Genomic DNA, 45,519 nt, shown 5'->3' on the forward strand with positions numbered 1-45,519 from the left:
CAAGTCTCATTTAAAATCAAAATTACAAAAAAGAACCCAATTCGTAAATGAATTGGATTCTCAAATTAGTCCTCATCAACACCGGTTGACAAAGAGCCTTTATTAATCGGTATTGATGTGAGGTTAAATTTGGCGGAGGGGCTCTTTTATCTCTAGGTCAATTCTAATAAAATAGTTTTGGACATGCTAAGCACTCGTTTTTAATTGGTTTTAGTCGACTTGATGGTGGCACGGGACGGATGACGGATATGTCCGTAAAAGTTTATCTGTCCATCATAAGTAACCTGTAGCATCTCTGACTGATTTTTTAGAGTTATATTTTTTCTATTTCATTCAGAGATCGTCCTTGTTCATCTTTCCAAGCCTCTTTTCCGTTTATAGAACTTCCAACAACAAAACTAGCAGCAGAGGACGGTGAACCAAATAGAACATCTTCTTGGAGGATTCCATTTAGTATTAATCCCTTTTCTTTCCGCCTTATGCTTATTTTCTTGGGAACTGAGGCAGAATCAATCGTATTGATATGGCTTCCCTTTAATAAAACGAGACCTTCACTAGTTTGTTTTGCTGTAGTGTTAATAGTTTGATTGTTTTTAGGTCTTAAAAATAGGCGAGGATTAGATTGAATTTCTTTTTTTGAAATAGTATTTTGTGGCACGTCTTCAATTAACGGCTCAAATAAATGATAGCCAAGGGTACCAATGACGATTTTTGTATAATCGATAAATTCTTTCAACTCTGATTCTTTTTCTTCGGTAACGTGACCTTGAGTGGGCTCGTTTCCATTTTTCACGGTGTATCTGCTGATATCAGAGGCTAGTTTTGTAAATTGATTTTCAAGATAGCTTATTTCGGTAGGCCCGAAGGTGTTATTGGTAGTTGTAAAAGCAACTGCCTCAGTCCAATAATCTTCCTTTGGATTTCTTTTATGCTCTTGCAACCGGTTTAAAACACCTTCTCCGTTTTTACGTGTTCCAGCTTGTCCGATATAAACTATGTTTTCTTGCGTTTCGTCTGAAGGACTAAACAAGAAGTAGACACCACTTTGCTTTAAGTATTTAATGTTTTTAGCTTTATCTAGCTCTGTTCTTGGTATTTTATATGCAATTCCTGTCCAATTAGCTAATGTTGCTTTGATTCTTCCCTTTGGGATACCGTCCATTAAGTATAGTTGTATTGTTTTTTCACCGGCCATTGAATCATCCTCCGTTATCAAAATAGCTAGTAATATTATAGCAGGTAGCTTGATGGAATGACCCGTAACGCGTAAATAGCTATATTCTGAAAGCACAGGGGGGGGTAAAAAAACAACGAGGCAATGTATCATTGTTTTCTTTTGAAATTAAAACGGAACCAGACTACTGACAGCCAGGTTCCATTTTTAGCTTAATGGTTATTCGCGGTTGAGGTTTTTGATTCTTTCAAGAAAGTGTCGTAGTCGAGCAGTGTCGTCATCACTTAATTGACCGGTGTAGTTGATTTCAGTTGTTTTCTTAGCTAAGGAATAAAGCTGATAGGTGTCAATCCAGGATTGCTTTTTCAGCCTAGTGGGGTGATAATCTTTAATTTCAAAGTACCACTGTTTGATGAAATCAGATTTACTTGTATATTTAGTCGTAATATTGAAAAAGAAAAGCTCGGTGTGAGTTTCCCTTAGAATATAGACGGGGCGACGTTTGCCACCAGAGATTTGGATGAAGCGGACGTAGGCGGTCGCAATTGTTTTAGTCATCCTTTTCCGCCCATTTTTTGATTAGCTCCGGTGTCTTTAATTCGGTGACTGGCCAGGTTGTAGTTATTTTTTGAATGGCCAACTCGTCTTTTTCCCGTTGCGTTAACTTGGGTGAAAATGGGAGGCCGCCTTCAGCAACCAGTCGTTTATAAAACATTGTGATGGCAGCTGTGGGGGTTAGTCCAAGTTCAGTTAAAACTGCGTCGCCCTCGTCTGCAAGGACGCGATCAACCTGGACTTGAATTCGTTTTTTTGTGGATTGTGTCATTACTATTCCTTCCTTTTACTTATATTATACTATTAAATGAGTAAAAACTGTTAAAATCAACTTGACCCGTAACTATTTAATAGTGGTCAAATGTATGTATTATAATGTATAATGTACATACAGGAGGCGATGCAAATGATTAATCCAGCTGATTTGAATCAGAAAGTTAAAATGTTTAAAAATGGTAATTCATATGCGTTTAGAATTTCAAAGAAAGATCGGGAGTTTCTAGGTGCTGACACTGATACTCGTTTTGAGAAAATTGTATCACCGGATGGTAAAGAAATAACTTTTAAAAAAATTGAAAAGCTTCGTCCGGATGTGTTAAAAACTGCTACTCAGTTATATGAAAAGCATTCGGATTTAATGAAACGTTTGGAAGATTTATGATTTATTTGACAGAAGAGGAGCTCATTGCGATTAATGAATTGGTGATTAAACAAGCTAATGGGCAGTCGATTGGGGTTCAATACCCTCAAGGCTTGGATTTAGTTGTCAATCAGCCGAAACAAGTTGTATTTGGGCAAGAATTGTATCCTAATGTTTGGATTAAGGCAGCATTTATTATTCAAAAAATCACTAAGAAGCATATCTTTGTGGATGGAAATAAAAGAACTGCACTTTTATCAGGATTGACATTTCTTAGTATCAATGGAATTGAGTTAAATTTTGCAACCGATGAGGGCGAGCAACTGATACTAGGTGTAACTAATAGTATTGATAGTGATGAAATAATGGTAACTTTGGCTGAATGGTTAAAAAAGCATGCTAAAGTATAAAAATGTTCAATTAAATAAATGTCATTGGGGGACTTTCAAATGAAACAACGTTGCTACGTTAGCAAAAATGGCCATTTTAAAAGTGTGATCACCACGTATACGCCTAAGGAGGCGTGGCAAAACATTAAAGCGGGCGTCAAGAAGATCAAGCTGGGCAAGCGACCACTTTTTTCGCTAAAAATTACTAGAAAATAATGATATGACGAGTCAATAACTTTAAGCGTGGTCGGGGCCTGCTTAAAGTTTTTTTATTTTGCTTTGCGAGCGCCATCCTTGAACCCCCGTAGGTGAGCGGGTATGATAAATAAAGATAATATTTTTGATAAATGAAAGGTGAATTCACTCTATGGAAACCACAACCCTTAGTAACGGTGTCACCATCCCAATGTTAGGCTTTGGGACGTATCAGCTTGACGCAAAAGACGTGCCAACAGCTTTAAAGACCGCGTTTGACGCGGGTTACCGTCATTTAGACTGTGCCCACATTTACGGGAACGAAGCGGCGGTCGGCGAAGCTATCAAGGCGTCCGGGATTGCCCGTAAAGACCTGTTTATTACGTCTAAAGTTTGGAACAGCGACCAAGGTTATGACTCAACGTTAGCCGCTTTTGACCGAACCTTAAGCGATTTACAGTTGGACTACCTGGACCTGTATTTGATCCACTGGCCAAACGAAGACAACTTTGACTTGAGCTTGGATACTTGGCGAGCCCTTGAAACGCTCTACAAACAGAAAAAAGTGCGGGCAATCGGGGTTTCTAACTTCTCTGAAAAGCAGCTGCAGGCGGTCTTCGACATGGCGACCGTTAAGCCGATGGTCAACCAAATTGAACGTCACCCGTACAAGGTTCAAGCAGAACTTGGTAAGTTCGATACCGATAACGGTATCGTTAACGAAGGCTACTCCCCAATCGGCCACGGTCACTTGATCTTACAAGATTCGGTGATTACAAAGTTAGCGGATAAGTACGGTAAGACACCGGCACAAATTGTGTTACGTTGGCACCTGGATACCGGCTACGTGGTCTTCCCGAAGTCGGCGCAACCGGCCCACGTGAAGGAAAACTTCGACGTTGACGGCTTCCACTTGACGCAGGAAGAAATTGCGGCTATCGACGGCTTGGATCAAGATAAACATTTGAATTACGATTAAGTTAAAGCGGGCAAGGCCCGCTTTTTTGCGCCTAAAAACCGGGGCCGCTGTGAACGACCCCGGTCATGTTATTCTGAATAAATGGATTGGCACTTTGCTTGGGCCGGTAGCGCTGGTACTTGGCGCTTGGCTTGTTGCGTGGCGAGCTGTTGCGCCCGTTGCTGGTACTGCTGCTTTAACTGGGCCAGTTGGCTGCTAGTCAGCTGCGGGTCAGCAGCTTGGGCTTGTTGCAGTTGCGTTTTAACGGCCCGCGTCGTTGTTTGCTTAGCTTTGCTCGTTAGCTTTGTCGCTTTTTTCTCCAGCCATTCTGCCTGGTTAACACTCAGAATTTCCCAGTTAGTCGGAATTTCAAAAGTGTTCGTTTCCCGCACGAGTAGGTTGTGATGACCGGTACCGCGAAACAGGGTGCGCCACCAGCGGTTGTTGTACGTCCAGCGCCGTTGCACCGTTAGTAGCCGCGCCGATTGCCGTTGGGTCCGGACGACCCGGTTCGTCGTTTTCAAAGTTGAGGCGGTGTGGAGTTGCTTTTGGCGGTCCGCCCGGCGGTAAACGTAGACCCGCTCGTGGTGGGCCCGTTTGATGGGACTGTAAAGTAAAAAGTTAACGTTGGGATTGCTGACGGTCGGTTGCAGGGCAGTCATGTGGGTCGTTTTCTCAACGTGCATCCCCCAGTACCAGCGGTCGTTGCCAATCATCGTTACGGCACCGGCGACCAGCAGGGTAAAGCTAAGCCCACCGATTAGTAACTTACTACGTTGTGACGGCATCAGGAGCAGGCCGAGGATGAAACCAGCCAACCCGATGCCCATGAGCCATAAAATCATTGCACCGCTCCTTTTTTAGGTGTTCGTTTAACAAAAATAGCAAAGATAAAACTAATAATTCCCATCACGGTCGCGACTAAAAAGGCGGCGTGAAACCCGCGCATTGCCGCGGCGTAGGTCTGATTTTGATAGAGCAGTGGTGCGGTTTGTAAGAGGTGCTTAGCCGGTTGGCCCTGATTCGCGACGTTGGTTAGGACGCTACCAAGGACGGCGGTCCCCATCGAGGTCATAATCTGGCGCATCGTGCTGTTGATGGCCGTCCCGTGACTCAGCTGGATACCGTGTAGGTCGACCGAACTGGCGGCCGTTAGCGGCATCGCAACTAACGCAACCCCGCTCATTAAAATCATGTATTCCATGATAATCATTGGGTAGGGCGTATGGCGGGTCAGTAGTGCAAACGGTAGGGTCCCGAGGGTCAGTAAGAACGTTCCCATCAGGGCTAACCGGCGCCCACCAATCAGGTCGTAGGCCCGGCCGGAAATCAGGCTGACCAGCCCGTACAACAGGGCTCCCGGTAAAATAATTAATCCGGAAACTAGGGGCGTGCGCCCGCGCACGTTTTGCAAATACATCGGTAACACCACCTGAATGCCAATCATGGCGGTGTTGGCCAGCCCGGTGATCATCGAAGCAACCGTGAACGACGGAATTTTCAGTAGGCGGATGTTGAGCAGCGGTGCTTTTTGGGGCCACTCACGGCGGACAAAGCCGGCGATGAAGATAATGCCGATAATTAGACTAATAATGACGATTGCGGAGGTCCAGCCGTGCTCGCCAACGGAAGAAAAACCGTAAAGTAGGCTGCCGAAGCCAATCGTTGACAAGCCGATTGCCCAACCGTCAATGGCTGACTTTTTCAGCGGGATCACGGGCCGGACCGTGAACGCGGCAATCAGGAGGACGATGGCGACCGGTGGAATCATCATGCCGAACAGATCGCGCCACGACGCGTTATCTAAGATCCAACCGGAAACGGTCGGTCCTAACGCGGGGGCCAGACCGATGACGATTCCGCCGAGCCCCATCATCGTCCCGCGCTTCTCGGGCGGGTAGATGACCAGCAGGACCGTCTGGATGGTCGGAAAAGTGATGCCAATGCCGATGGCCTGAATTAGGCGGCCCAATAAGATGAGTTGAAAGTTGGGCGCCGTGAAGCTAACAATCAAGCCAATCAGAAAACAGGTCAGGGCGGCCATGTAGATCAGCCGTAAGCTAAAGTTGTTCAGCAGCCAGGCACTGACCGGGATCATAATTCCCATGACCAGTAAGAAGCCGGTCGTCAGCCACTGGACCGTTGCGCTGGAAATTGAGAAGGTCCGCATCAGCGTTGGGTAGGCCGTTACTAACATGTTGGTCGTTAGCGCGGTACAAAACGTACCCAGCACCAGCGTTAGCGTCAGGGCTAGCTGACTATAAGGTTTGCCGTTGTTATCCACCATTGTCACGCTCCGTTGTTTTTAGTTAAACTGATTCAATCAGTTTAGTAACATTATAGCGATTTTTATTTTTTATTTAAAGCGTTTGGCGTCGTTTTGCCCAATTATTAACTGATTTTGAGTTATAATAATAAACGAATCAATTCGAGAGTGGGGAAGAAAATGGTAAAGAGAAGAACGTTAACGCAAGCGAAAGTTCTCGCAACCGCGAATCAGTTAATCGAGACCAAGGGAATTACTGGGTTAACCATTCGGGACTTAGCGCTCGTCTTAGATGTGCGACCGCAATCAATTTATAACTATGTTGATAGTTTGAGTGACTTGTTGGACCAGGTCGGGATGCAGTTCGTTAAGAGTGTGTCTGACCAATTAAACGAGAAGTTGGCCGACGTGACCGGTGACGATGCCCTGATGGCCTTCGCACAGGAATTCCGCTCGGCTTGTCAGCACCATCGCGGTCTCGCACCGGTGTTGTTGGACTTAAATGATAACTTGAAGATTCCGCGGACGCGGACGGCGATGATCAAGTTGTACCAGGACATGTTTACGCCGTTACAACTAAACGACGCGGCCCGGGTCGAAAATACCCTGTACCGCTCGACGTTGTTTGGTTTCATTATTCAGGAAATCGGTGGTTTCTTCACAATGCCCGAGTCCCAATTAGACGACCGGTTCACCAAAACGATGCAGCTGGCAATTGCCCAAACGCATTTACCGTCCGAATAATAATCCATTCATATCCCTAGGTCCGGCTATTTAGCCGGGCCTTTTTAGTGCTATACTTTTGATAAACTGATTTAAACGGAGGAGTAATGATGGGTAGGACGCTTGAGGTACATACGAATGAAGACTTTTATAACGCGGTTGGCGCAATCAATTTGACCACCAGCGACGATAGTCTTGAAAAGGTTGACACGGTCCTGATTGGTCCGGGAAAATTTGAAATTGGCGAACTGGTCGGGATTGGGGTGACGGCACCGCTCACCATCCGGGGAACGGCGGCGCAACCGACCGATACTTATTTAGATGCCCGCATCGTGGTTCAAGTCGCTGGAACGTTGATGCTTGAAAATTTAACGCTTGTGAACCGGGAAGCGGAACAGTCCGCGGTTTATATGGACAGTGGCACCGACTTAGTGATCAAAAACGCCTTTTTATCCAATCAGTCAGCAACGATTCCAACGGTGCTGCTGGATGGTGGTAACGCCACGATTGAAGACGCCGTGATTACTCACCTTGACCCGGAAAGTGACGTCTTAGATGCGATCAACGGCGGTCATTTTACGGTCAGTCGAACCCTCTTTCAGGGTGGCACCGTTAAGGACTTAGCTACCATGAGCGTGGACGATGTGATGGTCACCGGACCGCTGATTGCGTCGAATTACAGCGATATCGTTGGCGGCAGTGTCGCGTTTCAGCAGCGAGCCAAAGAAGTCTCAATGATTAATTTAGTCGACGGTAGTCAGTTTAATGTTAAAAGTGTGCTAGTTGGTGCGGGAACGAACCAGATTCAAAGTCAAAATTCACGGGTGACGGTGGGAACCAGCAACCTTGATGCCACGCACCAGGTACTCTTGATGGCTGATGAACTGTTAGCGCATAGTCGTTTCCCAGGGGCACAAGTTTTGGGCAACCTGTCACGTAACGGTCACATTATTGATACGGGCGAGACGGCTACCCCGGTACCACCGGCCGACTTAGTGGGTTGGCAACAACGGGTCAAAGCTTATTTAAAACGTGAAAGCCAGTTTCCGGATGCGGATCAGGTTCCGTTGGCGACTGAAGTGCAATCGCAAGCGCCGGTTGCGCCCGCATCACAAGCGGCACCGGTTACGTCGGCAGCAGCAGCTACCAGTGTTGCGGAGACGCCGTCCGCTATGGCGCAGTTAGACGCCATGGTCGGGTTACCGAAGCTTAAACAGGCGGTTAAAAAATTTATTAACCTAGCGGGCTATAATCAGCAACGCATCGCACGGGGCATGCCGGCACTCGAAGCGTCCTACCACGCGCTGTTCTTAGGTAATCCGGGGACCGGGAAAACGACAGTGGCCCGGATCATCGGTAAGCTGATGTACGAGCAGCACATTTTACCGAAAGCAACTTTCGTGGAAGCGTCACGCCAGGACCTGGTTGCCGAGTACGTTGGTATGACGGCGCCCAAGACGACCAAACTGTTGGAAAGCGCACTCGGCGGCGTCCTTTTTATTGATGAAGCGTACAGCCTGTATCAGCAGGGCGGTGAAAATAACTACGGAGCCGAGGCGGTCGATACCATGTTGAAATTTATGGAGGACCACCGCAACGAATTAATGATTATTTTGGCCGGCTACACCGCGCCGATGCAGGATTTGATGAGTATGAACCCAGGGCTGACCTCCAGAATTCCGAACGTGTTCACTTTTGAAGACTACACGCCCGAAGAAATTGGTACGATCGGCATCAATCAATTAATGGCTCAGCATTTTAAGTTTGATCAGCAATTTTACCGTGACACGGTCACCAAGGCGTACCAGCACGCCATCGATAATAGCAACGGTCGTTGGGTACGTAATTTCAATGAAAAATTACTAGCCATCGTGGCGAATAACTACATGGCCGCCCCCGAACAGCGGGCCATCGACCGGATTGAAAATCAGGATTTAACCGAGTTAACGGGTGGTGACCAGCCAATCAAGGACGCCACCGTGACCAAGCTAATGACCCAGTTGGACGATTTAATTGGGCTGGCCGAGGTTAAAACGTTCGTGCACGACTTAATTGAACGGCGATCCGTGCAACAACGGTTAGCCGGCGTGATTCCGGAAGACCACGAAACGAGTTACCACATGTGCTTTAACGGTAACCCTGGGACCGGGAAAACGACGGTGGCCCGTATTATTGCTAAACTCTTTTACAACCTGGACATGCTGGCTAAGGACACCGTGATGGAAGTTAGCCGGACTGACCTGGTCGGTAGTTACGTTGGCCAGACCGAACAAAAGACCCAGCAAGTGATTCAAGAAGCCCTGGGTGGCGTCCTGTTTGTGGATGAGGCTTACGAACTGAGCAACGGTCAGGAAAATGATTTCGGACCGCGGGCAATCGAAGCATTAATGGCCGCGATGGAAAATTACCGCGGGAAACTCGTGATCATCTTTGCTGGTTACGAGCAGCAGATGGCCACGTTCATGACGACCAACCCCGGGTTACGGTCGCGGGTACCCTACACGTTGCACTTTGCTGACGATACCCCGGCAGAAGTTGCTACGATTGTTAATCAGCGCCTAACGCCTGATTGGCAGGTCGATTCCCAACTAATTGCGCAACAAGTGAGCGGCCTGTATCGCCAGGTTGCACCTAACGACCGCTCAAATGGCCGCTGGGCACGTAACTTTGCGGAACAACTGGTTAACCAGCAGCAGAACTGGTTGGCGGATCATCCCGAAGTGACTGACGTGACGACGATTCGCGATGAGGTGGTCTTAGCGACGGTACGCCAGGTTCAAGCAACTTTAACGGCATAAAATAAGTGCGTTCGGTACGGTTACCGGGCGCCTTTTTTATGCCGTTGTTAGTCAGAAAACTGAATTCCAGCAAAAAAAGTTGTAATTCGTTTAAGTAAGGGTTAAATCCAGCCTGTTCGGCCATAAAATCGTTTACAATGGACGTAATTAGAGAACAGGGGGCGGTTAGATGAGCAACCGTTACTTACCACCCGTTGAGACGGGATTAACGGCCAAACAGGTTAAGCAGCGGCAAGCCGCAGGGCGCCAAAATACGTCGCTACCGCCGTTGACCCGCTCAATCAAGCAAATTTTTCGGGATAACTTAATGACCCTGTTTAATTTGATTAACGTGGGGTTGGCCGGCCTAGTGGTGTGGACTGGCAGTTATAAAAATCTACTGTTTTTCTTCGTCGTAATTATTAATACGGCCATCGGGATCTTTCAGGAAATTCGTTCCAAGCGCCAGGTCGACCGCCTTTCAATTTTGTCGGAGGCCCAATTACAGTTGATTCGTGACGGACAAACTCTGACCGTTAACCAGGCGGCCATCGTTGAGGATGACTTGCTAGCAATCAGTCGCGGTGACCAGCTCCCGGTCGACGGAATCGTCCGGACGACCACCGGCTTAGAAGTTGACGAGTCACAGATTACCGGGGAAGCGGAACCGGTGCTTAAGGCGACTGGCGATCCGTTGACCTCCGGTAGTATTATCCTGGGTGGTCATGGTGTCGTGCAGGCCACCAAGGTTGGTGACGGGAGCTTTATCAAACGGATGTCCAAGGCTGCGAAGCAAAAGCACCGGACGCCGAGCGAGTTGTTGACCGTTATTAACCGCATTATTAAGGTGCTCACGATTGTGATTATCCCGTTGGGCGCGGGGTTGTTCATTGCAACCTTAATGCGCGGTGCATCGCAAAACCGGGCCATTCTTGGGACGGTCGCTGCAATGGTCGGCATGATTCCGGAAGGGCTCGTGTTGTTGACGTCGGTTGCCTTGGCCGCCGGCGCGTTTACCCTTGGTCGGCACCGGGTGTTAGTCCGCGAATTACCCGCAATCGAAGCGCTAGCAAGGGTTGACACCCTCTGTTTGGATAAAACCGGAACGATTACGAGTGGTCAGTTGACCTTCGAACGGGTTGAACCGGTCAGCGGGCAAAGTGAAGCGGTCGTTACCCAGCGGTTAGCCGAATTAATTACGGCGATCGACGACGATAACGAGACCGCCCGGGCCATTCGGACGGCACTGGGACAGCCAACCGTCGATGTGCAGACCGTGCAGCCGTTCTCCTCCGCCCGTAAGTGGAGTGGGGCGCAGTTTAACGGCCAGTCGTTGGTGTTGGGAGCCCCTGAATTTATTCTTGAAACTGTGCCAAAAGATTTGGCACACCGGGTCGACCAGCTGGCACAGCGGGGTTACCGGGTGCTACTGATGGCAACGGTGACCGCCCTGACAACGCCGCGGCCCCAAGCTCCCCAAGCGTTAGGCCTTGTGCTGATTACGGATGAGCTGCGGCCGAACGCCCAGACGACTTTTGGTTACTTTGAAAATCAGGACGTGGCGTTAAAGGTGATTTCCGGGGATAACCCGGTCACTGTCGCCAGCGTTGCCAAGCGCGCCGGCATTAGTGGCACCGACCAGCTCGTTGATATGAGCCGGGTCGGGGCACAACCGGATTACGCGGCGCTAGTGACTGACTACAACGTCTTTGGGCGGGTCACCCCGGCTCAAAAGGAACGGCTGATCAAAGCCTACCAAGCGGCGGACCACACGGTGGCAATGACCGGTGACGGGGTGAACGACCTGCTTGCCCTGAAACAGGCGGATTGTAGCATTGCGATGGCTTCTGGGAGTGAAGCAACCAAGAGTCTAGCGGACTTCGTGTTACTGGATTCTAATTTTGATGCCATGGTCCAGGTGCTCAACGAGGGGCGCCGGGTGATCAACAACGTCGAGCGGGTCGCAGCCCTGTACCTGATTAAAACGATGTATTCAGCGGCCTTAACGTTGATTTTCATTTTCATGCACAGTGCTTATCCGTTCGAACCGATTCAGCTCACGCCAATTTCATCGTTGATGGTCGGCATCCCGACATTTTTCTTAGCGTTACAACCGGACTACGCGCGAATCACCGGTCGCTTTATGCGCCAGGTGATGGAAATCGCGGTTCCCGCGGCGTTGTGCATCGTTGGTTACATTGTTGGTATCATGTTACTGGGTCACCAGTTACACCTCCCGTACGCGGTGACCTCGACCCTGTGCGTGTTGCTGACGGGGGTCATCAGCCTCAACGCGTTGATCATTGCGGCGCGACCGCTGAACCGGTTTAAAATTGCGCTGGTAGCGCTGATGGCGTTACTATTTGCGGCCGTCTTTTTCTTTGGCGGGCGGGTTTTCTCACTGGTCAGTCCGTGGAATTGGAAGTTTGCGTTGCTGTACCTGCCGCTAATTATTAGCGCCAACCCGGTCTTTATCTTGGTTCAAAACGGATTGGGAAAACGGGTGTTAAGTCGCATTCGGTGGCGTTAAGTACCTTGTTAAAAAAACATCAAGACGGTCATCCCGGCAGTTTTCGGGATGGCCGTTTTCACCGTTGTGACGGTTAAAATTTCCGACCCGATTCAGTAGCCGTCTGGCGACCGTTCACCTATAATGAAAAGGAATGAAAATGGGGGGATCTTATGGGCTTGACGCAACGACACTTATTGCGGCAACTAGTGCCGCGGCTACAACGGTTACGTGAAACGAACTTTTACCGGGTCATTCAGCGGACCCTGATGTTGACGTTTCCGTTTATTTTGATTGGAACGTTCAGTGCACTGATTCAGCAAACCGTTTTGACGAAAAGCGGCTTTTTCGCCAGTCTCTTTCACTTATCCAAATGGGTGCCGTACTACCGTTACTTGCACTACCCGTTCGATAACTTAACGGCGTTAACGCTGGATAGTGTCGCGGTGGTCGCCGCTTTTGGGGCGGCAAAGTACCACGCCAAGTTACATCAGCGCGATGATCAATTGGCCGGGCTAACGGCGGCGATCGCGTTACTAGTGATGGCCTACCAGTATGCGGATGATGCCAGCGCGTTCAATGACTTGATGCTGGGTACCAACGGGCTAACCGGTGCGCTGATTGTGGGTGGCTTGACCGGCGAGTTTTTTAAATGGTTCGGTCGACCAATTCGGGATGACCACGACGTGCACACTGGTCAGATTCTGAGCCGCACCTTTCAGTCGTTATTACCGATGGTGGCGATGCTGATAGTGGCGTTACTGGTCAGTCTGGGACTTAACTGGCTGATCATCAATACTCAGACCGAACAGCTGTGGGAAAACTGGCAGAAGTACGCCACCACCAGTCACAGCGTTTGGGTCACGTTTGCAATGGCGGCGTTGACGTTGTTGCTAGAAATTATTGGCTTATTCGGTCCGTACCAGCAGCAATTAGCCGTAAATACACCGGCCATGAACGCCAACCTCAACGCCGCGTTGACTAATCACAGCGCTACCAACGTGCCGTATCCGTTCACGGCCAGTACCCTGTACCACGCGTTTGGGACCTTTGGCGGTACCGGGATGTTGTTGGCGTTAGTCATTGCAATTTTTATCGGTAGCAATAATCATAATTATCACGTGGTGGCGCGCTGGGGACTTTTACCGGCGCTCTTCAATAGTAACGGTCCGATTTTAACGGGACTGCCGGTCCTATATAACCCGATTTACGTGATTCCGTTCCTATTAGCACCGTTGCTGAACATGGCAATTGCGGCGACGGCGATTGCGTTCAAATGGATGCCGCCGGTCGTTTACCCGGTCCCCGTTGGCACGCCGGGACCGCTGATTGCCTTTATCGGAACGGACGGGAACCCGGTCGCTTTAATATTAGGGGGCGTGTGCCTGATTTTATCGGTTTTGATCTACTTACCATTTATGAGTTTGGCGGAGGCCACCGTCAGTGCTAGCGTCATCAAGGCCACGATGGAAGGGGCGAGTGACGATGCGTAAATCAATTAATTGGCCCCGGCGGCGTCGGAGTTTGATCGTCTTATTACTCGGGTTATGCTTCATTGGGCTCTTGATTTGGCCCGCCTTTCACTGGACGCGGGCCAACGTGAAGGGCATGACTGGCCGCCACGATTCACGGTTGTCGCCGATCATTATGATTCCGGGCAGTAGTGCCAGCCAAAATCGCTTTGATGGGCTCGTCGACCAGCTGAACAAGGCTGATAAGCGTAAACACAGTTTGATCAAATTAACGGTCAAGAAAAACGACCAAATCACCATGTCCGGGTCACTGCGACCGCGGGATAACGAACCGGTGATCGTGGTCGGCTTTGAAAATAATAAGGACGGCTACGACAACATTAAAAAGCAGGCCCGCTGGTTTTCACTGGCCTTTAAACGCCTTACGAAAACGTATCAGTTCAATAATTTTAAGGCGATCGGTCACTCGAACGGTGGGCTGATATATACCTACTACTTGGAACACTACTTTGACCGTGACGATATTACGGTCAAGCGGATGATGACGATCGGGTCGCCGTTTAACTTTTCCGAAGCCAATCTCGACCATAAGACACAGATGCTGGCTGATTTTATTAAGTATCGTGATAGTTTGCCCGCTAGTATGACGGTGTATTCGGTCGCGGGGACGGAAAACTACGATTCTGACGGCTTGGTCCCGGCGCGTAGTGTTGAAGCCGGGAAGTACGTCTTTCAGGGGCGGGTCAAACACTACACGGAAATTACGGTGACCGGCGATAACGCCCAGCACTCTGATTTGCCACAAAACCGGCAAATTGTGAAATTAATCCAGCAATACATGCTGGATAAACGGATGCAGCCGAACCGTAAGCGGGGACTGGTTGGGGCTAATCCGGAGAATCCTTAAGACTTTGGTAGCGGTCGCAATGCCGGTCTAGGGCGTTTGTACGAACTGTGGTAAAATTTGGATATGGAGGTGGCAACCATGTCCACACACGCATCAGTACAACGCAACCGCGTGTTGACGCTGATTCGGTCCTATTACCCGAATTTAAGCGCAACCGACCGGAAGATTGCGGATTATATTATTCAGGCCCCGGTTAAGACGGCGGCCCAATCGATTTCGGATTTAGCGGCGGCGGTTGGCGTTTCGACCGCCACCATTTCTCGCTTTGTCAAACGGATTAGTTTTAACAGCTTTCGCGATTTCTCACGGGAATTAACGGCGGCCCAGCCGGCTGAACCGGCCGCGACCGCTTTTCAGGACGTGGAGAAGCAGGCCACGTTCAAGGGAATCGCCCGCTCAACGTTTAATAGTATTCAAAGCTCGCTGGATCAAACCAGTCAGGTGATGACCGAAGCCGACTTGAAGCAGGCGGTCCACCTGTTATTGCACGCCAAAACAATTGCTTTTTACGGCTTGGGCGGCTCGGCGGTCGCGGCCCTAGACGGTTACCATAAGTTTGTCCGGACCGGAATCAACTGCTCGCATAATGCCGATTACGATATGCAGCTGATGCAAGCAGCCCAGATGACCGACCAGGACGTGGCGGTCGTGATTTCACACACCGGCCGTAACCAACAGACGCTCCAGATTATGGCAACGCTCGAGGCGCAAAAGGTGCCGGTGATTGCACTAACTAGTTTTGGTAATTCACCGTTAGCCAAGGCTAGCACGGTGGCGTTTATTTCGGTCGCGGAAGAAATTAATTACCGCTCCGAAGGTTTGACTTCACTGATTGCCCAAATGAGCATTATTGACAGTTTATTTTTGATGACGGCCGTCCATGGCAACATTGAAATGGCGGCTAGTTTAGGCCGGGTTCGCGAAACGATTAGCGCGACCCGAACCGATTGGTGAAATTTCACTAAGGGTGGATGATGGAATGACAAAACAACAGCGATTACGTCCGGCCTACGCGCGGACGCGCAGTGGCCGTTGGTGGCACCGCTTGATGGTGTTGCTAGTGCTGAGCCTCGTCATCGCCGGTGTTTGGGGCGGGCTAGCGTGGTACCAGTCCCGTCAGGCCGCCGTGGTGAGCGGCTTTAACGTCCGCGGGGTCGCCGTCTCACAAACGGATGGTTACTTAGACTTCGCCGCCCTCCAAAATAACGGGCTGAAGTTTGCGTACTTGCACGCTACTCAGGGTGCTAGTTATTCGGACGACTACTTTGCTAGTAATTATGACCGGATTGCCGGCACCGACATGGGGGTCGGGGTGGTGCACGTTTTTAGTTTTTCGAGTTCCGCGGCGGCGCAAGCGGCCTATTTCGAAAAGATGGTCGGCGATGATATCGGCGATTTACCGATCGCCATTCAGGTTCAATATTATGGCAATTATTCCGCTAAGACCGTTGACGTCCAAAAGGCGCAGGCAAAGTTACGGGCACTGGTTTATAAATTAACCAATTATTATAACCGCCAGTGCGTGGTGTGGTCATCGCCAACGGTGGCTAAACGACTGGTTAAGCCGGTAATTACCAAGACGCCGCTCTGGTATGATACGACTAATACGCATCACCGGGCAGCTCGCATCATGTTCATGCACTATTCCAGCCGGGTCGTTTACCGACAAAACGGGACCCGCCAGGAATTTGCCGGCCTGGTGTTCAACGGTAGCTCGCAACGTTTTACCAAGTTACGTGCCGATCCCTGGTTCTAAAGATGCAAAAAGGCACGTGTGCCAAAAGCCAGCTGACTTTTGGCACACGTTTTGGCTATTAACATTCGGAAACACACAAAAGGACGACTACCACACTGGTAATCGTCCTTTTTATCGTACTTGTAAGTTAGCCCGTGGCCTGATCCAAGCGCTTGGGCGCTAAAATGACGTAATTTCGGTTATCAGCTTCGTCGAAGAGGCTAACGGGACGGGCCTCGTTAGCGTGGACGACTAGGTGAAAGCCGTATTTATCAAGTAGGACTAACTGGGTAGCTGACATTGATTCTACGGTTGCGGGCATGGCGCGACCATCGATGCGAATGATCATGCTGGGGTCGATTTCTAATTGATGATCCCGGTGGTGAGCTTCGTCACGATAAGTCCAAGTACCCGCGTAAAAGACGGCTAAGTCGCCACTGGTCGGATTAGCCGGACGCTTTTTACGAATCAACGTACTTGATAACCCTGCCAGTAAAGATAAGCCAAATAAAATGGCACCACGTCGCTTCACCGGATCAACCTTCCTTCTTTACAGATTACTCTTAAAATATAACACGAAACCGGTGTTAACGATATGAATTCAACCGTTCTTATCAAAGGTTTTAGATGCCTGTTACATCAAGGTAATGAAAGTAATCTTAAATTAATTTAGTTGAGATAATTCGACAATCTTTTGAAAAGTTGACTGGTTTTACTGTTCTTTTTTGGGGGAGTATGTTAACCTAGTACTTGTGATTAGCATTTAACAGAAGTTCAGAAGTGCCCTTTGTGTGCTACCTTAACAGACTCTTTTAGGTGTTGATAACATAGTTTTGTTACTTTTGGTTTGTAATCCTAGGAGGATTTGTATACATGAAGAATGGTACTGTAAAATGGTTTAATGCTGATAAAGGTTTCGGATTTATTACTGGTGAAGATGGCAACGATGTATTTGTTCACTTCTCAGCTATCCAAGTTGACGGTTTCAAGACCTTAGAAGAAGGTCAAAAAGTTACCTTTGACGAAGAACAAAGCGATCGTGGCCCACAAGCTACTAACGTTGTTCCTCAATAATTCGATATAAAATTAGGTGCCTGATCAACGCTGTTGGTTAGGACCGTCAGAAGGGCCCCGGTTCGTTTACGCATGGGGTCCTTTTTTTGACCGCTAATTAAATTTTATAAAAACGGGCGTTATTCCTAAGTTGATTACGGAAAACTGGTAAAATAAAGCTATTAGTAAGCGGAACCAGTTAGGCTTGGCTTCATCAATGAGAGGGGTACGAACATGTTAAAATTAGGGATTATTGGGACGAACTGGATTACCCAGCAATTTGTGGATGCAGCGACGGCTTCCGGTGAATGGCAGCTGACAACCGTTTATTCCCGTCACGCCGAAACGGCCAGCGCCTTTGCGACTAAAAACCACGCGGCTTCGACGTTCACAGACTTAGCCGATTTCTTTAGTCACGGCGACTTCGACGCGGTTTACATCGCGTCACCGAATAGCCTGCACTTTGAACAGGCTAAGCTGGCGGTCGAACACGGTAAGCACGTGATCGTGGAAAAACCGGCCATGGCCAACCAGGCGTTGTTTGAACAGTTAGACGAGTGTTTAGCAGCTCACCCGGACGTATTGCTGTTTGAAGCGGCCCGTCAAATTCACGAGGTTAACTTTAAGCGGGTTCAGGATCAAATTAGCCAAATGGAATTAATTCAGGGTGCCACTTTAACCTACATGAAGTATTCCTCCCGCTTTGACGCGGTCCGTTCTGGGCAGGAACCGAATATTTTCTCACCGAAGTTTGCCGGTGGCGCCCTACAAGATTTGGGCGTCTACGTGGTGTACGACGCGGTCGGCTGGTTCGGGATGCCCGATGAAGTTGCCTACTACCCGACGATGTTATCAACCGGGGTCGATGGGAAAGGCGTTGCCATTTTACGTTACCCAACCTTCACGGTCACTCTGAATATTGGCAAAACCAGTAACTCCGCGCTGCCGTCAGAAATCAACGGTTTACGTGACACCATCGTGATGGATAACGCCGCGGAATTAGCCCGGGTCACGTACCAAGATAATGATGGCAAGCCCCACAACATTGGCGTTCAACCCGACGACAACCCGATGTTAGCGGAAGCCAAGGACTTCGCCAAGGTAATCAACGACCCGACGACTTACCACGCAGAATATCAAGCATGGCGGCAACTCAGTCGCAACGTAAACAAACTATTATTTAATTTACGGCAGTCCGGTCACGTCTATTTCTCGGATGACGAACGGGACAGTGCTGCTAAATAGAAACGAGGCACTATGTTAGACGTATTTAAAACAAAATTTGCAACTGAAGGCTTTACCGAGCCGTCACCGATTCAAACGGCGGTTGCCGAACCGTTAGCGGATGGGCAGTCGATTCTTGGGTTAGCGCCGACCGGTTCCGGTAAGACGCTGGCTTTCACTTGGCCTATCTTAGAAAAGGTGCGGCCCGGCGAAGGTATTCAGGCGTTGATCTTAGCGCCGTCGCAAGAGTTGGCGATGCAAACGACCAACGTGGTTCGCGATTGGGCGCAACTGGTCGACGTGAAAGTCCTCGCCATTACCGGGGGCGCCAACGTTAAGCGGCAGCTCGAAAAGCTTAAGAAACGGCCGGAAGTGATCGTGGCAACCCCGGGCCGGGTAATGAACCTGGTCGGTGATGGTAAGCTCAAGCTGGGCCACCTCAAGATGATGATCGTGGATGAAGCCGACGAACTGTTAACGGATGAGACCCTCGACCAGATTCGGTCGATTTTAGACGCCACCTTTGCGGAAACGTTGCAGCTAGCGTTCTTCTCAGCCACCGAAACGAAGATTTTGGACGACTTGCCGCGCTGGTTCGGGCGGCCGGTTGAAAAAATCGACGTGCGGGCAATTGATCAGACACAGGGCGTGGTTCGCCACCGCATGATGGAAGTTGGTAACCGCCACCGCGTCGAACTCCTGAAAAAAATTAGCCGGGTCGACCACTTACGGGCACTGGTCTTCTTTAACAAGATGCAGTTGCTTCAACACGTGGCCATCGAGTTACGCCACCAACACGCTAGCTTCGTGGCGCTGACGAGTAACCAGCGCCAGGTTGAACGTGAAAAGGCGTTGCGGCTATTTCGGCAGGGCAAGGTGGCGTTGTTGCTCACGACCGACTTAGCGGCCCGCGGACTCGACGTGCCACAGCTACCGGCGGTCATCAATTACCAGTTACCGAAAGACGTCACGACCTACATTCACCGCAGTGGGCGGACCGGTCGGATGGGAGCGGACGGCCTCGTCTTGACACTAGGTGACGACCACGATTTGCGCGACTTTAAGAAAATTATGGCCGATACGGCTTATGAGCTTAAGCGTGCTTATTTGGTTGATTATCAAGTGGTGGATACGAAACCGGACCGGATCGTCCCACCGTTAGCATTCGATCACGCTGACGACGCTGGTGAACCGTTAGGCAACCGGCACCGTGTCGCCCGTTCCGGACATCCCGATAAGGTTAGACGCACGGAAACGACTGCTGAGCGGGTGATTCAACCGGCTAAGGCTGTGAAGAAACGCAAGGGTCACAAGAAGCACTCGAAGAAAAAAGGGATGCGTAAAAAGAATCGCGACCGTTACGGCGAATAACGGTTTGCCAAATCGAACGATCCGTGAGATGATATTTTACGGATTGTTTTTTGGCCCCATAGCACAACTGGATAGGGCACCCGCCTCCTAAGCGGTTGATCCCGGTTCGAGTCCGGGTGGGGTCATTTGAATATACCAGTAGAATCGTTTCGTACCGACGCAGAGCGTTGATACGAAGCGGTTTTTATTTTAAGCGAAACGCTCAGAAACAATATAAAACGATATTTTGGTGCATATTTGGTGCACATTAGGCTTTTTTGGACGTTTGGTGCACCAAGTTGTGCACCAAACCGTCTATCGAGCATAGAGCCACAAGGGCTTTGCTGGTCTCTTTTTTTCCATTTCTCGTAATAAGTGTGAATTAGTTTAAATGGTAGTGGGGGATACTTCGTTACTAGTAGAATCGTTTCGTACCGACGCAGAGCGTTGATATGAAGCGGTTTTTACGTTATGGATAACTTCTTAGTGCTACCCATTTATTTAGGGGGGCTTATCAAAAATAAACCGATGATCAGGTACACCACTTGGGTGACCTAATCATCGGTTTTAATTAATCTTAATTGAGTTGAGAAGCAACTGTGCTGCGCGTTAAACGGCGGGTTAGTTAAACCCGGTCTTCGTCATTGAAACGAGCTTGTTAGCGGTAAATGTAAAGGAGACGCTAGCGCCCGCTTTTTCGCCCTTAATATTGGTGTAAGTTAGTAGCTGTGAGCTCAACGCGCCCGCTCCTGAAAGCACCTCGCCGTTAGGCTTACCCAGCTTGGCTTTGACAGTATCCAGACTCGTACCAGTTTTGATGGCGCTCAATGAGCTAGCGGTGATCTTTGAGTTTGTTGTTAGGGAGGCGTTGGCGTATCCCTTGGCAACGGCTTTACCATCGTAAATGCTAACGGTGACGGTTGCCCCAGTTAGCCCCTTCCCGACGTTGGTCCAACCGTACTGGGTCGCTTGTTGGTCTAACCCGGTGACGGTGGTTTTGGTTTCTTGGTCGGGTTTACCGAGCAGCTTTTTAACTTCTGCTTCACTAGTCGCAGAACCAAGGTTGGGAAGTGCCACCTTGATTGTCTCGTAGTTGGCCAGGCTAATACCGCCAGACTGCTGCTTTGAGCTCGTTGTGGCTTGGCTGGCCTTCGATGGGGCTTGCTTCGTATTGCCACAAGCCGCCAGCGTGCTCCCAGTTAAAATGGTTATCCCGAGTGTGAGTAATTTGTGCATCATGAGTTCCTCCGAAAGTTGTTGCACCTTTTAGTGACATAAGCTTTTGGTCAAACGGTGGTGCTATGTAAACTCACTGGTACTCGTGATAAGTCGTCCAGCAGGCTTTTGCCAGCAGTTTCGTGAGCACGAGCTGTTGGGGCCCGAATTGTTGCAGTTGATCGCGTAAAGCAGCTGGTAGGAGGTTGTACGGTGCGGCTGAATAATTAGTCACGGCAACGACCGTTACCGGAATGGTTCGGCCAGCCTGGTAGTCGTGGTCGGCAACGGCGTGGTAGGCGTCGATTGCAGCCTGAAAGTGGCCGTTGCGCACCCGCGCCCAGCGAATCGGGTTATCTAAGTGGCTGGCGACGGTTGCGACGTCGTTATCGCCCAACGCAATAATTTTGGCGCCGTTCGGAGCGGCGGTTTTGCCACTAACCCGCCATTCACCGCCCGCAGTCGGGGTGACTTCAGCAAATTAGTTTGAAACAGCTGTTGCGACCCGATACTTGCGTCGGAGCGGTCGATTCCTAAGAAGAGTAGTGAGGTACCCAGAACGCTCAGGCCAAAGCCTAAGACGATTAACCCGAGGTGCCGTGGCTGTTTACGCATTTTTGTTAGCCTCCCGTTTGTATAAAGCTGGAATACGCTGATGTCATTATCATAACTGTTTTAAAGTGGTCGGTGGGTAAAACTTTGATGAGAAATAAAAAAACTCCCGGAATTATCCGGGAGCCTAGTGTCACAATCAACGAATTACCAGCACGTTGCACGGTGCCTGGTCAACTAGAAAACTAGTTGTCGACCCAACGGCCAGCCGGTTAGGTGAGTCCGCGCCGGTTGCGCCCAGCACCATTAAATCTATATCTGGGTGCTTAGCAGCGTAGTCTTGAATCGCGTACTTAGGTGACCCGTAAGTGATCTCTATCTGAAAATCACTGACCGTGGTGGTGGCGACGAATGCTTGGCGTTTGGCCATGGCCGCTTTAGCATGGGCGGCCTCGGCATCCAACAGTTCACTTAGGAGAGGATCTAATGCGGGCGTGTGGTAGGCGCTATCATCGACAACGTAGAGCGCCGTTAGCGTGGCATTGTGACGTTGGGCAATGTTCACGGCTTCGGTAAAGGCCGTCTGGGCGGCTTCGGAACTATCAACGGGTGCTAGGATGTGCAGGTAACGACTTGGCATAATATCCACCTCCATTTTCTACCTTAATTATAAACAACGGTAATCCGTTTTATAAATTAAATGCACTTTTGAACGTTAGGCTGCATTTTTAATGGTGACGGGCCGTTCGGCGGTGGCTTTTTTTAACGTTTTTTTTGACGTGTTTACGTTTTGCTGGTCGGCGTTTTTTGACCCGTAAACGTAAGAAGGACGTGGTCGATCGTAGGCGCATTGCCTGAGCGTCGGTTGTTGGTAATCCCAAACCAACGGCTAACGTTACGACCATGATGGCTGTCAGTAACCGGTTCTTTTTCATTAAGACTCCCCCAATCTTTGCTATAAGTTTACGGGGAAGGGCGGGCGACGTCAATTCTAGCAAGTAAAGCTTTACTTAGCGTTAACAAAAACTTTAACGAAAAGCACGTAAATGTGATTGTATTTTAAGTCATTTTCCTTTATGGTGAAGATATTATATAAAAGGGGTTTTCGGTAATGAATATTGAAATTTTAAACTCAGCAATTCAAGATTTACACTTTACCATTGTTTACGATCGTGATGAAAGTAAGGATGAACCGGGTCAAGGTCAATTCAGTTACACGACCGCTAATCCAGACGTTAAGAAGACGTTTGGTGACGACGTGGTTCAAGCCCAATTAAACGTCACCTACAAAGAAGAAATGTACGATTTAAGCGCCACCGTTTTTGCAATTGTACGCTTAAGCGGGGAAATGGTTGGTATTATCGAACGTCAGGCCGACAACAAAAAGGTTGAAGACGACGAACAAGAAATGGTCAACAACTTGAACGGGGCCATCATTCCGGCCTTATCCGCAAAGGTTCGGGCCTACGCCGCCTTACTTTCAACTGAAGCTAGCAACTTTGCAATTATGCCAGCGGACTTTGGCGACACGGAACCTAATGAAAGCAACGACTAAGCAGACTGAGCCTACCATTGTGGTGGGCTTTTTTTTACGGTTGGCATGAATTTTGAAAGCGCTATTTCGGGTGCTATAATGAAGACGAGCACCGGTTACGGTTGGTAACTGGTGGGGTGTTCGTACGGATCAGTTACCGGAACCCGGGTTTCGGTAACGAGGGGAGTGATCAGGATGTTTAAACCAACGGCTTCAATTTTTAAAAACCATCAGATTGCGGGGCATTACCGGGCAATTGACCGGGCGCAAAAGTGTATCGTCCCGTTCCATTTTGAAATTCAGGGGCGTGAGTATCCGGAACCGGCACGAGAAAGTAATTGGTTGCGGCGGCTTTCAGGGACGCGCAGTGAGCGGCACGCGGTAGTGGAATTGACGCCTAGTAAGGTGATGATTTTATGGTCACCGGAACAACGCAATTTAGGTGAAATGCCACTGAGTCAAATTCGGTGTATTCAAATCGGGGCGATTCGCTGGCACGCGACGGAAGGGCTGGATCCACGGCACGCGTTTCGAGCGACCATCTTTGTACTCACGGATGCAGGCAATTTCTATTTTGCCAATTCGGATATGGAAGTCTTACCGGCCATCTTTAAATTTGCGCATCAGCACGGCATTGCCGTGGAAGATCCGCTACATTTGATTCCACTCCTGAAAGTCGGCTGGCACGTGGCCGCCAAAACGTTGCACGCGACTTATAAAGAATTGGTGGCGCATACGGGTTATCCGGAAGGGAAAGTTTAATATAAAATTGAGTATAAAAATGGCATGACCAAGACTACAAGGGTGTCTTAGTCATGCCATTTATTATGCTTTAATTGGATCTAATTAAACTAATCCCTGTGCCAACATTGCATCCGCGACCTTAGTAAAGCCGGCGATGTTTGCACCACTCAGGTAATCACCACTGACACCGTATTGGTCAGCAGCGGCAACGGAATTTGCGAAGATATTTTGCATGATCTTCTTTAAGCGACCGTCGACTTCATCGAAGGACCAGCTTAACCGCATGCTGTTTTGGCTCATTTCGAGGGCGGAAACGGCAACCCCGCCGGCATTGGCAGCTTTTGCCGGACCGTAGAGCACCTTTGCTGCTTTGTACGCAGCAATTGCATCCGGATTACTTGGCATGTTTGCACCTTCCGCAACGACCTTGGCGCCGTTAGCGATAATCGTTTGCGCCTTGGCGCCATCGATTTCGTTTTGAGTTGCGCAAGGTAGCGCAATGTCGTAAGCAACGTTCGCCGTCCAAACGGAACCTTCGTGGTAGGTCGCGCTGTCAACGCGGTCGGCGTATTCCTTAATGCGTCCGCGTTCAACTTCCTTAATCTGCTTAACGACTTTAAAGTCGATGCCGTTTTCATCAATCACGTAGCCGTTTGAATCGGAACAGCTGATGACCTTACCACCTAGTTGTTCCACCTTTTGGATGGCGTAGATGGCAACGTTACCGGCGCCGGAAATGGCGACCCGTTTGTCGGCAAAGGTCTGCTTGTGAGCTTTCAACATTTCATCGGTGTAGTAAGCCAAGCCGTAACCGGTCGCTTCAGTCCGGGCGAGTGAGCCACCGTAGCTGAGACCCTTACCGGTTAATACCCCGCGGTCAGCACCACGGAGCCGCTTGTATTGACCGTACAGGAAGCCAATTTCACGGCCACCAACGCCAATATCACCAGCGGGAACGTCGGTATCCAAACCGATGTATTTGCTGAGTTCAGTCATGAAGCTTTGGCAAAAGCGCATGATTTCGTTGTCGGACTTGCCCTTAGGATCAAAGTCGGAACCACCCTTACCGCCACCAATCGGTAACCCGGTCAGGGAGTTCTTAAAGATTTGTTCAAAGCCTAAGAATTTAACGATGCTCAGGTTAACGGAAGGGTGTAGCCGTAGCCCACCTTTGTACGGGCCGATTGCCGAGTTGAATTGTACCCGGAACCCCCGGTTGACTTGGGCGTACCCCTGGTCGTCTAACCATGGTACCCGGAATTGGATAACGCGTTCGGGCTCGGTCAGCCGTTCCAAAATGTTGGCTTCGATGTATTCAGGATGCTGTTCGAAAACGGGGGTCATCGTTTCCAAGAAATCGTGAACGGCTTCCAAAAACTCGGTTTGGTTTGGATCACGATGTTGAACCACCGCGTATACGTGTTGCAAATAGTCAGTCGCTTTGCTCAAATTAATCATCCTTCCATGTATAAGTTAACTTTGTGATTTTAGTCTACTGGTTTCGTTCGGAAAATGCACGAGTTAAAATCACTAATTTTCAATGCTATTTTAGTGATTATGTTGTATCCCACAGCTATCAAGGTAACCGAATTTGGTTCGGATGACTAACATTAGCGTGTGTATCCGTGCATTTCTCCCCCACACCAAGTACGCTAAGAAACGTGATTGGGGGAGTCGCAAATGAAAAGATGCTGGCGCGACGGTTTTGTCGCGGTGATGTTAGCTTTAGTTGTGTTCTTATTGGGATGGGGGCGCTACGCGGTCAATGACGAGGCGACGGCAGTACCGGTTAACGTGCATAAGCGGCGCCTCCCACCGGTGCACCGGAAAAGTCCGTCTCAGTCAGTCGATAGTCGAACGCACAAAACTGTGACGGGGTTGTTAACCGAGGCGCAGGCACTAAAACAAATCGATCAATTGGTGAAAAGTCATCAAATTATGGGGACGCTATTATTAACAACTAACGGAGCAGCGGGAGTGCGCATCAAAACGTACGGGTATGCCGATTTAGCAACGCAGACTCGGAATCAACCCAATGAGGCCTACCCGCTGGCTTCGCTACAAAAGGCGTTGACTGCCACGGTTATTCAACAGTTGATCAACCAGTATAAGCTTAAGATGACGACGCCGTTGAGCCGTTTTTACCCACAAATCCCGTACGCACGAAAAATCACCATTCGCCAGTTATTAGACCACCGTTCCGGTATTCGGATGGCTGAACCGCAACCTCAGGTCGTGTTACCCACGGAGACGGCCCAAATCGACTTTACGTTACGGAACCTCCGGTCAACGGGGGACCACGCCTATTTTTACACCAATGCCAACTTCACGTTGCTGGCGGGGGTGATACGGCAGGTGAGTCACCGGTCCTACATGACGATGTTACGGCGGACCATCATTGCCCCCTTGGGTTTAAAGCACACTTTTGCGTATAACCAGATTCCCGGCAACGTGGTCGATCCGGATGCTTACCGGTTAAGTAACGGTTTTTCGGCGGCAACGCTCATTTCAAAGCCACTCCAGTCCAGCGAGCTTGGCTGTGGTAGTCTCTATATGAGTGTGGGGGATTACTACCGCTTTATGCTGAGCTTACAGCAGGGCAAACTAGTCGGCCAAGCCGGGTTGCGCGAATTGACTAGCAATTTCACGCCCCGTTATTCGGGGGGGCGTCTATTATCAGCCAAATGGCGATATCCGGGTCGGTGGTAATGATAATCAGTTCCATACTTATTATATGGGCAGTCGTGACGGTAAAATTGCGTTAGTACTGTTCGAAAATCAGGGGACCTTTACCGGTGATAACCAGGTGGCCTACCAAATTCTGGCAATTTTGAAACGGACGACCCCGTTTTAGCTTTTAAAGAAAGCGTAATTCTTATTATTCTTAAGTAGCCAGGTTTAACCGTAAACGGTATGATGAAGCTAATAGTAATTAGAAAATGTAGGTGATTAAAGGTATGGTAAAACCAATTAAAGTAATGACGATTTTTGGCACCCGCCCGGAAGCAATCAAGATGGCTCCGATTGTGTTGCAACTGCAGCAGCAGGAGCGCTTTGAGCCGGTCACGGTCGTCACGGCTCAGCACCGTGAAATGCTCGATCAGGTCTTGGAAATTTTTAAAATTAAACCGGACTATGATTTGAATATCATGCAGCCCAATCAGACGTTAGCCGGTATTACCAGCCGGGTGCTAACGAAGCTGGATGCCATTATGGAAGAAGTGCGTCCCGCTATTGTGTTGGTGCACGGCGATACCACGACGACCTTTGCCGCCAGTGTCAGTGCATTCTATCACCAGATTCCGGTGGGGCACGTTGAGGCCGGTCTGCGGACTTGGAATAAATATTCGCCGTATCCCGAAGAAATGAATCGGCAATTGACGGATGTCTTAGCCGACATGTACTTTGCGCCGACTGAACTCAGCCGCCAAAACTTACTGCAAGAACATCACCCGGACGCTAACATTACCATTACGGGGAATACGGCAATTGATGCGCTACACCAGACCGTTTCGAAAGACTACCAACATGAAGCGTTGTCGTTGATTGAACCGGGCCACCGCATGATTCTACTCACAATGCATCGGCGCGAAAATCAAGGGGCGCCAATGGAAACGGTTTTTAACGCGATCAAGGACGTGGTGCGCCACCATCCGGACGTGGAAGTCGTTTATCCGGTGCACCTGAGTCCGGCCGTGCAAGAAGTGGCGCACCGGATCTTAGGTCATCAGGACCGGATTCACCTGATTGAACCGTTGGACGTGTTAGATTTTCATAACATGGCAGCCCGCAGTTACTTCATTATGACCGATTCTGGCGGGGTTCAGGAAGAAGCGCCGTCGCTGAATAAACCGGTCCTGGTCTTGCGCGATACAACGGAACGGCCTGAAGGAGTCGATGCGGGGACTCTGAAACTGGTCGGGACGGATGGCGCCAAGGTCACGGCGGCGATGAATCAATTATTAGATGACCACGGTGAATACCAGCGGATGGCTGAAGCTAAAAATCCGTACGGTGACGGGCATGCCGCTGAATACATTCTCGATGCAATTTATAATCACATATAAAATATAATAATTAAATATATTTACAAATTATGAAAAGCGTTGTAAGATAGTCCCCGACATAGTGGTTATTCCAACATTGACGTGGAATAAAAAAGGCGCAACCGGCCTCCGTCCCCGGAGTTGGTTGTGCCTTTTTGTGTTGATGAAAATGACATGTAAACTGAGTTACTTCTTTTCTTGAACGATGTATTGCGGTCGGTGCTTGGTTTCCAAATAAATTTTGCCGATATAATTACCAATAATACCCAGACAGAAAAGTTGAACCCCACCGATGAACAGCATAATCGTTACCATCGAGGCCCAACCACCAACGCTGTTGCCCCAAATAATTTTACGGATAATAACAATGAAAATGCTAATCACAGAAATGAAGGACAGCAGGCTTCCCAAGAAGGTTGCAATCTTTAAAGGAACGTCTGAAAAGTCAACGATGGCCTCAATTGAGTAATTAAATAATTGCCAAAAGGACCAGTGGGTTTCACCAGCTGCCCGCGGCGCGTTTTCAAATTTAAGGTAAGTGGTTCGAAAGCCGACCCAGTTGAAAATTCCCTTAGAAAAACGATTATATTCTGGTAGTTCCAGGATGGCGTCAACCATTTGGCGGGTCATTAAGCGGTAATCGCGGGCGTTCGGAATAATTTGGACTTTTGAAATACGGTTAATTAGCGCGTAAAATGAGCGTGAGAAAAATGAACGAATCGGTGGCTCACCTTTGCGATCTTCGCGCATTGTACCGACACAATCGTAGTCGCCGCTTTCTAGCGTGGTCAACATTTTAGGTAGTAACTGTGGTGGATCTTGAAGATCAACGTCCATTACCGCGATGTAATCGCCAGTGGCGTGTTGTAGCCCGGCGGCGAGTCCCGCCTCCTTGCCGAAGTTCCGGGAGAAGGAAATATAGTGGACTGTTTCCGGAAAGCGTTCATGAAGTTTCCGAAACTCAGCAAGGGTCCCGTCACTAGAGCCATCGTTGATAAAGAGGTACTCGTGGTTAATATCGCTGAAGGTGTCACGATTGTCTGCAAAAACTTTTTCGACCGTGTCAAAGAAGAGTGGAACGGTCGGTTCCTCATTATAGCAAGGAACAATTAGACACATTGTTTTCATGCGTGGTAGTCTCCCCATTATTTTCTATGCTTATAGCTTATCATATTTGCGTGTAGGATGTTTTCTAGTTGCAGGCCATGTATAATTAAACTTATTAGATAACTATTGGAGATTAACTCATGAACCTTAAAAACCGTTTTCCAAAAACAAATAAATGGTTGGCAATCATTATTCGCCGCTATAGCCAGGCCAATGTGAGTAATAACGCCATTGTGCTGGCCTACTACGCGTTGATGTCAATTGCGCCAATTATTTTGATTGTTGGGAACATCGTGGCGCGGTTTAACTTAAAAACCGGGCAGATTCTAGCTTACGTGCAAGAGGTGATGCCGAGTAACGTTTACCAAACGTTTAAACCAATCTTAGTGTCCTTCTTGTCGAGTGGCAGTAGTAGCAGTCTGTCAATTGGGATTATTGTGACGATTTGGTCGGCGTCCAAAATCATTGCGGCGGTTCGCCGGAGCCTTAATGAGGCCTACGGTGTCGATAATGCGCAGGGTGCGATTGTTACCCGCTTGATTGCATTTTTGCTCACGCTTGGGTTACTACTCCTCATCGTGGCAATGGCCATGTTTTTCACACTTAGTCAGGTGATCATGGACACACTGTTGGCTTTAACGCACACATCGCAATCCTTTCTGCCAATGTGGTGGCGCCAGTTGCTGGACAACAAGAACTTGATTACCTTCATTGGGATGTTTCTCGGGGCACTATTGTTATACTACTTCGTGCCGAATGCCCAGGTTCGGTTACGCTACGTTTGGCCGGGAGCGTTGGTCACGACGATCGGTTGGATTGTAATTTCACAGGGATTTCGGATTTACATCGAGTTATTTGCAAAACGGGTGACGACTTATCAAACAATTGGTAGTCTGATTGTCCTAATGTTCTGGTTGAACTTTTCGGGCATCTTACTGATGTTCGGGGGCGTGGTCAATGCAACCGTCCAGGAATGGTTCGAACACACCATTAAACCCAAGTCACCGCGGGTGATGCGCCGCTTGAAACGGGGACTGACTAATTTACGCAAATAATTGACCATAATCGGCTGTTTCAGGACATTATCCTTGGCAAGAATGAAAAAATCAGGTAAAATCGGAACATTTTTACAAATTCCATTTCATTAGTTCTTTTTTTGTGTATAATGGATAACATGTGAAAAATGGTCCGTTACTTTCTGAAAGTTCAGGTGCCTATTTCAACTAATAAACGGGCGTCGCGAACGCCACAGGAGGAGAACGTCGTGATTCATCAGCTTTTGGCAGAGTTCATGGGAACCGCCTTGATGATTATTTTTGGTGTCGGAGTTCATTGTAGTGAGGTTCTGAAGGGAACCAAGTACCGTGGATCCGGCCATATTTTTGCAATTACCACTTGGGGTTTTGGGATTACCATTGCCTTGTTCATTTTTGGTGATGTTAGTATTAACCCAGCAATGGTGCTGGCGCAGTGTATTTTAGGAAATATTTCCTGGGCACTGTTCATTCCGTATTCCGTTGCCGAAGTCTTGGGTGGGGTTGTTGGTGCCGTGATTGTCTGGATCATGTACGCCGACCACTTTGCAGCGTCAGCTGGTGAAATTTCTCCAATTACCATTCGGAACCTGTTCTCAACGGCACCGGCCGTTCGGAACTTACCCCGGAACTTCTTCGTCGAATTTTTTGATACCTTTATTTTTATTTCTGGAATTTTAGCCATTTCTCAGGTGAAGACGCCGGGTATCTTACCGATTGGGGTTGGGTTACTTGTCTGGGCCATCGGGATGGGACTAGGTGGACCGACCGGATTCGCCATGAACCTTGCCCGGGACATGGGCCCGCGGATTGCTCACGCGATTTTACCAATTGAAAACAAAGCTGATAGCGATTGGCAATACGGGATTATCGTACCAGGGATCGCACCATTTGTTGGGGCGGCTTGTGCGGCGGTATTTATGAATGCTTTCTTTGGAATTAATTAGTTTTTTAATCTTCCAACATTAAACGTGTATTGCTTTGTTTATCAGGATTGTGTACCATGTGATACGTAACTTTTAAACAAAATTAGCAGACGCCAATGGTGGAGGATATGATGGATTCTATATACGAGGTTAATGGTAAGGCCATTACAAGATTTTTTAAACGTTATTTAGTCGTTATAATTATTACTGGTGCGATTTTTGCCTTTATCGGTATGGGGATATCGTTGATTACTCCAGGTATTAAATATAGTGCAAATAGCGCACTTGTTCAGAATGACAATAATTACGTGGTCGTTCGGCTATTTCCTAATTACGTCAAATCGAGCTCATTTGAAAAGCAGGTAAAAAAAGCCGTTGGTGAGTCTAAATGGCGTAACCAAACGTATGGAGAAGATTATCAGGTGTCGGCCTCTACTGCTAGTTCAACCACTACTCAAGTAACGCTGACAGTGGTGAGCTCAAAAAAAGCGTTTTCGAAATATTTAATAACGACAGTAACTAAAGCTTTTGCCCGGAATGTTAAAAAGTCACTTCCCCGGGCAAACGTATCGATTATGAATATTAACAGTAAGCCGGTAGTATTCCACTTAAAGGTACAGCTATTTAAGGTCGGATTGATTGGATTCTTGTTGGGAGCTTTAGGTGCGGCACTGTTTTTACTAAGAAAGATGGTATTCGTTGGAGCTGTTGAAGACAATCGATATATTAGTGATGTTTACGGTATTCCAGAACTGGGATCCATGGATGTCGAAACTAATAGGGTGAAATAGGTGACGTGACCATGGATGAAATTAAGAATGTAATTCGTCAGATTAATACCAATTTGCAACGGCTTAATCAAGATGCAAAGTCGATAATGTTCGCATCAGTTGATGATACTGCAGCACAGCAAACACTGTTAGTCAATATGGGATTAATGTATGGCCGTGCGGGTGAGTCAGTTTTAATCGTAGATACCGATTTTAGTAATACTAGAATTGCCAGTGCTTTTAAGTTAGAACCAAAGTCTGGGTTAGCGGAATATATTGCTGATACAAGTATTACGGAAGCGCAAATGTGTTCAAAGTTATCTACGACTATGCCTGTCGAAGTAATCGTATCAGGTAATACTGGTAACGAAAGCCAATCGAGTTTGTTGAATGATCCAAGGTTTGATAGTCTGCTGAATTCGGCTAAAAATCGCTTTGACCATATATTGATCAATACTGCATCGTTACCCAAGATTGAGTCGTTGGAGAACCTATCTCGAAATGTTGATGGCTGTATTTTAGTGGTCAAACCTGACGTTACAGAAAAGAAGAAAGTGTTTCGTGCTTATCAACAGTTCAGGCAAGCAGGCACCCCAGTTTTGGGGTATGTAAATATTAATCGAACACTTTAAGTTTTTCAATAATTAGAAAGATACGACTTTGTGAGCACCTATATCCAGTTGAAGGGTATAGGTGCTCTTTATGGTGGATTTAAATCTTAAAATTGTCTTTGGAGTTTTTATAGCTAGATTTCTAGGATAAGCCAATGTATTTTTAATGGTTATGTTAAAAAATAACGATTGTAATATTCAATTTTGAAAAAGATAATAATTGTGATAAACTCTTAACGTTATGGATAATTCCGGACATAAATAGGTAGTGTAATCACGCATTCGTTTAGTTAATTAAATGAATAATATTTCTAAGAAAGTTGAAGGGGTCGTTTTGGAAAAGTTAAAGGTTTGTTTAGTTGGGTCTAGCGGGGGGCATCTAACCCATTTAACGATGTTAAAACCCTTTTTGAAAGATAAAGATCGATTTTGGGTAACCTTTGATAAGGCAGATGCACGTAGCCAATTGAAGCGTGAAAAAATGTATTCGTGTTATTACCCAACAAACAGAAGTATTAAAGCGCTAATTAAAAATACGTTCCTTGCGCTTAAAGTAATTAGAAAGGAACGTCCCGATTTAATTATTTCTTCAGGGGCAGCCGTAGCGGTACCTTTTTTCTACATTGGGAAGCTCTTTGGGGCTAAGCTAATCTATATTGAAGTGTTTGACCGGATTGATAAGCCGACTATAACGGGAAAGCTGGTTTACCCGATTACGAATCGCTTTATAGTAGAATGGGAAGATATGAAAAAGATTTACCATAAGGCCATTAATTTGGGAAGTATTTTTTAGGAGAATTACGATGATATTTGTAACTGTAGGGACTCACGAACAACCATTTAATCGACTTATTAAAAAAATCGACGAATTAAAACGCGATGAATTATTTGGTGATGATGTGGTTATTCAAACTGGTTATTCTGACTATAAACCAAATAATTGTGAACATAGTAAATTTTTTGGACACGATGAGATGCAACAATTGGTAAAAGACGCAAGAATTGTGATTACTCATGGTGGACCTTCCAGCTTCATTATGCCATTACAAGTTCAAAAAGTTCCGATAGTAGTTCCACGCTTGAAGGCCTTCAATGAACATGTAAATAATCATCAACTTGATTTTGCTAGGCAAGTTGCAACACGGCAAAAAAATATCTTAGTTGTTGAGAACATTGATAATCTAGGGCCAACAATTCATAATTATGAAAGTGAAATTTCTAAATTAAACGGCTCGCTGGAGAGTAATAACAGCCGTTTTAATAAGTCACTTCAAAATATGGTTGATGATTTATTTTAGCGAAAACTATTAGTGAGGACTGGTAAATAATCATGCGGAAATTTAAGAGGGGCTACACACAGGGGGTGTTCGACATGTTCCATGTTGGTCACTTGAATCTGATTAATAATGCAAAGGCACAATGTGATTCATTGACTGTCGGGGTTAATGCAGATGAGCTGGTTAAGGCTTATAAGGGCAAGGTGCCGGTTGTGTCTGAAGATAATCGGGAAAAGATCGTGGCTAATATTAAAGCTGTAGATCACGCCGTAATTGCTGACACGCTCGATAAAACGAAACAGTTAGAAAAATATAATTTTGATGCTATCTTTATTGGCGATGATTGGAAAGGTGATCCACGATGGGAACAAACCGTTAAGGATCTTGCCAAGCAAGATGTTGAAGTAGTCTTTTTACCAAGAACTCAGGGAGTTAGTTCAACTGGTATGCGAATTGTTAAAAATGATCGAATCGATGGGTAGGTTAATAAATTGATTAAGAATGTGTTTTTAAAAAATTTACTGATTGGCTCCGTATTTAAAGGGATTTCGGGTGTTAATCAATTTATTCCTAAAAATGATCAGAAAATACTTTTATATTCTGACCTGGGATTTAGAGATAATGTGAAGTATCTATATGACTACTTAATTCAGCATAATTACAATGAAAAGTATCAGATTATTTGTGCAGTAAAGGGCTATCAAAAATTTACGGGTAGTGCTCCTAAAAATGTTGTTTTTACACGACCTTTTAGTGGTATTTTTGCGTATTTGCGAACTACTCATGTGTTTTATTGTTTTGGTAAACTTCCAATTAGTGCAACTCGTAAACAGAAGGTTATCCAAATGTGGCACGGCACTTCATTTAAAGGATTTGCACAAAATCAGACTCAAACGGGCGCTAATGCAAACTCATTCTACACTTATGTTTATGCCAGTTCACCTTATTTCGTACCAATCGTCGCGCGCAAATTTAACGTTGACAGAAATCATGTTGCAATTTGTGGACATCCTAGAACAGATGTATTTTATGAGCCGAAAGCGAATTATGCGTTAGGTGATTTTAAAAAAATCCTCGTTTGGTTGCCGACTTTTCGGCAATCTAAACGACTCGGTCAAACGGATACAAAACAAGACTCTATTTTGCCTTTTCTAGCAGACTCAGAATTGGCTCATTTTAATGATTATTTGCAGGAGAAGGATGTCAAAGTTATTGTTAAATTGCATCCGATGCAAGATGTTTCGGAAATAGATCACGCTGGCTGGAAAAATTTAGTATTGATGAGTAATAGTGAGTTTGAAAAAAGTGGTATGGATTTATATCGGCTTTTGAATTTAAGTGATGGGTTACTTACGGATTACTCCTCTGTTTTTTATGATTATTTGTTGCTTGATAAACCTATTGGTTTTACGGAAAGTGATGTTGAAGAGTACGAGAAAAAGCGTGGCTTTGCAGTTGATCCTGATAAGTTTCGACCGGGACAACGAATTCGGCAACAAGCTGATTTAAGACTGTTTATTGAAAATGTTATCACTGGCAATGATGCTTTTAAGCCAGATCGAAAAAAAATTAATTTAATTGCTAATAGAAACCAGAATGGAACGAACAGTGAACAATCATTGAAACTATCAGATATTCATATGTAAATTTGTTAGCTTGGAGGTCAAAGCATGTTGCGGATAATGCAAATTAATAGTGGACAGCGGTATGCCGGGGTTTCCGCCATGATTTATCATCTTTATCAAAATATGGATCATGAAAGAATCCAGTTTGATTTTGTTGCACCAAAAACATCCTCTTTCAGTATCTATAGAAAGCAGATTGAGGATGCAGGTGGACGTATCATTGAATTAAAAACAAGCGGCAATTTTATTAAGCGAAAAATCCAGTTTTTCAAAAGGCTGTCACACCTTATAAAGGAAAATCAATATGAGATTGTACATGTGAACTCGGGATCAATCTTTTTGAATATTCAGGTTTCTTGGATTGCAAAATTTTGTGGTGTGAAAACGATTATTGCTCATTCGCACACGGGTGGGAATATTCACCCATTTTTAACGTTACTAACTAAGCTGACTAAGCCATTATTAGAATTTGGTCCTAACCTTTATTTCGCTTGTTCAAACAGTGCGGCTAGGTTTATGTTCTTACCCAGTCGGATTAAGCGGCACGATTATACTGTTATTGATAATGGTATTAAAATTGAACAGTTTAAATTTAATTCTAAGGTGCGAACAGATTATCGTTCAAAATTGGGGCTAAATGGTAAAACGGTTTTTTTACACGTCGGACGGTTTCAGAGTGTCAAAAATCACCATAAGTTGGTACAAGTGTTTGCTGACTTTCATAAAGCACATCCAAACTCTGTCCTTTTATTAGCCGGCGAAGGAGAATTGTTAGACAGCGTTAAAAATCAGGTTAAGCAGCTTGGCCTATCTGTAGACGTGCGGTTTTTGGGTCTCAGAAAGGACGTTGCGAGTTTAATGTCAGCAGCGGATATTTTCGTACTACCATCTTTATTTGAGGGCTTGCCAGTAGTAGGAGTTGAAGCGCAAGCTGCCGGTTTGCCTATCCTTTTTTCAAGTTCGATAACAGACGAGGTTAATTTAATTCCTGAGAGTAATTTCTTTATGGACTTAAAAGCTTCAGATGCAGATTGGGCGCAAGCCGCTCAGCAACTGGTGGATAAAAATAAACAAGCTGATCGAACAATTGCTGCAAAAAAAGTGGCGCGAGCGGGTTATTCATTACCTGTGGTTGCAAAACAAGTTGAACAAATTTATTTGCAACGTGCGAGTGGAGAAGTTAAATGATAGTTTATCTAGGGATGTTTTTGATTGCTAGCTGTTTTGCGTTCTTTTCGGAATATGAGTTACGACGAACGTTACCAGATTTAAGACAATATACGGTCACTGCAAAATTTAAAAGGTCGAGAATTTTATTTTGGCTGGCTGCGATACCTTATTTCATTATTGCGGCTTTACGGTATCGTGTTGGAACTGACTATTTAACGTATATTCAGATACAGATTCCACAGTTATTGCAGGGGAACGATGCACGTCTGAAGTTCGAGTATTTATACCAGTTTGTCATCAAAATTGGTATGTCACTTGGTGGCACGCAAGTAGTCTTTGCGTTAACGCATTTGATATTTTTATTCTTTATTTGGAAAGCGGTACAATTTTTTTCTACGGATTACGTAATTAGTTTGTTTATTTTTATGTTTGGTTGTTATTATAATCTGTCACTGAATATTATGCGTCAATCAATAGCGATGGCTATATTTTTAATGGCGACAGTTTATATTGTTCGGTCAAGCCCTGTTAAATACGTTGTAACAGTTATTGGTGCAATGCTATTTCATAAGACTGCAATTATTTATTTACCAATGTACTTACTGAGCAAAATTAAAGTTCGAGAGCGAATGGCAATTTGCACTGTTATAGTACTAGGCGTACTTGCTAGTCCTATTAGAAAAGTACTAGTTTGGCTTACGGACATTACTGGAGTATACGCTTCCTATTTTAATAGTCGCTATGATGTTCTTGACCGACAGTGGGACTTAATTCTTTTTAATTTATTTATTTTATTAATGTATGCTTATCTACATCATTTTTTCTCGAAGGCAACACCAGGTTGGGTATATGAGCATACGTTGATCAGTAAGGTTAATGAAGAACGATTTAACAACCTGTTTTTTAACTTGCAGGTAATTGCCACGGCATTTGCGGGATTATCGTCTGTGATTCCGAACAGCACTAGAATTATTATGATGTTTTCATTGGGACAGATTATCTATGTTCCGTATTTAATTCAAAAGATTCGGGATGTTGCGTTACGTAGATGGTTCTTGTTAGTATTTATTTTTTGCTATGTAGGAATTTTTATTCGACTAATTATAATGAAAAATTTAGGAGAAACGTTGCCTTACCAGTTTATATAGTTATGCAAAACAGTAGGATGGTTGATCCAAACAGTGAGTTAGTTTTCGCATTTAGTGGGTATTGAGAAACTTAATTATTTAAGACAATTGTGGGTGAAGTGAGATGAATAGTTTAGTATCTGTTATTGTCCCTATCTATAATGAGTCTAAATATTTAGATTCTTTTTTTTCTATGCTTGACAAGCAAACATATCACAAGCTAGAAGTCATCATGATAGATGATGGATCAACAGATGGCTCTTTAATGATGTTGAACAAAAAAAAGCGTGACAGTAAGTACAAGATAATTCATCAGGAAAATTGTGGAGTATCAGCGGCAAGAAATGCTGGTATTAAACATGCTAGCGGTAAGTTCTGTGTATTTGTAGATGCTGATGATCAATTTGATGACTGCTATATACAGTACCTAGTTACTGCTATTGAAAAGAGTAACGCACAACTCGTTTCGTGCGGATACAGTGAATTCAAAATTAATGAAGGCGAAATATTTCGATATTCACAAAAAAATAGTAGTGAAAATTTAAATTTTGCCGTGGCTAAGATAGTTACGCATCACGAAATGGGATCAGCGCTTTGGAACAAGATTTTTAAAACCGAGATTATTTTGAAGAACAATTTAAAATTTAGTGTTGATATAGCTGTTGGAGAAGATTTATTGTTCGTTATTAGTTATTTAACCCATGTAAAAAAATGGGTCGAAATTCCCTATGTACTCTATCATTATCAGCTTAATGATTTTGGCACCATGCAAAACTATAAAACTGCGAAAGAATTTAATCAAAATTGGTTAACTGAATGGAAAGCACTCAAATTAGCACAGATACACTTAGCAAGTGCTGAAAAGCGCTATGTATTTGACGAAAATATTTTGCATGCTAAGAGATTAAGAGTCGCTATAAAATTGCTGGGTAGAAGCAAACAAATGAATTATAAATCTAAGGAAATTTTTGAGTTACGACAGTATGTACGCAAAGGACTTATTACTGTATTAACAAGTAAACAGTTTCCTCCGAAGCAGGTGTTGAAGGCATTATTGGTTAGCTTTTAGCCATTACTAATTTTTCAATGTTGAAAGGAATACAGATGAAACTTGCAATTGATACTATTGTAGATTATTCAAATTATGGCAATCGGCTCCAAAACTACGCATTACAAACAGTTTTGGAGAATTTGGGGCATGAAGTAGTCACGTTAAGAAACTACACGCACGTTGTACCTTCTGAGCCTAGAAAAAAAAGACTGTTGAGGCTATTAAAGGAGGGGCACTTTCTTGATAAGGGACGACGAAAAGTTATAAAAAGGATTAAACGGTTACGACAATCTAAAAAATATAATCAGTTAAGGATCAATAACTTTATTGCATTTACTAACGATTATATCCATGAAACGAGTGCAACTGTTACCCAAGAGTCTACTGATTTTTCTTTTGACAATAGTATCGATGGATACGTTGTCGGCAGTGATCAAGTATGGAATTGTAACTTTTCTCGTTTTTCAGGTTTTGATTTTATTTCATTTAGCGACAAGCCCCGAATAAGTTATGCAGCTTCCTTTGGAATTTCGGAGATTCCTGACAAATTTGTTGATGTCTATCGTGAAGGCTTGGCTAATTTTAATGCCATTTCTGTGAGAGAATTGGCGGGTAAGCAATTAGTGGAGTCGCTATCAAATATGTCAGCCGAAGTAGTACTGGACCCAACGCTATTGCTAGAGCCAGAAGATTGGCTGGAGCTAACAAATGGAAGAAAAAGGTATACTGAAAAATATGTACTTGTCTATTTTCTAGGAAAGCAAAGCCGTGAGGACAAGCGGTATATTGAAGCGTATGCAAAAAAACATGGGTTACAGATTAAGACGTTAGCAACGTATGATGATTTGGATCTATGGGTGGCAGATCCAGCTGAATTTATTAATTTATTCAGTCAGGCAGATGCAATTTTTACGGATTCTTTTCATGCCTGTGTCTTTTCAATAATGTTTGAAAAGTATTTTGAAGCCTTTTCTAGAAGATATGATGGCCCATCGATGGATTCTCGGCTTGAAACATTGTTTGCAGACTTGGGGTTGAGTGATCGTTGGCACACAAATGTTATCACTAACAATAACAATTCTGTTGATTACAGCGTGGTTAAAAATAAACTGCTTAAACGACGCGCGGAATCTCTGCATTTTTTAGAGCAAGCTTTACTAAAAATGAAAAGGGCATAACTAAAAATTGAGTGAAAAAAGTTTTAATTACGTTATATAAAAATCAGTTGATAACCAATATAACTTTGGTGTTGGAACGTGGATAATTGATGGTATCAAAAATAAAATGGAATTAGATAAATTTGTTGTTTACCATCCGGTAAAGAGTGATTCGAGTGTTATTTTTACGCAATGATGGGGTTGATGTTTTGAGTAAACCTGCTTATCTACTACTTAAAAAAGTCAGATATTGCTAATGAATTATTTGTCTGGATTTAAAATCTGAGTGCAATACTTAAAAAAATTAGATCAAAAGGACCATGAACATCTATTCTTAAATCACCACAAGGTAAGAAGGAGGTACCTTCATGGCACATAACCAGAACACCATCGCTCAGTATTACCAACAACTTCAGCATTGTGAACGGTGATGTAATTATGCCACGCTAATCTGACGGCTAGTCTTGCCAGTGTACTTCATCGCGCTACGGTCAGTCGTGAATGAAACGGGAAACGGTCCGTCAGATTGGGCCTATTCAAATGATTAAAGAAAATAACCCAGTTTTTAAATTAGAATGTACTAGAATAATCTTTTGAAATAACTAAAATTTTAGGCTTGAAGGAGTAAACATGGAGAGGTATAAAAAACTTTTTTCTAATTCAGCCATTTTTGCAATTGGAAACTTAGGCAGTAAAATGATTACGTTTTTGATGGTTCCGCTATATACAAGGTACTTAACGACAGCTGAGTATGGACAGTCTGACGTAATGTGGACGTTAGTAAGCCTATTAACGCCTATTTTGACCTTATCGATTATTGATGCAGTTTTTCGATTCTCTTTAGATGAGGACTCTGACAATACGAGTGTGTTGTCTAATGGTGTAATCATTAGTTTAGTTAGCGCAGTCCTTTGTTTGCTTCTTTCACCCATACTGGCCCGCTTTCATTATGGTATCTATGTCTGTGTTTTAACATTAGCAAGTGCCGTTGAATCTATGTTCCAACAATTTGCAAGAGGAATAGGCAAGTCAAAGTTGTATGCTAGCACAGGAATTGTAATGTCGGTCATTACTGTAGTTAGTAATATCATTATGATTGTTTGGGTTGGTTGGGGATTATTCGGTTATCTAGCGTCAATGTTAATCGCACAACTTGGAGGATTTGTGTACTTGTTTATAGCTTTGCGAGCGTGGCAATATATACAGTTCTCGAAGGCAAATATGGTTCTTGCTAAAAGAATGTTGATTTATAGCATTCCACTGATTCCTAATGCAGTTTCGTGGTGGTTGAGTAATTCTGCTAATAAGATTTTTATTGCGTTGATGCTCGGCGCGGCAGCAAACGGAATTTATGCGGTTGCTAATAAAATTCCATCATTAATTTCGGTTTTTTACACTATTTTTACCCAAGCATGGCAAATTTCGGCAGTTGAGGAGTATAAAAGTAAGGACGTTGGGCGCTTTTTTAGCACGGTTTTAAATGCGACCTTGAATGTATTATTCATTGGTGTGGCTACATTAACATTATTTTCTAAGGTGTTTGTTCATATTTTATCTACGCCTGCCTATTATTCAGCGTGGCAGATTGTCCCCTGGCTTTCATTAGCAGTCTTGTATTCTTGCGTTTCATCCTTTATTGGGACCGTATATACTTCATCGATGAAAACTGGACAGATTTTATACACTACCGTAGCTGGAGCTGTCATTAACGTTTTGATGAATCTTATCTTGATTCCCATCTTTGGCGTTGTTGGAGCGGGAGCAGGAGCCGCAGTATCTTTTGTAGTTGTTTCTTTATTGAGACTGCGAGGATCACAAAAGTTTGTCAATATTAAGTTGGATTGGAAAATTTTAGTGGTATCACAGCTCCTGATATTTATTGAGATTTGGCTAATGCATCAAGTGAAGGCTCCTTTGGCTGTTGCTATGCTCATTTTAACGGTGGGTGTATTGGTTATTCTTAATCTAAGACCTTTTATTCCGTTGGCGGCAAAATTAAGACAGCGTCAAAAACATTAGGGTATGAATTCTTAATCAGTATTTTTTAATATTATCAGCTAAATATGGATGATAAATAGAGTGTGGAATAACACGTAATTTGTGATAGTAGGAGTAGTGAAATTGGAACGTTTCGGAAGAAAATCATGGGTCAATATTCGGGGACTTGCAATGCTTAGAGTCATTTTGATTCATATTACTGGACCATTTATGTATCAGGGAAGTGCCTTTAACAAGGATTTATTTTATCTATGTGTTAATTAACTGTCACGATTCGCGGTTCCAATATTTTTTATAGCGTCTGGCTACGGATTAACGGTAAGTAATAGCTATTCAGGCGATTTAATTTGTTTTTATAAAAAAAGATTAAAATTAATTCCTGCATACCTTGTTTGGACAATGATTTATTTTATTCAAACTAAAGCTAAGTTATCAGTGCCAACTGTATTGAGTGGTGTATTCTTAGGTAGTTCGCGATACCATATGTACTTCATAACTGTTTTGATCTTTTTTTGTTTAATTTATCCATTTGTGTATATGTGGTTTAGCCAAACTCTTGGTTTTGTTATTGCAGCTGTAATAAGCGTAATTGGACAAGTGGTATTTTTAGCCGGATCAACTTTTGAAGTTCATTACTTTTTAAACTTCCTAGTATATTTTGCATTGGGCATCTATCTTGCGAAGCGAGATAGAATGAAAAAACTGGTACGACATGCTAATGTCAGTGTTGCTATTGGGATATTGGTAGTGTTAAGTACGTCTATCTATTTTAAATATTTCACTGATAGAAGCCAGTCGCTTGTAACAACTAGTATGCGACCAGCCGTCTTTTTGCTCTCTATAGGCATGGTAGCTTTTGCAATGAAACATCTAAGTAAGCCAACCAAATTTTTGAGTTTAGTAGATCGCCAATCTCTGAATATTTACTACGTTCACCCTATAATGCTTATGGTGATTCAAAAATTATTGCAAGAAAGTCCACTTCCAAGCCTTCTTTTGTTTATTATTATAACGTCATTTGTAATATGTGCTTCAATAATTTTTGCTATTCCTTACAGTTGTACTATTAAAAAAATCCCAATACTAAGAAATGTTTTCTAAGGAAAGTACACGTGAAAGACTCTCGTTTTGTAATATAAGTTAGGATTACGCCAACCTTTTAATTTTTATATCAATTGTAGGTTCTATTTATCTGAAATACAGAGAAATAGGCCTTTTTCTACGTTTTGTCAATAGGAATGCTGTTAAATCGATGTTTTATGACGAGGAGTTTAGGGCCTAGGTTCCGGAACGAAAAACATCGTTCCGGAACCTAGGCCTTATTACTATTTTTTGAGTGATTTAGACCCAACTAAATAAGCCTTGGAGGTATCAAATTTTTTTCAAGGCTGGTATGATAAATTATAGCGAATGTTACTTCGATTGAGGGCTTAGCTCATAGGAGTAAGGTTGATTCGTTTTTATCAGGTATAGGATTGTTTTAATCAGGCGATCCATTTGACGGACGATGAGTTTCTTCTTTGAAGAAGAGGCTTCTCGTCTTTTTTCGTATGCATCGCGAATATGATTATTACCCATTTTAGGATTAAGCATAAGAATGACCGTCCAGTATAGAATCCGACGTGCGTGAGGATTACCATGTTTTGTAATATGCCTTGCTGATTGATGGTCACCAGAGTCAATTTCCGTTGTATCAAGACTAACATAGCTATTCAACTGTTGACGAGTATCGAACCGCCGGATGTCACCTAATTCGCTAATTAGCCGAATGGCGGTACTGCCACCGATGCCAGGAATTGTTTGAAGAAGCGTAAACTCCGGCAAGGATTTACCTAAGGTCATCATGCGCACGACCTGCTGGTCCTGCGCTGCTTCTAGGGCAAGAACTTGCTCCGCCAAAGCTTCCATTTGCCGTGTGTTATCCGAAGTAACGGGTACCGCATCACCATTTTGAGCGGCTAGTTTCCATAGCTTGCGTGCGGCATCGTGAATACGTCTAGCGCCCATCCCTTTGAAATGTGCTGCCGATATACGTGCTTCTAACGCGTTAAGGTCGCCAATCTCACGAACGATTTGTGCATGTGGAAAGAGCGTTAGGAGTTCCCAAGCTAGCTTTGTATCGAAGTTAAAGCTACCCTTGGAGGCCCCAAATGACGCAAATACAAGCTGTAAGACACGATGAGCTCGATTGCGGGCCCGTTTCTTGTCTTCATTGAGTTGGTCGTAGTAACGGTTCATATCTGTTAATTCACGATAGATGGGATTCTGTTTATAAGCTAGAAGATATGGTTCCAGCTGTTCGGTAAACTCGGTAATCGCCAGTCGACGTGCGTCTCGTTGATCGTTTTTTCTCAGTCGTGAACCAGTGGCGATACGATTTTTAGCTGCTAGTGGGTTTAAAATGTGATAATTCAAACCTGCTTGCTGAAGAAAATATTCTAAACGCCGGGAGTAAACACCAGTTGCTTCAAAAACGATTTCCGCTTTTTCATTGAACTGAAACACGGCGTGTTTCAGCTCATTAAACCCCAATAAATCCAAAGAGATGGTTAGTTCTTTGACGACTACTAAATCAGTCACTACCGCAACGTTAGCTTTGTTCTTACTGACATCGATTCCAATTATTGTTCGCATCATCATATACCTGTCTTTCTGAAGTCTTCACGTCAGTTTTAGTAATCTCGTTTTCAAAACACGGCTTCAAGAGCCCAAATACTTTGATCAAATTGACTAAAACCAGTGAAGCGGCCATTTTTTAATACGGTCTCAAGGACCCAAAAGCCGTACGGCCTATCTTCACTACCACTATAAAGTAATAGAGGCATAGGAGCACCCCGTCGGGTAACTTCTATGCCTCTAAGCTTAGTATTTTTTTATGGATAAATTGAGAGAGAAGAGTAGTAGCACAAATGATAATTATTTTTGTTTTTACAAAATTATTAAGTAAATATATATTCTCTGTAAAATGAACTTCGTAGACTTATTTCTGGTGAACATAGAATTTCGTTAGTTAAGTATTAATATATTTAATCGCTAAGCCAGAAGAATGCAAAAGCGAGATAGACAGTGGATAAGGTTAGTGAATAATGTTAAATATTCAAAAAAACACAATGGGATTCGTTTGTTGACTTAAACAAATTAATTGTAATTACAAATTAAATGTCTGATATCCAAGGTTCAACAGCTATTAATCCGAACAAATCCCCCCTATACTTATGTTAAAGTAGTAATCATATAAAACCGAAGTGTTTATAGAACCATCGAGTTTTGGGGGATTTGTATGGATAAAATTGCATGTGTCATTGTGACGTATAATCGGAAAAGGTTAATGGTCGAAGCGTTAAATAGCGTTTTGACTCAAGAGCAGGCACCCGAGTACGTTTTTGTGATTGATAACGCCTCGACGGACGGCGTAGCGGAATTGTTACACGATCGGTTTGCCTTTGATCAGCAGCACCTCGTTTATTATCGTAGTCCGAAAAATTTAGGTGGGTCGGCCGGATTTGCGCAGGGGATTAAGCTAGCGCTCAGAACCGATTGCAACTGGGGTGGGCCTAGAATAAAAAGTGTACAAGTTAAATAGAGACTCTGATTTAGTATAATTAAGGAAGTAAATTGGAGGATCAAATAATGACGAAGCACAGTTAT

47 protein-coding genes and 1 tRNA gene are annotated in these 45,519 nt (G+C 45.0%); 34 read left to right on the forward strand and 14 right to left on the reverse strand.

What is annotated here, in order from left to right; genetic code table 11:
* Window positions 1-313: 313 nt before the first annotated feature.
* From FFM82_RS09885 to FFM82_RS09895, 3 genes are all read right to left on the reverse strand, one after another.
* A complete protein-coding gene (locus tag FFM82_RS09885; protein WP_137645675.1) occupies window positions 314-1,195 on the reverse strand; it encodes a GIY-YIG nuclease family protein in 882 nt (293 codons plus the stop codon).
* A 198-nt stretch (window positions 1,196-1,393) separates the two neighbouring features.
* Window positions 1,394-1,732 carry a type II toxin-antitoxin system PemK/MazF family toxin gene (locus FFM82_RS09890; protein ID WP_137645676.1) on the reverse strand — a complete coding sequence of 113 codons (339 nt, stop codon included), beginning with the start codon at window positions 1,730-1,732 and terminating at the stop codon, window positions 1,394-1,396.
* Complete coding sequence (locus tag FFM82_RS09895) at window positions 1,725-2,000, reverse strand: type II toxin-antitoxin system RelB/DinJ family antitoxin (RefSeq protein ID WP_137645677.1); 276 nt, start codon at window positions 1,998-2,000, stop codon at window positions 1,725-1,727. Before FFM82_RS09895 ends, FFM82_RS09890 begins: the two co-directional genes overlap by 8 nt.
* Before the next feature lie 135 nt (window positions 2,001-2,135).
* Here FFM82_RS09895 and FFM82_RS09900 point away from each other — a divergent pair, with 135 nt between their 5' ends.
* The 4 genes from FFM82_RS09900 (at window position 2,136) to FFM82_RS09910 (ending at window position 3,932) form a co-directional block, all read left to right on the forward strand.
* Window positions 2,136-2,390, forward strand: coding sequence for an AbrB family transcriptional regulator (locus FFM82_RS09900; protein WP_137645678.1), 255 nt, complete (start codon window positions 2,136-2,138; stop codon window positions 2,388-2,390).
* Window positions 2,387-2,779: a type II toxin-antitoxin system death-on-curing family toxin gene (locus FFM82_RS09905; RefSeq protein WP_137645679.1), complete on the forward strand. Its 393-nt coding sequence runs from the start codon at window positions 2,387-2,389 to the stop codon at window positions 2,777-2,779. The genes FFM82_RS09900 and FFM82_RS09905 overlap by 4 nt, the downstream gene beginning before the upstream one ends.
* A gap of 39 nt (window positions 2,780-2,818) precedes the next feature.
* A complete protein-coding gene (locus FFM82_RS13575) occupies window positions 2,819-2,974 on the forward strand; it encodes a hypothetical protein (RefSeq protein ID WP_170178271.1) in 156 nt (51 codons plus the stop codon).
* Window positions 2,975-3,125: 151 nt separating this feature from the next.
* Complete coding sequence (locus tag FFM82_RS09910; protein WP_137645680.1) at window positions 3,126-3,932, forward strand: aldo/keto reductase; 807 nt, start codon at window positions 3,126-3,128, stop codon at window positions 3,930-3,932.
* Window positions 3,933-4,000: 68 nt separating this feature from the next.
* Here the strand turns inward: FFM82_RS09910 and FFM82_RS09915 are convergent, their stop codons facing one another.
* Window positions 4,001-4,756, reverse strand: a complete 756-nt coding sequence (locus tag FFM82_RS09915) for a DUF4811 domain-containing protein (RefSeq protein WP_137645681.1) — start codon at window positions 4,754-4,756, stop codon at window positions 4,001-4,003.
* A complete protein-coding gene (locus FFM82_RS09920) occupies window positions 4,753-6,198 on the reverse strand; it encodes an MDR family MFS transporter (protein ID WP_137645682.1) in 1,446 nt (481 codons plus the stop codon). Before FFM82_RS09920 ends, FFM82_RS09915 begins: the two co-directional genes overlap by 4 nt.
* A gap of 159 nt (window positions 6,199-6,357) precedes the next feature.
* Here FFM82_RS09920 and FFM82_RS09925 point away from each other — a divergent pair, with 159 nt between their 5' ends.
* From FFM82_RS09925 to FFM82_RS09955, 7 genes are all read left to right on the forward strand, one after another.
* A complete protein-coding gene (locus FFM82_RS09925; RefSeq protein WP_137645683.1) occupies window positions 6,358-6,921 on the forward strand; it encodes a TetR/AcrR family transcriptional regulator in 564 nt (187 codons plus the stop codon).
* An 89-nt stretch (window positions 6,922-7,010) separates the two neighbouring features.
* Entirely contained in the window at window positions 7,011-9,698 is a 2,688-nt protein-coding gene (locus FFM82_RS09930; protein WP_170178272.1) for an AAA family ATPase, read from the forward strand.
* A gap of 169 nt (window positions 9,699-9,867) precedes the next feature.
* The gene (locus FFM82_RS09935; RefSeq protein WP_137645685.1) at window positions 9,868-12,207 is read left to right on the forward strand and encodes a cation-translocating P-type ATPase; all 2,340 of its coding nucleotides are present in this window, start codon (window positions 9,868-9,870) and stop codon (window positions 12,205-12,207) included.
* A 152-nt stretch (window positions 12,208-12,359) separates the two neighbouring features.
* Window positions 12,360-13,679, forward strand: coding sequence for a PTS transporter subunit EIIC (locus tag FFM82_RS09940; RefSeq protein WP_137645686.1), 1,320 nt, complete (start codon window positions 12,360-12,362; stop codon window positions 13,677-13,679).
* Complete coding sequence (locus FFM82_RS09945; protein WP_137645687.1) at window positions 13,672-14,565, forward strand: alpha/beta hydrolase; 894 nt, start codon at window positions 13,672-13,674, stop codon at window positions 14,563-14,565. The genes FFM82_RS09940 and FFM82_RS09945 overlap by 8 nt, the downstream gene beginning before the upstream one ends.
* 78 nt (window positions 14,566-14,643) lie before the next feature.
* Entirely contained in the window at window positions 14,644-15,519 is an 876-nt protein-coding gene (locus FFM82_RS09950; protein WP_137645688.1) for a MurR/RpiR family transcriptional regulator, read from the forward strand.
* Window positions 15,520-15,544: 25 nt separating this feature from the next.
* Window positions 15,545-16,321 carry a GH25 family lysozyme gene (locus tag FFM82_RS09955; protein ID WP_137645689.1) on the forward strand — a complete coding sequence of 259 codons (777 nt, stop codon included), beginning with the start codon at window positions 15,545-15,547 and terminating at the stop codon, window positions 16,319-16,321.
* 127 nt (window positions 16,322-16,448) lie between these two features.
* On the opposite strand, the gene FFM82_RS09960 is transcribed toward FFM82_RS09955, so the two are convergent.
* Window positions 16,449-16,832: a DUF4828 domain-containing protein gene (locus FFM82_RS09960; RefSeq protein WP_137645690.1), complete on the reverse strand. Its 384-nt coding sequence runs from the start codon at window positions 16,830-16,832 to the stop codon at window positions 16,449-16,451.
* A 341-nt stretch (window positions 16,833-17,173) separates the two neighbouring features.
* Between FFM82_RS09960 and FFM82_RS09965 the strand changes: the two genes are divergently transcribed.
* From FFM82_RS09965 to FFM82_RS09980, 4 genes are all read left to right on the forward strand, one after another.
* Window positions 17,174-17,374, forward strand: a complete 201-nt coding sequence (locus tag FFM82_RS09965) for a cold-shock protein (protein WP_125072881.1) — start codon at window positions 17,174-17,176, stop codon at window positions 17,372-17,374.
* 213 nt (window positions 17,375-17,587) lie between these two features.
* Complete coding sequence (locus FFM82_RS09970; RefSeq protein WP_137645691.1) at window positions 17,588-18,598, forward strand: Gfo/Idh/MocA family protein; 1,011 nt, start codon at window positions 17,588-17,590, stop codon at window positions 18,596-18,598.
* Between the two features lie 12 nt (window positions 18,599-18,610).
* The gene (locus FFM82_RS09975; RefSeq protein WP_137645692.1) at window positions 18,611-19,948 is read left to right on the forward strand and encodes a DEAD/DEAH box helicase; all 1,338 of its coding nucleotides are present in this window, start codon (window positions 18,611-18,613) and stop codon (window positions 19,946-19,948) included.
* A 52-nt stretch (window positions 19,949-20,000) separates the two neighbouring features.
* Window positions 20,001-20,073, forward strand: a tRNA-Arg gene (locus FFM82_RS09980).
* Between the two features lie 475 nt (window positions 20,074-20,548).
* Here the strand turns inward: FFM82_RS09980 and FFM82_RS09990 are convergent.
* From FFM82_RS09990 to FFM82_RS10010, 5 genes are all read right to left on the reverse strand, one after another.
* Window positions 20,549-21,163, reverse strand: coding sequence for a DUF3862 domain-containing protein (locus FFM82_RS09990; RefSeq protein WP_170178273.1), 615 nt, complete (start codon window positions 21,161-21,163; stop codon window positions 20,549-20,551).
* A gap of 73 nt (window positions 21,164-21,236) precedes the next feature.
* On the reverse strand, window positions 21,237-21,539 hold the full coding sequence (locus FFM82_RS09995) for a hypothetical protein (protein ID WP_137645694.1): 303 nt from the start codon (window positions 21,537-21,539) through the stop codon (window positions 21,237-21,239).
* The gene (locus FFM82_RS10000; RefSeq protein WP_137645695.1) at window positions 21,500-21,757 is read right to left on the reverse strand and encodes a hypothetical protein; all 258 of its coding nucleotides are present in this window, start codon (window positions 21,755-21,757) and stop codon (window positions 21,500-21,502) included. The genes FFM82_RS09995 and FFM82_RS10000 overlap by 40 nt, the downstream gene beginning before the upstream one ends.
* Window positions 21,758-21,893: 136 nt before the next feature.
* Complete coding sequence (locus tag FFM82_RS10005; protein WP_137645696.1) at window positions 21,894-22,334, reverse strand: universal stress protein; 441 nt, start codon at window positions 22,332-22,334, stop codon at window positions 21,894-21,896.
* An 88-nt stretch (window positions 22,335-22,422) separates the two neighbouring features.
* A complete protein-coding gene (locus FFM82_RS10010; protein WP_137645697.1) occupies window positions 22,423-22,629 on the reverse strand; it encodes a hypothetical protein in 207 nt (68 codons plus the stop codon).
* Window positions 22,630-22,805: 176 nt separating this feature from the next.
* On the opposite strand from FFM82_RS10010, the gene FFM82_RS10015 reads away from it, so the two are divergent.
* Together FFM82_RS10015 and FFM82_RS10020 are read left to right on the forward strand one after the other, a co-directional pair.
* Entirely contained in the window at window positions 22,806-23,249 is a 444-nt protein-coding gene (locus FFM82_RS10015) for a hypothetical protein (RefSeq protein WP_137645698.1), read from the forward strand.
* Between the two features lie 174 nt (window positions 23,250-23,423).
* Entirely contained in the window at window positions 23,424-23,990 is a 567-nt protein-coding gene (locus FFM82_RS10020; protein ID WP_137645699.1) for a hypothetical protein, read from the forward strand.
* Window positions 23,991-24,074: 84 nt separating this feature from the next.
* On the opposite strand, the gene gdhA is transcribed toward FFM82_RS10020, so the two are convergent.
* On the reverse strand, window positions 24,075-25,430 hold the full coding sequence (gene gdhA / locus FFM82_RS10025; protein ID WP_174795695.1) for an NADP-specific glutamate dehydrogenase: 1,356 nt from the start codon (window positions 25,428-25,430) through the stop codon (window positions 24,075-24,077).
* A 222-nt stretch (window positions 25,431-25,652) separates the two neighbouring features.
* Between gdhA and FFM82_RS10030 the strand changes: the two genes are divergently transcribed.
* Entirely contained in the window at window positions 25,653-26,681 is a 1,029-nt protein-coding gene (locus tag FFM82_RS10030; RefSeq protein ID WP_225425680.1) for a serine hydrolase domain-containing protein, read from the forward strand.
* Window positions 26,682-26,929: 248 nt separating this feature from the next.
* Complete coding sequence (wecB, locus tag FFM82_RS10035; RefSeq protein ID WP_137645701.1) at window positions 26,930-28,039, forward strand: non-hydrolyzing UDP-N-acetylglucosamine 2-epimerase; 1,110 nt, start codon at window positions 26,930-26,932, stop codon at window positions 28,037-28,039.
* A 165-nt stretch (window positions 28,040-28,204) separates the two neighbouring features.
* Here wecB and FFM82_RS10040 read toward each other — a convergent pair whose 3' ends face one another.
* The gene (locus tag FFM82_RS10040) at window positions 28,205-29,146 is read right to left on the reverse strand and encodes a glycosyltransferase family 2 protein (protein ID WP_137645702.1); all 942 of its coding nucleotides are present in this window, start codon (window positions 29,144-29,146) and stop codon (window positions 28,205-28,207) included.
* Between the two features lie 119 nt (window positions 29,147-29,265).
* Between FFM82_RS10040 and FFM82_RS10045 the strand changes: the two genes are divergently transcribed.
* From FFM82_RS10045 to FFM82_RS10110, 14 genes are all read left to right on the forward strand, one after another.
* Window positions 29,266-30,180, forward strand: a complete 915-nt coding sequence (locus FFM82_RS10045) for a YihY/virulence factor BrkB family protein (protein WP_137645703.1) — start codon at window positions 29,266-29,268, stop codon at window positions 30,178-30,180.
* A gap of 209 nt (window positions 30,181-30,389) precedes the next feature.
* Window positions 30,390-31,106 (forward strand): D/L-lactic acid transporter LarD, encoded by a 717-nt coding sequence (gene larD / locus FFM82_RS10050; RefSeq protein WP_137645704.1) that lies wholly within the window; start codon window positions 30,390-30,392, stop codon window positions 31,104-31,106.
* A gap of 110 nt (window positions 31,107-31,216) precedes the next feature.
* On the forward strand, window positions 31,217-31,876 hold the full coding sequence (locus FFM82_RS10055; RefSeq protein ID WP_137645705.1) for a hypothetical protein: 660 nt from the start codon (window positions 31,217-31,219) through the stop codon (window positions 31,874-31,876).
* Window positions 31,877-31,887: 11 nt separating this feature from the next.
* Window positions 31,888-32,487, forward strand: a complete 600-nt coding sequence (locus FFM82_RS10060; protein ID WP_137645706.1) for a P-loop NTPase family protein — start codon at window positions 31,888-31,890, stop codon at window positions 32,485-32,487.
* A gap of 277 nt (window positions 32,488-32,764) precedes the next feature.
* Window positions 32,765-33,259 (forward strand): PssD/Cps14F family polysaccharide biosynthesis glycosyltransferase, encoded by a 495-nt coding sequence (gene pssD / locus FFM82_RS10065; protein ID WP_137645707.1) that lies wholly within the window; start codon window positions 32,765-32,767, stop codon window positions 33,257-33,259.
* A gap of 10 nt (window positions 33,260-33,269) precedes the next feature.
* A complete protein-coding gene (locus tag FFM82_RS10070; protein ID WP_137645708.1) occupies window positions 33,270-33,764 on the forward strand; it encodes a glycosyltransferase in 495 nt (164 codons plus the stop codon).
* A 32-nt stretch (window positions 33,765-33,796) separates the two neighbouring features.
* Entirely contained in the window at window positions 33,797-34,225 is a 429-nt protein-coding gene (locus FFM82_RS10075; protein ID WP_137645709.1) for an FAD synthase family protein, read from the forward strand.
* Between the two features lie 9 nt (window positions 34,226-34,234).
* Window positions 34,235-35,389 carry a CDP-glycerol glycerophosphotransferase family protein gene (locus tag FFM82_RS10080; protein ID WP_137645710.1) on the forward strand — a complete coding sequence of 385 codons (1,155 nt, stop codon included), beginning with the start codon at window positions 34,235-34,237 and terminating at the stop codon, window positions 35,387-35,389.
* 24 nt (window positions 35,390-35,413) lie between these two features.
* Window positions 35,414-36,556 (forward strand): glycosyltransferase, encoded by a 1,143-nt coding sequence (locus FFM82_RS10085; protein WP_137645711.1) that lies wholly within the window; start codon window positions 35,414-35,416, stop codon window positions 36,554-36,556.
* Window positions 36,553-37,686 (forward strand): EpsG family protein, encoded by a 1,134-nt coding sequence (locus FFM82_RS10090; protein ID WP_137645712.1) that lies wholly within the window; start codon window positions 36,553-36,555, stop codon window positions 37,684-37,686. The genes FFM82_RS10085 and FFM82_RS10090 overlap by 4 nt, the downstream gene beginning before the upstream one ends.
* A gap of 103 nt (window positions 37,687-37,789) precedes the next feature.
* A complete protein-coding gene (locus tag FFM82_RS10095; RefSeq protein WP_137645713.1) occupies window positions 37,790-38,734 on the forward strand; it encodes a glycosyltransferase family 2 protein in 945 nt (314 codons plus the stop codon).
* Window positions 38,735-38,769: 35 nt separating this feature from the next.
* Window positions 38,770-39,894 carry a polysaccharide pyruvyl transferase family protein gene (locus tag FFM82_RS10100; RefSeq protein WP_170178275.1) on the forward strand — a complete coding sequence of 375 codons (1,125 nt, stop codon included), beginning with the start codon at window positions 38,770-38,772 and terminating at the stop codon, window positions 39,892-39,894.
* A 609-nt stretch (window positions 39,895-40,503) separates the two neighbouring features.
* Window positions 40,504-41,892, forward strand: a complete 1,389-nt coding sequence (locus FFM82_RS10105) for a lipopolysaccharide biosynthesis protein (RefSeq protein ID WP_137645715.1) — start codon at window positions 40,504-40,506, stop codon at window positions 41,890-41,892.
* Between the two features lie 243 nt (window positions 41,893-42,135).
* Window positions 42,136-42,972 carry an acyltransferase gene (locus FFM82_RS10110; protein WP_137645716.1) on the forward strand — a complete coding sequence of 279 codons (837 nt, stop codon included), beginning with the start codon at window positions 42,136-42,138 and terminating at the stop codon, window positions 42,970-42,972.
* 312 nt (window positions 42,973-43,284) lie between these two features.
* Here FFM82_RS10110 and FFM82_RS10115 read toward each other — a convergent pair whose 3' ends face one another.
* On the reverse strand, window positions 43,285-44,511 hold the full coding sequence (locus tag FFM82_RS10115) for an IS110 family RNA-guided transposase (protein ID WP_137645717.1): 1,227 nt from the start codon (window positions 44,509-44,511) through the stop codon (window positions 43,285-43,287).
* A gap of 640 nt (window positions 44,512-45,151) precedes the next feature.
* On the opposite strand from FFM82_RS10115, the gene FFM82_RS10120 reads away from it, so the two are divergent.
* The gene (locus FFM82_RS10120) at window positions 45,152-45,454 is read left to right on the forward strand and encodes a glycosyltransferase (protein WP_137645718.1); all 303 of its coding nucleotides are present in this window, start codon (window positions 45,152-45,154) and stop codon (window positions 45,452-45,454) included.
* Window positions 45,455-45,519: the final 65 nt, after the last annotated feature.

It is taken from the genome of Lactiplantibacillus plajomi, assembly GCF_005405405.1.
Classification (GTDB): Bacteria; Bacillota; Bacilli; order Lactobacillales; family Lactobacillaceae; genus Lactiplantibacillus; species Lactiplantibacillus plajomi.

Bases quoted from the DNA above. Each gene is read 5' to 3' on its own strand.
- FFM82_RS09885 (WP_137645675.1), bottom strand. From the start codon at position 1,195: ATGGCCGGTGAAAAAACAATACAACTATACTTAATGGACGGTATCCCA.
- FFM82_RS09890 (WP_137645676.1), bottom strand. From the start codon at position 1,732: ATGACTAAAACAATTGCGACCGCCTACGTCCGCTTCATCCAAATCTCT.
- FFM82_RS09895 (WP_137645677.1), bottom strand. From the start codon at position 2,000: ATGACACAATCCACAAAAAAACGAATTCAAGTCCAGGTTGATCGCGTC.
- FFM82_RS09900 (WP_137645678.1), top strand. From the start codon at position 2,136: ATGATTAATCCAGCTGATTTGAATCAGAAAGTTAAAATGTTTAAAAAT.
- FFM82_RS09905 (WP_137645679.1), top strand. From the start codon at position 2,387: ATGATTTATTTGACAGAAGAGGAGCTCATTGCGATTAATGAATTGGTG.
- FFM82_RS13575 (WP_170178271.1), top strand. From the start codon at position 2,819: ATGAAACAACGTTGCTACGTTAGCAAAAATGGCCATTTTAAAAGTGTG.
- FFM82_RS09910 (WP_137645680.1), top strand. From the start codon at position 3,126: ATGGAAACCACAACCCTTAGTAACGGTGTCACCATCCCAATGTTAGGC.
- FFM82_RS09915 (WP_137645681.1), bottom strand. From the start codon at position 4,756: ATGATTTTATGGCTCATGGGCATCGGGTTGGCTGGTTTCATCCTCGGC.
- FFM82_RS09920 (WP_137645682.1), bottom strand. From the start codon at position 6,198: ATGGTGGATAACAACGGCAAACCTTATAGTCAGCTAGCCCTGACGCTA.
- FFM82_RS09925 (WP_137645683.1), top strand. From the start codon at position 6,358: ATGGTAAAGAGAAGAACGTTAACGCAAGCGAAAGTTCTCGCAACCGCG.
- FFM82_RS09930 (WP_170178272.1), top strand. From the start codon at position 7,011: ATGGGTAGGACGCTTGAGGTACATACGAATGAAGACTTTTATAACGCG.
- FFM82_RS09935 (WP_137645685.1), top strand. From the start codon at position 9,868: ATGAGCAACCGTTACTTACCACCCGTTGAGACGGGATTAACGGCCAAA.
- FFM82_RS09940 (WP_137645686.1), top strand. From the start codon at position 12,360: ATGGGCTTGACGCAACGACACTTATTGCGGCAACTAGTGCCGCGGCTA.
- FFM82_RS09945 (WP_137645687.1), top strand. From the start codon at position 13,672: ATGCGTAAATCAATTAATTGGCCCCGGCGGCGTCGGAGTTTGATCGTC.
- FFM82_RS09950 (WP_137645688.1), top strand. From the start codon at position 14,644: ATGTCCACACACGCATCAGTACAACGCAACCGCGTGTTGACGCTGATT.
- FFM82_RS09955 (WP_137645689.1), top strand. From the start codon at position 15,545: ATGACAAAACAACAGCGATTACGTCCGGCCTACGCGCGGACGCGCAGT.
- FFM82_RS09965 (WP_125072881.1), top strand. From the start codon at position 17,174: ATGAAGAATGGTACTGTAAAATGGTTTAATGCTGATAAAGGTTTCGGA.
- FFM82_RS09970 (WP_137645691.1), top strand. From the start codon at position 17,588: ATGTTAAAATTAGGGATTATTGGGACGAACTGGATTACCCAGCAATTT.
- FFM82_RS09975 (WP_137645692.1), top strand. From the start codon at position 18,611: ATGTTAGACGTATTTAAAACAAAATTTGCAACTGAAGGCTTTACCGAG.
- FFM82_RS09990 (WP_170178273.1), bottom strand. From the start codon at position 21,163: ATGCACAAATTACTCACACTCGGGATAACCATTTTAACTGGGAGCACG.
- FFM82_RS10000 (WP_137645695.1), bottom strand. From the start codon at position 21,757: ATGCGTAAACAGCCACGGCACCTCGGGTTAATCGTCTTAGGCTTTGGC.
- FFM82_RS10005 (WP_137645696.1), bottom strand. From the start codon at position 22,334: ATGCCAAGTCGTTACCTGCACATCCTAGCACCCGTTGATAGTTCCGAA.
- FFM82_RS10010 (WP_137645697.1), bottom strand. From the start codon at position 22,629: ATGAAAAAGAACCGGTTACTGACAGCCATCATGGTCGTAACGTTAGCC.
- FFM82_RS10015 (WP_137645698.1), top strand. From the start codon at position 22,806: ATGAATATTGAAATTTTAAACTCAGCAATTCAAGATTTACACTTTACC.
- FFM82_RS10020 (WP_137645699.1), top strand. From the start codon at position 23,424: ATGTTTAAACCAACGGCTTCAATTTTTAAAAACCATCAGATTGCGGGG.
- gdhA (WP_174795695.1), bottom strand. From the start codon at position 25,430: ATGATTAATTTGAGCAAAGCGACTGACTATTTGCAACACGTATACGCG.
- FFM82_RS10030 (WP_225425680.1), top strand. From the start codon at position 25,653: ATGAAAAGATGCTGGCGCGACGGTTTTGTCGCGGTGATGTTAGCTTTA.
- wecB (WP_137645701.1), top strand. From the start codon at position 26,930: ATGGTAAAACCAATTAAAGTAATGACGATTTTTGGCACCCGCCCGGAA.
- FFM82_RS10040 (WP_137645702.1), bottom strand. From the start codon at position 29,146: ATGAAAACAATGTGTCTAATTGTTCCTTGCTATAATGAGGAACCGACC.
- FFM82_RS10045 (WP_137645703.1), top strand. From the start codon at position 29,266: ATGAACCTTAAAAACCGTTTTCCAAAAACAAATAAATGGTTGGCAATC.
- FFM82_RS10055 (WP_137645705.1), top strand. From the start codon at position 31,217: ATGGATTCTATATACGAGGTTAATGGTAAGGCCATTACAAGATTTTTT.
- FFM82_RS10060 (WP_137645706.1), top strand. From the start codon at position 31,888: ATGGATGAAATTAAGAATGTAATTCGTCAGATTAATACCAATTTGCAA.
- pssD (WP_137645707.1), top strand. From the start codon at position 32,765: ATGAATAATATTTCTAAGAAAGTTGAAGGGGTCGTTTTGGAAAAGTTA.
- FFM82_RS10070 (WP_137645708.1), top strand. From the start codon at position 33,270: ATGATATTTGTAACTGTAGGGACTCACGAACAACCATTTAATCGACTT.
- FFM82_RS10075 (WP_137645709.1), top strand. From the start codon at position 33,797: ATGCGGAAATTTAAGAGGGGCTACACACAGGGGGTGTTCGACATGTTC.
- FFM82_RS10085 (WP_137645711.1), top strand. From the start codon at position 35,414: ATGTTGCGGATAATGCAAATTAATAGTGGACAGCGGTATGCCGGGGTT.
- FFM82_RS10090 (WP_137645712.1), top strand. From the start codon at position 36,553: ATGATAGTTTATCTAGGGATGTTTTTGATTGCTAGCTGTTTTGCGTTC.
- FFM82_RS10095 (WP_137645713.1), top strand. From the start codon at position 37,790: ATGAATAGTTTAGTATCTGTTATTGTCCCTATCTATAATGAGTCTAAA.
- FFM82_RS10100 (WP_170178275.1), top strand. From the start codon at position 38,770: ATGAAACTTGCAATTGATACTATTGTAGATTATTCAAATTATGGCAAT.
- FFM82_RS10105 (WP_137645715.1), top strand. From the start codon at position 40,504: ATGGAGAGGTATAAAAAACTTTTTTCTAATTCAGCCATTTTTGCAATT.
- FFM82_RS10115 (WP_137645717.1), bottom strand. From the start codon at position 44,511: ATGATGATGCGAACAATAATTGGAATCGATGTCAGTAAGAACAAAGCT.
- FFM82_RS10120 (WP_137645718.1), top strand. From the start codon at position 45,152: ATGGATAAAATTGCATGTGTCATTGTGACGTATAATCGGAAAAGGTTA.